The organism is Rhodococcus sp. IEGM 1305 (assembly GCF_030058635.1).
In the GTDB taxonomy this organism is placed as follows: domain Bacteria; phylum Actinomycetota; class Actinomycetes; order Mycobacteriales; family Mycobacteriaceae; genus Rhodococcus_F; species Rhodococcus_F opacus_D.
On record NZ_JASHKX010000011.1, the window covers coordinates 110684 to 160995 of the forward strand.

A 50312-nucleotide genomic window follows, 5' to 3' on the forward strand; every position below is an offset into this window, starting at 1 on the left:
GGTGAGTGCGGCGAGCTGGTCCCCGACCGAGGGACGCCCTACCGAAGGGGTGGCTGTGGTGGTGGTGCGGATGGTGGTCATCGGTGGGCTCCGGGGGTGTGGGCGAGGTGGGTGAAGACGTCGTCGAGGCTCGGTGAGGTCACGTCCAGGTCGGTGACCTCGATTCCGCCGCGGTGCAGGTCGGCGACCAGCGCGGTCGCGGCGGGGGCGTCGTCGACGGTGACGGACACCCGCAGGCGGTCGCCGTCGACCCGCGGATCGGTGTCCGGGATGAATGGCAGCGCGGCGAGCTGACCGGCTGGGATGGTGGCGCTGAGGACCTTGCCGCCGACGATCCGTTTGAGCTCGGCGGGGGTGCCGCGGGCGGCGACCCGGCCCCGGCGCAGGACCACGATGTGGTCGGCGAGCCGGTCGGCCTCCTCGAGGTACTGGGTGGTGAGCACGACCGTGGTGCCCGCGTCGGTGAGCTCGTCGACGACGTTCCACAATCCGGCGCGGGCGAGGGGATCGAGACCGGTGGTCGGCTCGTCGAGGAACAGTACCGACGGGGAGCCGACGAGGCTGGCGGCCAGATCGACCCGGCGGCGCGAGCCCCCGGAGAGTTCCCCGACCCGCCGGGACGCGTATTCCTGCAGCCCGAGCCGGTCGATCAGCGCGTCGGCCCGCGCGCGGGCGGTGCGGCGCAGCCCGGTCAGTCGGCCGATCAGCTCCAGATTCTCTCGGGCGGTGAGGAATTCGTCGAGACCGGCGTATTGGCCGGTCACGCCGATCCGGCGGCGGACCTCGGTGGCGTGGACGACGACGTCCAGGTTCTCGATCTGCACGCGGCCGATGGCGGGCCGCACCAAGGTGGCGAGGGTGCGGATCAGGGTGGTCTTGCCGGCACCGTTGTGGCCGAGCACACCGAGCGTGGTCCCGGCGGCAGCCTCCAAGTCGACACCGTCGAGGGCCCACGTCGTGCCGTAGGCGACGTGCAGATCCTCGACCACGACGGTCGGCGCGCTCATCGCACACCCCCGAACCGGTAAGCGGCGGGGCGGGCAATCGGATGGATGGTCATCGGAGGTTCCTCTCGGAAGATGTGCTCCCACCCGCGGGTGAGTGGGAGTCCGCTTCCTCAGACGAACCAACCTCGAGTTGGACGCACCCGCAGCAGAATCAGGCAGGTCAGGAGATGGTGGCGCCATCGGCGGCGGGTTCAGGTTCGTCGAAGACCCCGGCGCCGCCGCATACCCCAGTCTCCGGCAACGTGAGTTCGACGCGGGCGGCGGCGGCGTGGTCGCCGGCCAGGGCGGCGGTAATGCTGCGGACCTGCTCGTACCCGGTCATTGCCAGGAACGTCGGCGCCCGCCCGTAGCTCTTCATCCCGACCAGGAACACATTCGGCTCCGGATGCGACAGTTCGGCTACCCCGTGCGGGTAGACGCTGGGCCGGTCGGGTACGCCTGGTCGTCCGGCGCCACCCAGCCGGTGGCGTCGAGCAGGCGGCGGGCCGACGGATCGATCAGCTCACCCCAACGGGAGAACAACCGCACGTGATTCCACTGCGCGATCGCCGCACCGGCTATCGGACCGCGGTCGAGGACCAGCGGGGTCAGGCCGCGCTCACGCAACTGGGCCGCGGCAGCGAGGCCGATCGGTCCGGCCCCCACGACGACAACGGGCACAGAGTTCATCTCGGAAGTCCTTTCATCGACACTCATCGATCTTCCTCTGGCGGAGAGTATCGATACGCGTCGATGAAGGCAACCATCGATGGATATCGATATAGTGGGTGCATGACTGCACTGGACATTCCGGTCGCTCGCACCGCCAACGAGGTGGATGCGTTGGCGCCGGAGGACGCGGCCACCTATGCCGGGTGGTTCGCCTGCCTGGCCGATCCCACCCGGGTGCGACTGCTGCACCAGGTCGCCTCCCGCCCGGCCGGGATCAACGTGGGCGAGCTGGCCGAGGCTCTGGGCATCGGCCAGCCCACCGTCTCGCACCACGTGCGCAAGCTTGCCGACGTCGGATTCGTCTCGGTCCGCAAGAGCGGAACCAGCACCGTGGTCATGGTCAATCCGGCCTGCTGCACCGGGCTGCCGCACGCCGCCGACGCAGTGATGGGTGTGCTGACCCCGCGCCCCTGCTGCCCGGACGACCTGCCCGGCGACGTCACCGTGCGAACCATGACCGATCAGGACTGGGATGACGTGCGCCGGATCTACGGCGAGGGCATCGCCACCCGCAACGCCACCTTCACCACCGAGGTCCCCACCCAGGCGACGCTCGATGGACTGTGGCTGCCCGGGCATCGGTGGGTCGCCGAGATCGACGACGTCGTGGTCGGCTGGGCCGCCCTGTCCCCGGTGTCCGGGCGAGCCTGCTACGCCGGGGTGGCCGAGAACTCGATCTACGTCGCCGACGGGATGCGCGGGCGCGGCGTCGGCAAGGCGTTGCTGCGCTCCCAGGTCATCGCCGCCGACGAGGCCGGACTGTGGACCTTGCAGACCTCGATCTTCCCCGAGAATCGGGCCAGCATCGCCCTGCACCACTCCGCCGGATTCCGCACCCTCGGTGTGCGCGAACGCATCGCCCGACTCGACGACATATGGCGCGACACCGTGTTTCTCGAGCGCCGCTCCCCCGTCGTCGGATAATCCTCCGAATCGACTGGGGCACAAGATGTCCGAGCAGCAACCTGTCGATCGTGCCGCGATCGCCGCGGAGCTCGAACGCGCCCGGAGCGTGCTGCACGAATTACTCGACGGCGCGAGCGCCGCAGATCTCGCGAGGCGTTCGTCCGGAACCCGGTGGACCAACGAGCAATTGCTGTTCCACATGGTCTTCGGCTACATGGTCGTTCGCCGGCTGCTCCTGCTGATCCGGATGTTCTCCCAGTTGTCGGAGGGGGCGAGCCGACGGTTCGCGCACGTGCTCGACGCGGCCACCCCAGCCTTCGACGAGGTCAACTATCGGGGCTCCGCCCTGGCAGCGGTCGTCTACAACCGCCACCGGATGGGCCGCCACTTCGACCGCGTCATCGCTTCGCTGCAACGCTCCCTCGCCCGGCAGACCGATGCAGACCTACAGCGCAGCATGTCCTTTCCGGTGCGCTGGGACCCGTTCTTCACCGAGACCATGACCGTCGAGCAGGTCTTTCGATACCCCGGGAAGCACTTCGACTTCCACCGACAACAGCTCACTCTCAACTGAACCGGGCCAGCTGCCCGTTGTCGATGGGGATGGTTCATCGATGCGCCGGCGCGGGCCCCGCATGATCGACATATACGACACGTAGGAATTCGATTCCTACCGACGTGACGAAATCATGGTGGACAGTTGTTTAATATCAGAATGTGAGAAAAAGCGTCTTTAATCGAAACGTTCCGCAGACCCGTGTGCGATAGGCAAAGTAAGCGGAGATCGACGATCCCGTGGTTCACAGAAACAACAGAGAAGAGAATTACTCGCACTCGGCTGACGATCGAGTGATCCAGGACAGGGATTCTCGGCTCCCACCGGTAGCCGAGAATCCACACCCTGAACAGGGGTAATTCGCCTCCGCAAGTGTGTCGTAGGAATATTTGACAGATCGGTGGCACGATCTCGGGAGAAAACTGACAATTCCGCTGCAGGAGTCGGGGATTATCGAATGAGGTGAGCACCATGAAAAACAAATTCGCTGTGCGATCGGCAGTCGTGGCCGCCGTCATCGCTCCCACCCTGGTTTTCGCGGGCGGCACTCCGGCCACAGCGGCACCAACACTGAACGCGGGCGGATCCGGCCAGGTAGAGGTCAGAGTCCCGACCGGTGAAAGCTGGACGTGCTTCGCATTCGACTCGAACTTCACGTTCAAGACGGGTGCCTTCGCGGCGGGTCTCGGTACGCTCGACGGATTCGCGAAGGGATCGAATGTGACCGCGTTCTGCTTCGGCAACATGGCCCCGTTCTTCTTCTCGGGCAGTGTGAAAGTCACCTAGACCGGAACCCTTTCGCCGCATCGAACGTGCCCTCGGCAGTATGTTGGAGACATGAAGGCCTTACTCGCCCTTCTGTCTCTGCTGCTCGCCGTCGTGGTGGGCTGCTCCGGCGATGACAGCACACCGTCGGCGGGCAGTGACACGTCCGGCACCGAGATCGAGGTCGGCGGCGGCGACGCGTTGCAGTGGGGAGATGGCGAGTACGGAGTGGTGCTGGCCCACGGTGCCGTCTTCGACGCCGCCAGCTGGGAAGACCAGGCCTCGGCGATCGCCAACCAGGGTGCCACTGTTATCGCCGTCGAGGACATCACGCCGGAGTCGATCGCGGCCACCGTCGCCAGCCTCATAGACAATGGGCACCCCGACGTCGCGCTGGTGGGCGGAAGCGCGGGCGCCGACGCCATCCTGCAACTGGCCTCGCAGCAGCCCGACCTTCCCGACCAGCTGGTGCTGCTCTCCCCGAATCGGGTGGTCGACGGCCTCGGCAGTGAGCCCAAGCTGTTCATCGCCAGCGAGGACGAGCCCGTCGCCGGCGTGTCGCAGCAACTCGCCGACGGCTCACCGGGCGCCGACAACAAAGTGATCCTTCTGCCGGGCTCCGCCCACGGGCAGAACATCTTCGACGGTGAGAACGCTGACGCGGCAATGGACGCGATCCTCCAACGACTGGCCAACTGAGGACCGAATTGCCGTGTCAACTCGCCGGAGCGGCCGCGCCGAGTCCGCGAACACGTCACAATGAGGGGCGTGATCATTCCCGATATTCGCCCCGCAATCGTTCACACCGGGGTTCGGATACTGCTGGGCCGCAACAAACTCCGCACGGCCGAGGACACGCGGCGCGACGTCCACGCGACGACGCTGCGGCCGGCCTCGTTCAACCCGCCACCATCTCCGCTCCTGCGCGGGGTGCGGCTCTCCGCCGACCGCACGGGCGGATTTCCCGTCTTCACCGTCGAACCGGACAACGGGCGATACGGAAAGACTGTGGTCGACTTCCACGGCGGTGCCTATGTCCGCGAAATAACGTCCTTCCACTGGCTGTTCGCGCGCACCATCACCACGGCGGCATCGGTCCGGCTTCTGCTACCGATCTACCCCCTCGCCCCGCACCGGACGGCCGCCCGCACCGTCGCCGATGCGGCCGACCTCGTCGAATCGGCAATCTCCGCCCGAGGCGCCGACAACGTGGCGGTGATCGGCGATTCCGCCGGTGGCGGGCTCGCGCTCGCCGCAGCGCAGGAACTCAAACGGAGGGGCGCACCCCAGCCGTCGCGGCTGATCCTTGTCGCCCCGTGGCTGGACGCCACCATGAGCGACCCCACGCAAGCCATCATCGAGAAGCGCGACATCCTCCTCGCGCGCGGAGGACTGGAAGAAGCCGGCCGACTCTACGCGGGAGACCTCGAGGTCACCGACTGGCGCGTCAGCCCCCTCTTCGGCGACCTCACCGGCCTCGCGCCCATGAGCGTGTACACCGGCACCCACGACATTCTCGTCACCGACTCCCGCGCGCTCACTCAGCGAGCACGCGAGGCCGGCACGACAGTCGACTACATCGAGGAGATCGGGATGCAGCACGACTACGCACTCTTCCCCCTGATCCGTCAGGCACGTGCCGCCCGCGAAGACATCGTCCGCACACTGCGAGCGTAACCACCGAAGATATAGAACACGTGTCAGATCTTCCGCCTGCGACACCTCCCGCTGTAGCATTCGGGGATGAGTCGAGTAGGTAGCTACAGTGACGATGACGTGGCAGGTTGGCTGTCGATCTCACCCGAGCTGGGTGGTGCACTCGGCGCTTTCACGGACGCCGTGTACAACCGGAACCGGTTACCGTTACGGGTCCGGGAGATCGCGCGGATGGCGGTCGCGGAGGCCAATGAGTGCGCCGTGTGCCTCGGCACCCGCGACAGGAGTGGCGCCGATGCGGGGATCGACGAGCACTTCTACGATCACGTTCTCGAGTGGGAGTCGTGGCCCGGGTACAGCGCCGAGGAGCGGACGGCGGCGGAGTTCGCCCACCGGTTCGCCACCGATCACACGGCGCTCCGCGACGACGAAGACTTCTGGGCGCGGTGTCACGAGCATTTCACCGACGAGATCCTGACGGACCTGGCGCTGTCGTGCGCGTTGTGGCTGGGGACGGGCCGGGTACTGCGGGTGCTCGACATCGGTCAGACGTGCAAGCTCACGCTCTGAGCACTCCGGTTCTCATTCCCATTCCCGCTTCGGCAGGACGTCCTCCATGAACCTGCGCAACGCGGGGTTCCGGTTGTCCGACCGCCAGGCGGCGTTCATCTGGACGGGCCGGTCGCGGACGGCGGAGACGGGACGGAACACAACCCCCTCCGGGTGCATCGTCTGCGCGGATTCGGGCACGAGGGCCATGCCGAGCCCGGACCGGACGAGCACCAGCATGGTGTGCACCTGCGTGACGTACTGGACGTAGCGCGGAGAGGCGCCGACGATCGTGAACGTGCTGATGAGCAGTTCGTGGAAGTACCGCGCATCGACGGGCGAATACATGACGACGGGCTGATCGTCGAAGTCCTCCACGGCCAGCTGCTCGGCGTCGGCGAGGGGGTGACCGGCGGGCAGCGCGGCGACGAGCCGTTCGTGGTGGATGGGGCGCGTGTCGATGCCGGGGCGGGTGAGGATCGGGCGGATCAGCCCGAGGTCCAGTTCACCGCTGATCAACGATTCGATCTGCACGGAGGTGACCATTTCCCGCAGAACGACTTTCACGTCCGGGAGTCTGTCCCGGGCGGCCTCGAGCAACCTCGGCAGCACCGCGTGCGCGGACGCGCCGGTGAATCCGACGACGACGGTGCCGAGGTCACCGGCCGGGACGCGCCGCACCGTCAGTGCGGCACTCTCCGACAGGCTCAGGATGCGCCGGGCGTCGGGCAGGAACGCGGTACCGGCGGCGGTGAGGGTGACGGATCGGCTGGTGCGGTCGATCAACTGCACGCCGAGTTCGCTTTCGAGTTGCTGGATCTGACGGCTCAGCGGCGGCTGCGTCATGTGCAGGCGTTCGGCGGCGCGACCGAAGTGCAGTTCCTCCGCGACGGCGATGAAACACGACAGCCGCGCGAGGGAGAACATTCGATCCACTCCTTTGCCTCGGGGTGGACTCAATGTATCCCACCCCGAAGGCGCCGACCGAGACCGCGGTCGGCGCCTCCGATGAGACAGTTACCAGCGAGGGCAGGTGTTCTCGAACGTCGGATCCACCGACTGCATGTATCCGGTGTCGTCGCGGTCGCGCACCCCGCAGTCGAGGTACTGCTGGTGCAGGGCGGCGAGGGCGTCCTCGTCGATCTCCACACCGAGACCCGGCGTCGTCGGCACCGGGACCGCGCCGTCGACGAACTTCAGCACACCGGGCTTGACGACGTCCTCGGTCTTCCACGGCCAGTGCGTGTCACACGCGTACGTGAGGTTCGGTGTGGCGCCGGCGAGGTGCACCATCGCGGCCAGGCTGATGCCGAGATGCGAGTTGGAGTGCATCGACAGGCCCAGACCGAAGTTGTCGCAGATACCGGCGAGCAACCGCGACCGCTGCAGGCCACCCCAGTAGTGGTGATCCGACAGCACGACCTGGACCGAACCCTTCCGCACCGCGGGCTCGAGCTGATCGAAAGCGACGACGCACATGTTCGTCGCCAGCGGCATCTTCGCCTCCCGCGCGACCTCGGCCATGCCGTCGAGGCCCGGCGTCGGGTCCTCGAGGTATTCGACGATGCCGTCGAGTTCCGACGCGACCCTGATCGACGTGTCGACGGTCCACGCGGCGTTGGGGTCGAGGCGCAGCGGCAGGTCGGGGAACGCGGCACGCAGTGCCTTGATGCCGGCGATCTCTTCGTCCGGCGAGAACACGCCGCCCTTGACCTTGATGGCCTCGAAGCCGTACTCGCCGATCATCTTCTGCGCCTGACGGACCAGACCGTCGGGGTCGATCGCCTCGCCCCATTCGTCGGGCTCGGCGCCCGGGTGCCCGGCCCACTTGTAGAACAGGTAGGCGCTGAACGGGACGGCGTCGCGCACCTTGCCGCCGAGCAGATCAGACACCGGCCGGCCGAGCGCCTTGCCCTGCACGTCGAGGCACGCCACCTCGAACGGGGAGAACACGCGGTCGGTGGTGCTGGCCGTGGTGATCATGCCCGCGACACCGTCACCGCCCGTGACGGTCAGGGTCGCGACCTTCTCGTCGATCGCCGCGCGGATCGCGTTGAGCGCGAACACGTCCAGACCGACGATCGCCTCGGCGGCCGCCTCGAGCCGGATGAGGTGGGCTGTGTCGGCGTACGTTTCACCGAGGCCGACGAGCCCGCCGTCCGTGTCGAGCTGAATGATCGCACGCAGCGCGTAGGGCTGGTGCACGCCGACGGTGTTGAGGAGCGGCGGGTCGACGAACGCGACGGGTGTGATCCGCGCGCCGGTGATCCGGATGGGTGCGGCAGCCATCAGACCGCCGCCTGCACGGCGAGTGCGTCGGCGAGCACGGCGCGCCCGGCCGCGGTGATCTGCGCGAGTTCCCGCAGGTGGGCCTCGCTCGTCGGAACGAGCGGCGGCCGCACCGACCCGGCGTCGATACCTTCCATCGCGACACCCGACTTGATCAGCGACACCGCGTATCCGGGCACCTGGTCACGCAGGCGCACCAGGGGGTGGAAGAAGTCGCGGAGCAGCGCGTCGGTGAGTTCCTCGTTGCCGGATTCGAGCGCCTCGTAGAACCCGAGAGCGAGTTCGGGCGCGAACGCGAACGTCGCGGACGAGTACAGCGTGACGCCGATCGCGCGGTACGCCTGCTGGGTGACCTCGGCGGTGGGCATGCCGTTGAAGAACAGGAACGGCTTGCCGGACGGGGCGAGCGCATCCTTCACAGCACGCACGATGCGGCCCACCTTGTCGAGATCACCGGTGCCGTCCTTGAACCCGACCACGGTCGGGAACTGCGCCACCTCCACGGCGGCCGCCTCGTCGAACCGGGCGTTACCGCGGTTGTAGACGACGAGCGGGAGATCGGTGGTGTCGGCGACCGCGCGGGTGTACTCCACCAGACCGGCCTGCGGCATCGTCACCAGGTACGGCGGGAGCAGCAGGATGCCGTCGGCGCCATTCTCCTTCGCGCTGGCGGCGAACTCCTTGGCCTGCTGCACCGAGCCGCCGGCCCCAGCGAACACGGGGACGCGTCCGGCGACGACCTCGGTGGCCCTGGCGACGATCTTGCCGAACTCCTCCAGCCCGAGGGCGTGGAATTCGCCGGTGCCGCAAGCGATGAAGACACCTCCGGGGCCCGCGTCGACACCCTTGGCAACGTGCTCGGCGAGCCGGTCGTAGTCGACGTCGCCGGATGCGGTGAACGGGGTGACGGGGAAGAACAAGACGCCGTCGAGCATGGGGAACTCCTTCACGAAGGGAAAATCAGGCTTGGGTGAGTCGGCCGTCGATGCGACGCCACACCTGGTCGGGGTTGCCGTCGGCGATGGCGGCGGGGAGCAGCGAGCTCGGAACATCCTGGTAGGCAACGGGACGCAGGAACCGTTCGATCGCCAGCGAGCCCACGGACGTGGTACGCGAGTCGGAGGTCGCGGGATGCGGGCCACCGTGCACCATCGCGTGGCCGACCTCGACCCCGGTGGGCCAGCCGTTGAACAGGATCCGGCCGGCCTTGAGTTCGAGAACGGGCAGCAGTCGTCCGGCCTCGTCGAGATCGGCGTCGTCGACGTGGACGGTCGCGGTGAGCTGACCTTCGAGCTTGGCCGCGACGGCCCGCACCTGCTCGGCGTCGCGGCAGCGGACGATCAGGCTCGACGAACCGAACACCTCCTGCTGCAACACCTCCGAACCCAGGAACGTGTCGGCGTCGGTGCTGAACAGCGCGGCCCGGCCGGTGTTCGGCGCGTCGGATTCGGTGCCGCGCGCCTCCACGGTTGCGGCTCCGGTGAGCGCGGTGACGCCGTCCGCGTAGCAGCCGGCGATGTTCGGGGTGAGCATCGGCGTGGGCGTGCTCTCGGCGACGGCGGCGCTCGCGGACTCGACGAACGAGGCGAGTCCGGGACCGTCGACCGCGATGACGAGTCCTGGGTTGGTGCAGAACTGTCCGGATCCGAGCGTCAGGGACCCGACGAAGGCGCGACCGAGTTCGGCGCCCCGCGTGGTGAGCGCGTTCTCGAGAACGAACACCGGGTTGATCGAACTCATCTCGGCGTACACCGGGATGGGTTCCGGACGTCCGGCGGCAGCGGCGACCAGAGCGGTTCCACCGGAACGGGATCCGGTGAATCCGACGGCCTTGATGCGCGGGTCGGTGACCAGTGCGGTGCCGAGCCCGCGGCCCGAGCCGAACAGCAGGGAGAACGTGCCCGCGGGCATGCCGGTGCTCGTGACGGCGTCGGCGATGGCGCGGCCGACGAGTTCGGAGGTGCCGGGGTGCGCGTCGTGAGCCTTCACGACGACGGGGCAGCCCGCAGCCAGCGCGGACGCGGTGTCGCCGCCGGCCACGGAGAAGGCGAGGGGGAAGTTGCTCGCGCCGAACACCGCGACGGGTCCGAGCGGTACCTTCCGCTGCCGGATGTCGGCACGGGGCAGGGGCGTCCGGTCGGGCATCGCGGGATCGATGCGGGCACCGTTCCAGCCACCGTCACGCAGGACGCCGGCGAACAGCCGCAGCTGTCCGGACGTGCGGCCCACCTCACCGGTGATACGGCCCTGGGGAAGTCCGGATTCGGCGCAGGCCCGTGCGATGAGCGTCTCGCCGAGGGCCTCGATGTTGTCGGCGATCGCCTCGAGGAACTGGGCGCGCTTATCGCTGCTCGTTGCGCGGAACGGCGCGAACGCCTCGGCGGCGGCGGCGCAGGCGGCGTCGACGTCTCGTTCGTCACCGTGCGCGAAGCCCGGTTCCAGCCGGCCGTCGGTGGTGGGGTCGATGCCGTGGATCGTCGTGCCGGAACCCTGGACGGGCTTCCCTGCGATGATCATCTGTCCGGTCACGTCGGTCCGGTTCACCGTTGCTGTCATGATTCAGTCCTCGAGTTCTCGTCTGCGTTTCGTATGTGCCGGTGAGAGGTCACTTGGCTGCCACGGTGGGCTCGTCGGAGCCCACCTCTGGCAGGTCGGCGACGTCGTCGATGTCTTCCTTGTCGCGCCGGAAGTACGTCACCGCCGCGGCGGCGGCCAGGGCGAAGAGCGACAACACGACGAGGCCGATCGTCACCGTGCCGGTCTGCTCCTTGATCACTCCGAAGCCGAACGGGGCCACGAAGCCACCCAGGTTGCCCAGCGAGTTGATGATCGCGATCGCCGGCGCCAGCACCATCGGGTGGAGTGTGCGCTGCGGAATGGACCAGAACAGCGGGCTCGCGCTCTTGAATCCCATCGTCGCGACGCACAGCAGCGGAAGCGCCAGCCAGGGCGTGACGAACGCGGCGGCCATCGTGCCGATACCGCCGATGAGCAGCGCGGCGACGAGGTAGGGCTTGTGCCGTCCGGTGCGGTCGGCGGAGCGGTTGGAGTAGTACATCGCGAAGATCGCGCAGATCCACGGCAGCGAGGAGAGCAGCCCGACGGTGACGTCGGTGGTGCCCGGGATGCGGCGGATGATCGACGGGAGCCAGAACGTGTTGGCGTAGATCGCCATGGTGATCGCGAAGAAGATGCCGCAGCACACCAGGATCCGCGGCTGCAGGAGCAGCTTCCAGCGCGAGCCCGACTCGCCGCGCTTCGCGGACGCCTCGCTGCGCAGCACGTCCTCCTCGGCGATGACGGCCTGCAGGTCGTGCTTCTCCGGGCCGGTGAGCCACTTCGCGTCGTCGATCTTCGAGTCGAGCAGGCGGTAGGCGATGCATCCGACGACGACGGACAGCAGTCCCTCCAGCGCGAACATCCACTGCCAGCCGTGATGTCCGCCGAGTCCGTCGAGGGACAGCAGCGGTCCGGACAGCGGTCCCGAGATGGCGGCCGCGATGGAGGATCCGGCGATGAACAGTGCCGTGGCGCGGCTGCGGTGGTTGTTCGGCAGCCAGCGGGTGAAGTAGAAGATGATGGCCGGGAAGAAGCCGGCCTCGGCGACACCGAGGAGGAACCGCAGGGCGTAGAACATCTCCGGGCCGTTGACGAACGCCATCGCCGCGGACACCAGGCCCCACGAGATCATGATGCGGGTGAGCCACACCTTGGCGCCGAACTTCTCCATGAGCACGTTCGACGGCAGTTCGAAGATTGCATAGGCGATGAAGAAGACACCCGCACCGAAGCCGTACGCCGCAGCACCGATTCCCACGTCCGCCTCGAGATGCGTCTGCGCGTAGCCGATGTTGGATCTGTTGAGCTGGTTGCAGATGAGCATGACGATGAACAGCGGGACGACGCGACGGAAGATCTTGGAGACCGCGCTGTCGACTGCCGGGGAAACGGCGAGGGGGAGGGTCATCGGTGACTCCTCTCTGTGTGCTGGCGCTGGTGGTACGGGGAACGTTGGAGGACTCCGATCACGCCCGGCTACCAGGCGTGACCTGAGTCATAGGAATCACGCTAGAGGCATGTTCGATACATGTCCAAGTCAAAGATTCTCGTTATCGATGCCGAAGTTGAATCGACGTGGTTCCTGTAGTTTTCCTACCGTGAGCGCCGACGCAGTCACCTTCGAGTTCGTCCGCACGACCCGCGAATTCTTCCCCCAACTGCAACAATGGCTCCGCGAACCGCACGTCGCGCGGTTCTGGAACCACGACACCGCGGACGCCGACATCGAACGCGACTTCGGCGGCAGCATCGACGGCACCGAACCCTGCGAGGACTTCCTCGTCCTGCGCGACGGCGTGCCCTTCGGATTCATCCAGCGGTACCGGATCGCGGACTACCCCGAGGACCTCGCGCTCCTCACGGCCCTCGTCGAGATCCCGCCGGGAAGCATCTCCATCGACTACTACGTCGGCGACCCGCAACACACCGGACAGGGACTGGGAACCGCGATGATCAGCGCGTTCGTCGCCAAGTGCCGCGCCGACCTACCCGACGCCACCGCGATCGTCGTCCCCGTCGTCGTCCCCAACCGGGCGTCGTGGCGCGCGCTCGAGAAGGCCGGCTTCCGCCGCGTCGGCGAGGGCTACCTGCCGCCGGACAACCCCATCGACGACGGCGCCCACTACATCAGCAGGCTCGATCTGGACGAGCTCCGGAAGATTCAGCCGGCGTCGCCCGACCGCTGAGCGCGCCAGCGGCTCGGGCTGCACCCGAACCGCCCGCTGAACCAGCGCGAGAAGTTACTGGGCGCCGAGAACGCCAGCACGTCCGCGATCTCGGTGAGACTCAGGCGGGGATTCGCGACCATCCGTTCGGCGAGTTCGACGCGGGTCGCGTCGAGGACGGTCGAGAACGTCTCCCCACTCTCGGCGAGGCGGCGATGCACCGTTCGCCGGTCGACCCCCAGACTGCGAGCCACTTGCTCGACGGAACAGCGGCCCGTCGGCAGCAGTAGTTCGATCAGCTCGCGGACCCGGCTCACGATCGTCACGTCGTCCGACGGCTCCCAGGACTCGAGGAGTTGCTGGGTGTAGCGACGGAGCAGTGGATCGGACATCTTGTTCGGCTCAGCCAGGTTGCCGGCGTCGATGACGATGCCTGCGAACTCGTGGTCGAAGTTCACTACCGGCCCGAACAGACGCCGGTGGGTCGCCGCGTCCGCAGGAGCCGGATGAGGGAAGCAGACGGCGAGCGGTTTCCAGCCGCCCCCGAGGAAGCCGCGCAGCAGCCGGTGCAGCACTCCGACCGCCAGTTCCACCGACTGCCGTGTCTCGGTTGCCTCCCCCACGTCCAGTTCGACACGCAACGTCGCGAGACCGTTCGACTCGGACATCCGCGTCTGCAACGCCTCGTTGTACGTGTGCGTGTACCGCGTGAGCACGCGCAGGGCGCTGCGGACGTCGGGCTCCTCGCGCACGACGAGGCTGAGCGGGCCAAGGTTGGAGAACTGCCGGCGCTCGGCGAGGCGCACCCCGAAGTCTGCGTGCCCGGACGCCTCCACCGACTGCTCGAGCAGGTGCGCGATCGCCGCGGCCGGGATCCATCGGTCTTGCAGTGCGAGGCCGGACGGATCAAGGCCGGCGGACCTCATCAACGGCACCGGATCGACGCCGAGCGACCGGCACAGCTCGAGGTATCCGTTCAGCGACGCGTAGCGCGCAAGGGGTTTCATGCCACCTCCAATGCCCTGTCCCGAAATGATAGGCCGTCTGTCCCGTCAGGATAAGCAATCGACCGGGTGCGCCCGTACTGTTAGGTGCATCACAGAAGCGGCCGGAGAGGTGATCCGCCACACCGGGCCACCCCCGCCCCGCCCGACCGCGACCGGTCCGGCGGCGGCACCGCACCGATCATCACATCGACGAGGAGAAATACTGTGGCACAGGCTGTTCGGTTCTACGAGCACGGCGCACCGGAAGTCATGAAGTGGGAGAACGTCGAGGTCGGGGAGCCCGGGCCCCACGGGGTGCGGATCCGGCACGAAGCCGTCGGACTGAACTTCGCCGACACCTACTTCCGCACCGGCCTGTACCCGGCCGAGTTGCCCGCGGGCATGGGAGTGGAGGCGGCCGGTGTCGTCGAGGAAGTCGGCTCCGGCGTGACCCACGTGCAGGTCGGTGACCGCGTCACCTACACGGGCAGCCCCCTCGGCGCCTACAGCACCGAACGCGTGATGCCGGCCGCACCGCTGATCCCGCTGCCCGAAGCGATCCGCTTCGACACCGCGGCCGCGATGACGATGCGCGGTCTGACCACGGCCTACCTGCTGCGGCGCATCCACCCGCTGAAGGCGGGCGACACCGTGCTCCTGCACGCCGCGGCCGGCGGCGTCGGCCTGATCTTCACGCAGTGGGCAAAGTTGCTGGGCATCAACGTGATCGGCACCGTGTCCACCGACGAGAAGGCCGCGATCGCCCGCGCCCACGGCTGTGAGCACGTGATCGTCTACACCCGGGAGAACGTCGCCGAGCGGGTTCGGGAAATCACCGACGGTGCCGGCGTCCCCGTCGTGTACGACAGCATCGGCGAGTCCACCTTCCAGACGTCGCTCGACTGCCTCGCCCGGCGCGGACTGCTGGTGTGCTTCGGAACGGCCTCCGGACCGATTCCTCCGATCAACGCAATGCAGTTGGCTGTCAAGGGTTCACTGTTCGTCACCCGACCCGCGCTCGCCGACTACATCGCCGACCCGGCGGAGCGCGCCGAACTCGCCGGTGAACTCTTCGGGCACGTCGAGGCCGGCCGGATCCGGATCGAGATCAACCAGAGCTACGGGCTCGAGGACGCCGTCCAGGCGCACCACGATCTCGAATCCGGCCGCAGCATCGGCTCCTCCGTGTTCCGACTCTGACAGCGCGCCACCACATTCACCCCGACGGAGACACCACCATGACCGACACCGCGCAACTGACCTACTCGCCCGAACCGCACACGATCCTCTCCCCTTCCGGATCCTTCCGATTCGCACCGCTCACCTGCTCGATCGGCGCCGAACTGTTCGACGTGAACCTCGGTGACGCCGCCCGCGACGACGCCCTGTTCGCCGAACTGCGGGAACTGCTGCTCGAGTACAAGGTTTTGTTCCTCCGCGACCAGGACATGTCCCGCGCCGAGCACGTGGCGCTGGCCGAACGGTTCGGCCCGCTCGAGGACCACCCCGCCGTGGGGAGCGACCCCGACCACCCAGGGCTGGTGCAAATCTACAAGGACCTCGACAGCCCGGCCGAGCACTACGAGAACGCCTTTCACTGCGACGCCACCTGGCGGGAGAACCCGCCGATGGGCTGCGTGCTCCGCTGCGTGGAGACGCCCCCGATCGGCGGAGACACCATCTGGGTGAACATGGCCCTGGCGTACGAGAAGCTTCCCGAGCAGGTCAAGAAGCAGATCGACGGACTCCGCGCCCGGCACAGCATCGAGGCGTCCTTCGGTGCCGCGCAGCCGCCGGAACAGCGGCACGCGCTGCACGAGAGGTTCCCCGACGCCGAGCACCCCGTGGTGCGCACGCACCCCGAGACCGGCGAAAAGATCTTGTTCGTCAACGCTTTCGCGACCCACTTCGTCAATTACCACACCCCGGAGAACATCCGGTACGGCATCGACTACGCGCCCGGCAGCAGCAACCTGCTCAACTACCTGATCAGCCAGGCGTCGATTCCCGAGTACCAGGTGCGGTGGCGGTGGACCCCGAACAGTGTGGCGATCTGGGACAACCGGTCCACCCAGCACTACGCGGTCCAGGACTACTGGCCCGCCGTCCGCAAGATGGAGCGCGCCGGCATCGTCGGCGACCGGCCCTTCTGAATTACTCACTGCCCCTTTTCATCAGATCCGATTTCGAACGGAGAACACCATGCACTTCCACGACGACGCCCTCTTCCCCGAGACCCAGGAAAAGCTGGTCATCACCTGTGCCCCGTACGGTCCCGAGTGGGAGCCGGACGACTTCCGCGAAGACCTGCCGCTGACGATGGACGAGCACGTCCAGAAGGCGGTGGACTGCTACGAGGCCGGCGCCACCGTCCTGCACATCCACGTCCGCGAACTCGACGGCAAGGGCTCCAAGCGGCTCTCGAAGTTCAACGAGTTGCTCGCCGGACTCCGCCAGGCGGTGCCTGACATGATCCTGCAGGTCGGCGGATCGATCTCCTTCGCACCCGAAGGCGAAGGAGCGGATGCGAAGTGGCTCTCGGACGACACCCGGCACATGCTGGCCGACCTCGATCCCGCACCCGACCAGGTGACGATCGCGATCAACACCTCTCAGATGAACATCATGGAACTCATGACCGCCGACGACATCGCCGGCACCTCGATGGAGCGGCCCGAGCTCGCCGAGGCGTACCGGGAGATGACGGTCCCGGCAGGCCCCGCGTGGGTCGAGGAGCATCTGCGTCGCCTGCAGGCGGCCGGAATTCAGCCGCACTTCCAGCTCTCGAGCATCCCCCAGCTCGAGACCGTCGAGCGGCTCATCCGGCGCGGGATCTACACCGGCCCGCTCAACCTGACCTGGGTCGGCATCGGCGGCGGCTTCGACGGCCCCAACCCGTACAACATCATGAACTTCATCCAGCGAGTCCCGGACGGCGCCTGCCTGACCCTCGAGACCCTGATGCGCAGCGTGCTGCCGGTCAACGCGATGGCGATCGCGATGGGCCTGCACCCCCGTTGCGGTAACGAGGACACCATCTGGGGACGCAAGGGCGAGAAGATGACCTCCGTCCAGCAGATCGAGCAGTTGGTCCGCGTCGCGGGTGAACTGGGCCGCGAGGTGGCCACCGGCAAGGAGGCCCGCGACATCTACCGGATCGGCCAGACCTACGCCGATGCCGACGAAACCCTCGCCAAGCTCGGCTACGCGCCCAACCGCCGTCCCGGCCAGGTGGGCTTCACCCACCACGCCTGAGTTCCGGCGCCGGGGGGATCTCGGTCACGACCGGGGAGAGAGCGGGTAGATCGCTGCCCGCTCTCTCCCCCACCCCTTTATCACTCCTGACGGCCATAGGAGGCCTCATGGGACTGCCTGCCACCACCGCCCTGAACACCACCACCCCGAATACCACCACCGGGAGCACCGCTCCGGCCTCCCGGTCCCGGTTCTATCCGTGGATCGTCTTCGCACTCACCTTCGGTCTGCTGCTGTCGGACTACATGTCCCGGCAGGTCCTCAGTGCCGTCTTCCCGCTCCTCAAAACCGAATGGACACTGACCGATTCACAGCTGGCGTCGCTCAGCAGCGTCGTCGCGCTGATGGTCGGACTGCTGACCCTCCCGCTGTCGCTGCTCGCCGACCGGTGGGGTCGCGTGAAGAGCCTGCTCCTGATGGCCGTGCTCTGGAGCCTCGCAACCCTGCTCTGCGCCGTGGCGAGCAGCTACGAGCAGATGCTCGGGGCCCGCTTCCTGGTCGGCGTGGGTGAAGCCGCGTACGGCAGCGTCGGCATCGCGGTGGTTCTCAGCGTGTTCGCCCCGCGAGTGCACTCCACGCTCAGCGGCGCCTTCATGGGCGGCGGATCGTTCGGGTCCGTGATCGGCGTCGCCCTCGGCGGCGTGATCGCCGTCAACCTCGGCTGGCGCTGGTCGTTCGCCGCGATGGCCGTCTTCGGGCTCATGCTCGTCGCCCTGTTCCGGGCTCTGGTCTCCGAACGCAAACTTGCTCAGCATGCGGCCGACGACGACCCGGCCGACGCACCCGGCCCCGCCGGATTCCGGGCGCCGATCTCGAGCCTGTTCACCACCCCCGCCGTCGTGTTCGCCTACATCGGTGGTGGTCTCCAGATGTTCACCGCAGGTGTGCTTCTGGCGTGGCTGCCGAGCTTCTTCAACCGGTCCTACGGTCTCGCCCTCGACAAGGCCGGTGCGATGGCCTCGATCTTCGTCCTGCTCGTCGGCAGCGGCATGGTGGTGTGCGGCATCATCACCGACCGCGTGAGCCGCAACGATCCCGCTCGGAAATGGACCACCGCGGTGGTCTTCGGAGTGATCTCCCTCGTCTTCCTCGGCGCCGGGTTCCAGTTGCCGACCGGCACGTCCCAACTGGTCCTGATCGGTATCGGTGCCTTCTTCTCCGCCGGCTCGTCCGGCCCCATCGCCGCGATGGTCGCGAACCTCACCCACTCGTCGGTGCGCGCCTCGGCCTTCGGCACGCTCACCCTCGCCAACAACCTCCTCGGACTGGCACTGGGACCCTTCGTCGTCGGGGTGCTTGCCGACCGCTTCGGGCTCGTCACTGCATTGCAGATCGCTCCCCTGATCTACATCGTCGCGATCATCGCCCTCGTCCTCGGCAAGCGCGCCTACCCGGCCGGACGCCGCAAGCTCGCCGCCCTCACCACCGCACCCGCCTGATCCACCTCCGAAGAACTGGAGTAGACCGTGACCACCTCCACCTCCACCGCACCGACCGTGGTGATCGTGCCCGGACTGCGGGACCACGTCGCCGACCACTGGCAGACCTTGCTCGCCGCGAGACTCGACACCGCGCGGACGGTGCCGCCGCTCGAACGGGACAAGCTCAGCCTCGCGGCCCGGGTCGCCGCCCTCGACACCGTCGTCGCCGACATCGACGGCCCGGTCGTGCTGGTCGCTCACAGTGCGGGAGTGGCGATCACCGTCCACTGGGCGCAGCAGTCCACCCGCCCGGTCCAGGGCGCCCTGCTGGTCACCCCACCGGACCTCGAGGAACCACTGCCCGCGGGGTATCCCACCCCCGGGGAACTCGAGCAGGGTGGCTGGGATCCCGTCCCCCGGGGCCGGCTGCCGTTCCCCAGCGTCGTCGCCGCCAGCACGAACGATCCGATGGCCCGATTCCGTCGGGTCGCCGGGATGGCCGAGTCGTGGGGCAGCAAGCTCGTCGACCTCGGCGCGGTCGGCCACCTCAATCCCGCCGCCGGCTACGGGTACTGGCCGTACGCCGAGGAACTGCTTCGGGAACTGATCGAGAGCACGGTCGTCCCCGGCCTCGCGAACGCAGATGCCCGATGACGCGCAAAGTGTTCGGTTCGGCCGCCGACGCCGTCGCGGACATCGGGCCCGGTGCGTCGCTGGCGGTCGGCGGGTTCGGGTTGTGCGGCATCCCGGACGAGCTGATCGCCGCGATCGCCGCCGGTGACGCCACCGACCTGGAGGTGTACTCCAACAACTGCGGCGTCGACGACGGCGGGCTCGGGATCCTGCTCACCCGCAGCCGGATTCGCCGCGTCACCGCGTCATATGTCGGGGAGAACAAGGAATTCGCCCGCCAGTACCTGTCGGGTGAACTCGAGGTCGAACTGACGCCGCAGGGCACCCTGGCCGAGAAGCTGCGAGCCGGCGGTGCGGGGATCCCCGCGTTCTTCACCCCTGCCGGGGTCGGAACGCCCGTGTCCGACGGCGGGCTGCCGTGGCGGTACGCAGCCGACGGATCGGTGGCCGTCGCGTCTCCGCCGAAGGAGGTCCGCGAATTCGCAGGCCGCCAGTACGTGCTCGAGGAGTCGATCACTGCCGACTTCGCACTCGTCCACGCCCGCATCGGCGACGCCGAAGGCAACCTCGTCTTCGCGAAGGCCGCAGGCAACTTCAACCCGCTCGCCGCGATGGCCGGCCGCATCTGTATCGCACAGGTCGAGCAGCTCGTCGAGCCCGGGGTCCTCGACCCGGCGCGGGTGCACCTGCCGGGGATCTTCGTCGACCGCATCGTCCACACCGGGACTCAGGACAAGCAGATCGAGAAGCGCACCGTCGCCGCGAGGAAGGACTGACATGACCACCATCGTCGAGTCGATCGGCTGGACCCGCGAGGACATGGCAGCCCGTGCCGCCCGGGAACTGTCGCCGGGTGAGTACGTCAACCTCGGTATCGGGCTGCCCACGCTGATCCCGAACTTCCTGCCCGCAGGGTTCGACGTGACGCTGCACAGCGAGAACGGCATCCTCGGCACCGGACCGTATCCGGACGAGGACGCGGTGGATGCGGATCTGATCAACGCAGGCAAGGAAACGGTCACCGTCAACGCGGGTGCGTCGTTCTTCGATTCGGCGCTCAGCTTCGGGATGATCCGCGGCGCCCACATCGACACCGCCGTCCTCGGCGGAATGCAGGTCTCCGCGGCAGGCGACCTCGCGAACTGGATGGTTCCGGGGAGGATGGTCAAGGGCATGGGCGGTGCGATGGACCTCGTGCACGGCGCCCGCAAAGTCATCGTGGTCATGGAGCACTGCGACAAGTCCGGTGCCCCGAAGATCGTCGAACGCTGCACCCTGCCTCTCACCGGACGCGGTGTCGTGCACCGGGTCATCACCAACCTGGCCGTCGTCGACGTCACCGACTCCGGTCTCGTGTTGCGCGAGTGCGCGCCCGGGGTCACCGAAGACCTGGTGCGCGCCGCCACCGCAGCGGCGCTGTCGTAGCGCTTCTCCCACCCTCCCACCACGAGAAAGTCTCCCGTGCTCAACCTTTCCGTCCTTCTCGAAGATTCCGCCCGCCGATTCCCCGACCGCGATGCCCTGATTCTCGGCGACGCACGGATGACGTACGCCGACCTCGACGCCCGGTCGAACCAGGTCGCGAACCTGCTGATGTCGTGCGGCATCGAACCCGGTGACAAGGTCGCGCTCTCCTGTCCCAACATCCCCCAGTTCCCCGTCGTCTACTACGGCATCCTCAAGGCCGGCGCGGTGGTCGTACCGCTCAACGTCCTCCTCAAGGACCGCGAGATCGCTTATCACCTCGCAGATTCCGACGCCAAGGCGTACTTGTGCTACGACGGCACCCCCGACCTGCCGATGGGCGAGTACGGGCGCTCCGCGTTCACGCAGAGTCCGCACTGCCGCAGCATGTTCCGCATCACCACCGACCCGGACGCTCCCGCCACGATCGACGGCATCGGAACACTCGCGGACGCCGTCGCGGATCGCGACGCCGAGGTCGAGACCGTGGTCCGCGAACCCGGGGACACCGCCGTCATCCTCTACACGAGCGGGACCACCGGAAAACCCAAGGGCGCTGAGCTCACCCACGCCAACATGGTGCTCAACGCGCTGACCGCCAACCGGCTCTTCGACAGCACACCGGCCACCCACGACCGGTACCTGGTGACCCTGCCGCTGTTCCACTCGTTCGGCCAGACCGTCACCCTCAATGCCGGCATCTCGGTCGGGGCGACTCTCGTGCTGCTGCCCCGGTTCGAGGCCGCCGCCGCACTCGATCTCATCGAACGGGAGAACATCACCGTCTTCGCCGGGGTGCCCACCATGTACTGGGGTCTGCTCGGTGCCCTCGACGAACACCCCGCCGACATCGACCGCATCGCCGGCAACATGCGACTCGCGATCTCCGGTGGCGCCGCGCTGCCGGTGGAGATCCTCACCCGGTTCGCCGACCGCTTCGGTGTGCAGATCCTCGAGGGATACGGACTGTCCGAGACCTCGCCGCTCGCGACGTTCAGCGATCCCGGCGGCGATCCACGGCCCGGCTCGATCGGTGTCCCCGTGTGGGGAATCGAGGCCCGGCTCGTCGACAAGGACTGGAACACCGTCACCGGCGCCGGTGACATCGGCGAGATCGCGTTGCGCGGCCACAACATCATGAAGGGCTACTACAACCGCCCGGACGCCACGGCAGAAGTGCTGCGGGACGGCTGGTTCCGGACCGGCGACCTCGCCCGCGTCGACGACGACGGCTTCTACTACATCGTCGACCGGGCCAAGGACCTGATCGTGCGCGGCGGATTCAACGTGTACCCCCGTGAGATCGAAGAAGTCCTCCTCGGCCACGACGCCATTTCTCTCGCCGCCGTCGTCGGCGTCCCCGACGACAGTCACGGCGAGGAGATCAAGGCGTACGTCATCCTCGAGCCCGGCGCACGGGTCACCGCGGACGAGGTGATCGCCTGGGCCAAGCAGCAGATGGCGAGCTACAAGTACCCCCGCACCGTCGAATTCGTCACCACCCTTCCCATGACCGCCACCGGCAAGATCCTCAAACGCGAACTCGGCCGCGCCCCGGCCGCACTCTGATACCGAAAGCACAAGCGTGAGCGACACTCCCCTCCCCACCATCCCCGACGAGCTCACCGCTCCCCTCGACCTTCTGCTCACCAGCGGAACCCGCGGCGTCGCCGCCCGCATGCTCCCCGACACCTCGTGGACCCGTCTCGGGGTCGGCCTCGCCGGCCGGCCGGGTACCGTTGCCCGGCGCGGCGGCGCCCTCGTCCGCGAACTCGGCGCCATCGCCGTCGGCACCTCGGATCGAACTCCCGCGAAGTCGGACAAACGCTTCGGCGACGCCGCGTGGCAGCAGAATCCGGCCCTGCGCCGGGCGATGCAGGCGTATCTCGCGACGTCGCACACCGCTGCGGCCCTGCTCGACGACGCCGAACTCGACTGGCGTGACCACGAGCGGATGCGGTTCGTCCTCGACAACCTCGTCGAAGGCATGTCCCCCACCAACAATCCACTTCTCAGCCCGCTGGGCTGGAAGGCAATGGTGGACACGGGCGGCCTCAGTGCGGCACGCGGAGTCCGCGCGCTCGTCCGCGACATGCTGTCGAAACCGCGCGTGCCCGCCATGGTCGAACCCGACGCGTTCGCCGTCGGGGAGGACGTGGCTGCGACGAAGGGTGCCGTGGTCCTGCAGACCCGCACCTTCGAACTGATCCACTACACGCCGCAGACGGAGAAGGTCCACGCCACACCGCTGTTGATCGTCCCGCCCGTCATCAACAAGTACTACATCCTCGACATTGCACCGGGCCGCAGTCTGATCGAGTACCTCCTGCAGCAGGGTCAGCAGGTCTTCGCGATCTCCTGGCGCAACCCCCACGCCCGGCACCGGGACTGGGATGCCGACACGTACGGCGCGGCGATCGTGGAGGCGCTCGATACGGCGCAGTGCATTGCCGGGACCGACAGCGCCCACGTCCTGGGCACCTGCTCGGGTGGGATTCTCGCGGCGATGGTCGCGGCACATCTCGCCGAGATCGGTGAGGGCGACCGCATCGCCGGCCTCACCCTGGCCGTCACCGTCCTCGACCAGACCCAGGCCGGCACCGCGGCTGCCGTCATGAGCGAGCGCGCCGCCGCGGCCGCGATCCGCGACTCGGCCGCCAAGGGGTATCTCGACGGCCGCACCCTCGCCGAGATGTTCGCCTGGCTGCGTCCGACCGACCTGGTCTGGCGGTACTGGGTGAACAACTACGTGCAGGGCCGGGCTCCTGCCGCCTTCGACGTGCTGTTCTGGAACTCCGACACCACCCGCATGGCGGCGGCACTGCACCGCGATCTCGTCCTGCTCGGGCTGCGCAACGCGCTCACGACGCCGGGCGCTGCGACCATGCTCGGCACACCCGTCGACCTGGCCACCGTGACCGCCGACGCGTACGTCGTCGGCGGCTCCGCCGACCACCTCTGCCCGTGGCAGTCCACCTACCGGAGCGCTCGCCTTCTCGGCAGCAAGGACTCCCGGTTCGTGCTGTCGTCGAACGGTCACATCGCCTCACTCGTGAACCCCCCGGGCAATCCGCGAGCGTCCTTCCGATTCGGGCAGCCCGACCCGGAGACTCCGGACGAATGGCTGGCCGCGGCGGAGACCGCACCGGACTCGTGGTGGCCCGACTACGCCCGCTGGCTGGCCGAGCGCAGCGGACCCGACATCGACGCCCCCGGCAGCCTCGGTGCCCGGCAGTTCCCCCCGCTCGGGCCGGCACCGGGCACCTACGTCCATCACAGCTGACCCGCACGACACGATCAGAGGCACACCATGACCATGAACCTTGCCCACCCCACCGATCTCCTCGGGCTCGTCGGACAGACCGTCGGAACTACCGGCACGCTCAAAATTGCTCAGGATCAGGTGAATCTGTTCGCCGACGCGACCGGGGACCACCAGTGGATCCACACCGATCCCGAACGGGCGGCCCATGGCCCCTTCGGCGGCACCATCGCGCACGGCTATCTCACGCTGTCGCTGGCCCCGAGCGTCCTCGCCGAGGTTCTCACCGTCGACGGCGTGCACGCCGCCCTCAATTACGGCCTGAACAAGGTGCGGTTCCCGGCGCCCGTGCCCGTCGGTTCGGCACTGCGCGTCACGGTGTCCGTGATCGCCGCGCAACGGAAACCGGCCGGCATCGAGGCAGTCTTCGGGTTGACCTACGAGATCGACGGCGGAACGCGTCCGGTGTGCATCGCGGACGTCGTGGTGCTCTACACGTGAGCGTGACCGAATTGTTCGGTGGGCGCGACCAGTTCGACGACAAGGTCGTTCCGGTCGGCGGTCGGCGAATCCGGGTGCGGATCCGCCGCGGGACCGGTGTGCCCCTGGTTCTGTGCAACGGCATCGGAGCGGGCCTGGAAGTGCTGGACCCGCTGGTCGCCGCAATGGATCCGGCGGCGACGATCATCAGTTTCGACGTGCCCGGTACCGGGGGTTCGCCGGCCTCACCGGTCCCGTACGGGATTCCTGCCCTCGCGTGCGGCCTGAGCCGCCTCCTCGCCGAGATCGGGGTCGATGTCGTCGACATCCTCGGCTTGTCCTGGGGCGGAGCGCTGGCCCAGCAGTTCGCCCTGCAGAATCCGCGGCGCTGTCGGCGCGTCGTCCTCGTCGCGACCGGGACCGGGGCCCTGATGATTCCGGGCCACCCGCGTGTGCTCGCGAAGATGCTGACTCCGAAACGGTTCACCGACACCGGCTATGCGGCTGCCATCGCCGGCGACCTGTACGGTGGCACGGCGCGCCTCGGCGGTGAAGCCGTTGCGCGAGTCTTCAGAAAACAGATGCACACGGGCTCCCGCATCGGTTATCTCCATCAACTCCTCGCGGGGGCGATGTGGACGAGCCTGCCGATACTTCCGCTCATCCGGCAGCCCACACTGATCGTCGCGGGCACCGACGACCCGATCATTCCCATCGCCAACGCCCACATCATGAACGCGCTCCTGCCACACGCGACCCTGCACCTGCACCCCGGCGGTCACCTCGACATCGTCACCAACGCAGCCGATCTCGCGCCCGCTGTCAGGTCCTTCCTCGCGGCGCCGTAGCCGCCGGCCCGCACAACAGGTCAGCCGTCCTCCCCCATCTCGGCGAGCGTCGTCCGCAGGCGCTCGGTATCCGCCGGGGTCCAGCCCTCGGGCGACAGGATTGCGCTCCACGCGTCGGCGATGTCGACGACGTACGTGTGTCCGTGCCCGTCGGGAACGCCCGTCGACACCGCCATGTCGGCCGCCACCTGGAGGAAAGTCACGAACGGGAACCACTGTGTGCTGTCGAGGACGTCGTAGCCACGGTCCTCCTTCAGCCAGTCGGGCTCGCTCAGCAGCAGTTCCGGCGACCACCAGACGATCGGGTCCGACGGGTGTTGGAGGTAGACCATCCGCGGCCGTCCCCACGGGGCGTCGGGGCGCGGCAGGTCCTCCTGCGCCCGCGCACCGAATCGGACGGTCTCGCCCTGCTCGTAGATCGGCAGCCATTCGGGCGAGCCCGGATCGCGGTTCGTGGTGACGTCGGTCCATATCTCGTTCGCGTTCGGCGGCCCCGTGAACAGCACGCCGTCGGTACGAGCCTCGACGTCGTCGACACTGCCGAATGCACTTTCGCCCCCGAAGGATCCGAGGCTCTCTCCCATCACGACGAGTTTCGGACGAGTTTCCGGTGGCAATACCTTCCATTTGTCGTACACCGCGTCGAACAACGCCTCCCCGGCCTGGTGCGCACGCTCCTTGTCGACCAGGAACGACAGCCAACTCGGCAGATAGGAGTACTGCAATCCGACCATCGCGGTGTCGCCGTTGTACATGTACTCCAGCGAGGAGGCGAGGCTCTCGTTGATCCACCCGGTACCGGTGGTAGTGGCCACGCCCACGACCGCACGATCGAACCCGCCGGCGCGTTCGAGTTCGTCCGCTGCCAGCTGGGCGTTCCCGCTGATCGAATCGCCGCCGCTGGCCAGCCCGGCGTACGTCCGGATCGGCTCCACCGCGGGCCGCCCACCATTGAACGCGGACAATTCTTCGACGGTCGGGCCACGCGACATGAATGAACGACCCTGCCGTCCCAGCGAATCCCACGTGACAAGCGAGTCCGGTCCGCCCGAACGCAGCGACGACGTCGGCGGCTCGTCACCGGCCTTGGTCTCCTGGTTGACGGCGGCGAACGAATTGTTCAGCCCCGACATGATCACGCGCACCGCGGCGCCGTTGACGAGTGCGAACAGCAGCGCCACCACCAGTACACCGATGGCCGTCGCCGAGATCCGCCGCGGCACCACCCGGCTGATCTTGCGTTCGACCCACCGCACCGCCCGCAGCAGCACCCGGGCAAGCGCCACCAACCCGACGTAGATCAGCACCGCCACGACCACCATGACGAGATAGCCGAACCACGGGAACGGTGCGGCACTCATGATCGCCCGCAACTGCGACTGCCAATCCCAGAACCACACCAGTATCGCTACGGTTCCGACGATTCCGATCACCGACGCCACCCGGCGCACCATTGTCTTCACATGGGTGGGCGCCTCCCGCTGCACGAGGTAGCGGACCAACTTGGAACCGAGGAATCCGATGGCGTAGCCGATCGCCGCCGAGACGCCGGTGACCAATCCCTGGAAGAACGGACCGCGCGGCAGCAGTGTCGGCGTCAACGACAGCCACACGAACAGGACCGCGACCACCAGCCCCCCGAAGGCATAGCGGTCCGGAAGCCAGCGACGATGCCCGGGTGGCCGGACAGGACCGGCTTCGCGCTCGGGTGCACCATCGATCACATCGTTCGGCACCTACCAAGCGTAGCCGTCACAGAGTCGCTATCGACGGCAATCCGCAATCACACCACGTCCCGTGAACACCGAAGCCCACGTGGGATGTTCGGATTTCTGCCGAGTCGGCCCGGCCGACCGCCGACCGACGCTACGCCAGTGTCTTCGTCTTGATCGCCTGGAACTCGGCGTCGGTGATCGCGCCGGAATCGAGCAGCGCCTTGGCTTCCGTGATCTGCTGAGCCGGGGACTTCCCGGCGACGTCGCGGATGTAGGAGTCCTGGGCCTGCTTGACCTGATGAGCGGCGGCCATCGACCGCTTCGCCATGCCGTCGCCGCGGGCGATCACATACACCAGTGCCGACAGGAAGGGAATGACGAACAGCAAGAGGATCCAGATCGCCTTGACCCACCCCGAGGTCTCGCGATCCCGGAACAGGTCGGTGATGATCGAGAACAACACGGACAAGTAGGCCGCGAAGGCGAAACAGACGAAGATGAACCAGAAGAACTCCCAGAAACCTTCCATTTTCGACGCTCCGTCCACTAGGTGTTCCGGTCAGCAGGCCAGGATTCCGGCCTCCTCGAATCTCAATTGGTGGTGTCGAGCGTGTCGAGCGCCGCCAGAATGCCCTGGACGGGGATTCGCCCGGAGGCCACCAGCTGCGCGCCCTCGCGCCGGAGGGCGGAGGCGAACGGTGCGGCCCAGCAGTTCTCGTAGACGAGGATCGCTCCGGAGCATCCGGGGGCCAGGACGGCAGCCGCGTCCTCGAGGTCTGTTCGGTCGATCAGACCCGTCGCCGCCTCGGCGAACAGCGTCACGTCCACACCGCCGTCGAGCCCGAGGTCCTCGATGGCGACACCGGCGAGTGATCCGTCGGCTTCCTTACGGACGAAGATCAGATCGAGCACCCGGATGATGTTTCGTTCGACCAGGTCGATCAGAAGGGGCAACGCCGATCCGTCGGGTCTCCGGTCGGCAGGAAACTCCACGACGAGATAGTCGATGGGCCCGAGTTCGTCGAAATCGGTGTCGTTCACTGCAGGACCTCTCTTCTGAAGACAGCAGCGACAGCCACACACGGCGTCGCACTAGTATTACCCGGCCCGCGACGACACCGCTAGAGCACAATGTCACCGGCGGCCGGCACCGTACTGTCGGCAAGTTCGCGCCGTGCCGCCTTCTCGACGAGGAGGGGTACGAAATCACGGATCCTGCACTCCGCGAGGCGCTTGTGAACGGTGCGCACGATGTGCTCGACGTCCACGGGTGAGGCGGCCGGATACCGAGTCGTCAGGCGTTCGATGACCCGCTCGATCTGAAGCAGTTCGTCATCGCCGGTCATCGACTCATCGTCGTCCCGCTGCGAAACCACCGTCAAGACACGAAATGGCCTCTCGAGCAACTCGCTTCGGTGTCAGGGCGGTGAATATGCCTGATTCTGGGATCAATCCAGTATCCGCAGAGTCCGCGGAAATCCAATTTCCCGACTACCGCCAGGTGGAACGGCGGACAATGGAGGTACCGGGCCGCCCGGCTCGCAGTAGGGAAAGGGACGGTCATGTCCGAGACAACGTCGGTCAAGCAGGGCGTCGCGGCAGGCACTTCGATCGGGGCGGCCATCATCATGGTGACCGTGGGGATCATCCACCTCTTCCAAGGAATCGCTGCGGTTGCCGAGAACGAAGTATTCGTGGCGGGGCTGAACTACATCTACAAGTTCGACCTGACCACCTGGGGCTGGATCCACATCGTGCTGGGTGTGCTCGTCGCAGGCGTCGGCCTCGCGCTGTTCACCGGCGCGGGATGGGCGCGAGTGTCCGCGATCGTGATCGCGGCCGTCTCCATACTCGCCAACTTCCTGTGGCTTCCCTACTACCCGTGGTGGTCGGTGCTCATCATCGCCCTCGACGTCGTGGTGATCTGGGCCGTGTCGACCTGGAATCCGGATCGGGTCTGAGCAGTCGGCGGCCAGGGTAGAAGCCGTGGGAAAGAAGTCGAAGCACGAGAAATCCGGCCGCGACCTGCCCCGGCCGGACGGTGCCGAGCCTGCCGCACCGATGAAGAACAAGAAGTACCGCCGCCTACTCCGTCCGCTTCACGGCGAACTCGTCGCATTGCAGGAGTGGGTGAAATCGTCGGATGCGCGGATCTGCATCGTCTTCGAGGGCCGCGACACCGCCGGGAAAGGCGGCGTGATCAAGGCGATCACCGAGCGGGTCAGTCCGCGCGTATTCCGTGTCGTCGCCTTGCCTGCCCCGACCGATCGCGAGAAGTCGCAGATGTACGTGCAGCGGTACCTGCCCCATCTCCCGGCCGGCGGAGAGGTCGTCATCTTCGACCGCAGTTGGTACAACCGCGCGGGCGTCGAACGGGTGATGGGTTTCTGCACCGAGGAGGAAGCGCAGCAGTTCCTCCAACTCGTCCCGACGGTCGAACGCGCGATCGTCGACTCGGGCGTCATCCTGCTGAAGTACTGGCTGGAGGTGAGCGAGGAACAACAGACGCTTCGCCTGCAGAGCAGGATCGACGATCCGCGGAAGGTCTGGAAGCTGTCGGACCTCGACCTGAAGTCGTACACCCATTGGTACGACTACTCGCGGGCGCGGGACGAGATGTTCCACTTCACCGACACCGGCTGGGCGCCCTGGTACGTCGCGGTCAACGACGACAAGAAACGCGGTCGGCTCAACATCATCAGCCACCTGCTGAGCCAGATCCCCTACGAACCCCTCGAACGCCCCGACATCACCTTGCCGGAGCGGCGGGGCCCGCACGGCTACGAGGCGCCGAGGCAGCCACTGCACTGGATTCCCACCCCCTACTGAGAATCCGAGCCGAAAGGACGAGCGGTCATGGTCTCGACGGAACCCGCGCAAGCGCAGACTGCCTGGCATGCCCAGGACGCCGACGCCGTCGTGTCCGCACTGGCCTCCGATCGGCAGGCGGGGCTGACGGCCGGCGAAGTGGACGAACGTCGCCGACGGCACGGTCCGAACGAGATCGCCTCCGAGCCGGCGCCGTCGACGTGGTCGATCGCGTTGCTGCAGTTGAAGGACCCCATGAACCTGATGCTGGTCGCGGTGGCCGTGGTCAGCATCGTCATCGGCGAAATCCCGACGGCGATCGTGGTCGCGGTTCTCGTCGGGCTCAACATCGTGCTGGGCACACGGCAGGAAGTGAAGGCGCGCGCCAGCGTCGACGCACTGGCGAAGATGCAGACACCGCAGGCGCGGGTGGTCCGCGACGGCACTCTGACCCAGCTCGACGCCACCGAGCTCGTGCCGGGCGACGTCGTGCAGCTCGAGGCGGGCGACATCGTCCCCGCGGACGGCCGCCTGCTCACGACGGCCACCTTGGAGACCCAGGAGGCGGCACTGACGGGTGAGAGTGCACCCGTCGCGAAGGACCCCCAGACGCTCGGCACCATCGACGTTTCTCTCGGCGACCGCAGCAACATGGGTTTCCAGAACACCTCGGTCACCCGCGGTACCGCCACCATGGTGGTCACCGAGACGGGAATGCACACCCAGATGGGCCAGATCGCGTCGATGCTGTCTGCGGTCGCACCGAGCAAGTCCCCGCTGCAGCGCGAACTGGACTCGCTCACGAAAGTGCTCGGCGTCATCGCGTGGACTTCGGTGGCGATCATCGTGATCATCGGGGTGATTCGCGGACAGGACGTGACGACGCTTCTGCTGCTCGGCATTTCCATGGGGGTCTCCGCGATCCCCACCGGTCTGCCGACGTTCGTCCAGGCGATGCTGGCCTACGGTGCACGGCAGCTGGCCGACGCCAAAGCCATCGTGAAGAATCTCACGGACGTCGAGACGCTCGGCGCGACCAGCGTGATCAACTCGGACAAGACCGGCACGCTGACGATGAACCAGATGACCGTGCGGTCGCTGTACTTCCACTGCCGGTGGTACACCGTCGATGGTGAGGGTTACGCCAAGTCGGGGAAGATCACCCACGTCGCGGGCGAGGCCGCCCCGGATTTCACGCTGCTCGCGTACGGGTTGTGCCTCGACAGCGACGCCACGGTCTCCGGCACCGGAGAGGTCGTCGGCGACCCGACGGAAGCCGCGCTGGTGGTGCTCGCGGCGAAGATCGGTGTCGACGCCCCACTGACCCGGCGAACGTATCCGCGCGTCGCCGCCGTGCCGTTCGACTCCGCATACAAGTTCATGGCGACGTTCCACCATCTGGAAGTCGATGGCCGAACCCAATTCGTGGAACTGGTCAAGGGCGGGCCCGACGTGGTCCTGGCGCGGTGCGCGACCGCCTTCCGGCCGGGCAGGCAGGAGGTGCCGCTCGACGAGGTCCGGGAGGAACTGACGGCAGCGAATCGGACCATGTCCGAGAAGGGGCTTCGCGTGCTGGCCTTCGCGGTCCGCCGCCTCGACGGGCAGGAGGAGGCCGCGGTGGCCGACCCCATGTCCTACGTCGCGGACCTCACGTTCGTCGGCATGGTCGGCATCATCGACCCGCTCCGGCCGGAGGCGATCGAATCGGTGCGCACCGCCCACGAGGCCGGCATCGACGTCCGCATGATCACCGGCGACCACGCGATCACGGCATCCGCGATCGGCGCCGAACTCGGGCTCGGACCGGGCGCGATCGGTGGTGCGGAACTGCAGGCCATGACCGATGAAGAACTGTCGGCCGCACTCCCGAACCTGCACGTGTTCGGCCGCGTCACTCCCCAGGACAAACTACGCCTGGCCGACGTCATGCAGAAGAACGGCGCGGTCGTGGCGATGACCGGGGACGCCGTCAACGACGCGGCCGCGCTGAAGAAGGCCGATATCGGCGTAGCCATGGGCTCGGGGAGCGAAGTCACCAAACAGGCGGGCAAGATGGTGCTCACCGATGACAATTTCGGTACCCTGATCACCGCGATCCGGTTGGGCCGCAACATCTACGACAAGATCGTGTCCTACATCCGATACCAGATGTCGAAACTGTTCTCGCTGGTGCTGCTGTTTCTCGTCGCGAGCATTTTCGACATCAACGACGGGGTCGCGCTCACCCCGCTGATGGTGCTGTTCCAGCACTTCTTCATCACGCTGTTCCCGGTCGCCGTCATCATGCTCGACCCGCCTGCGCCGGATCTGATGAACAAGCCGCCCCGCGACCCGAAGATGCCGATCGCCAACCGGAGGGCGTTCGTGCAGTGGCTGGCATACGGCGTCCTGCAGTTCGCCGTCACGCTTGCCGCGATGCTCCTCGCGCCGGGCGAGATGAGCACGACCGAGGCGACCGTCCCCATGACGACGGCGTTCGTGGTGCTGTCGTTCGGTTCCATCCTCGCCGGGCTCGTCATGCGGCGCGACCCGGAATCCGGGCTCACCCCACCGATCCTCGGCGCACTGAAGATCCTGTCGATCCCGGTCATCGTGACGGTGTTCGCGGTCGAGGCTGGGTTCCTCCAGGACCTCCTCATGACCACGTCGCTGACCGGCGGCCAGTGGCTCGCCTGCCTCGGGTGGTCACTGATCATCCCGATCGTCGTCGAAGCGGAGAAGGCGTTCCGGCGCCGGCGCCACCTCCACTCGGAGCCGCCCGCACCGATGACCGCCCCCGCCGTCGTCGACCCCCAGCGCGCACGCTGAGACCCGACCATGTCCTGGACAGGAAGCCTCGGCCGGTTACCCGGGATCGCGACGGCGCGGGCATACCGCCGGGAGTGGTTACGCCCCGACGTCACCGCCGGACTCGTCCTCACCGCCCTGCTCATTCCCGCCGGGATGGGGTACGCGGAGGCCGCCGGGTTGCCCGCCTACGCCGGCCTCTACGCGACGATCATCCCGCTCCTCGCGTATGCCCTGGTGGGACCGTCGAAAATCCTCGTGCTCGGCCCGGACTCGTCGCTGGCGCCGCTCATCGCCGCGGCGGTCCTGCCGCTCGCCGTGGCCGACGACCCGGAGAGCGCGCTCGCCCTCGCCGGCGTCCTCGGCGTCCTCGTCGGCCTCATTCTCCTCGTCGGCGGATTCCTGCATCTCGGCTTCGTGACCGAACTGCTGTCGAAGCCCATCCGGCTCGGCTACCTCAATGCGATAGCGCTCATCGTCGTCGTCGGCCAACTGCCCAAGCTGCTCGGATTCTCCGTCGACGCGCCCGGCCTCATCAAAGAGATCGGGGAGATCGGACAGTCCGTGATTCAGGGCAACATCGACCCCGTCGCCGCCGCCATGGGCATCGGTTCCCTCGCCGTCATCGTCGGATTCCGCATCTGGTTGCCCCGCATCCCCGGCGTACTCGTGGCCGTGGTCGGCGCGATCATCCTGTCCGCCGCACTCGGACTCACCGACGACATCGGGATGGTCGGCGCCCTGCCCGCCGGCCTGCCGCTGCCGTCGTTCGGCGGTGTCGACTGGGGGGACGTGGGGAACCTCGTCGGCCCCGCGGCCGGTATCGCCCTGATCGCGTTCGCCGACACGGGGGTGCTGTCCCGCACGTTCGCCGCCCGGCACGGTGAAGACGTGAACGGCAGCACGGAGATGAAGGCGGTCGGCGTGGCCAACATCGCCGGCGGACTGTTCGGCGGGTTCCCCGTCTCCGCCAGCGGGTCGCGGACCCCGGTGGCCGAACAGAGCGGCGCCCGCACCCAACTGGCATGCGTCGTCGGAGCACTCGCCGTGCTGGTCTTCGTCCTCGTCGCCCCCGGGGTCACCACGTACCTCCCCGACGCGACACTCGGGGCCGTGGTGATCGTCGCCGCCACCGCGCTGGTCGATGTCGGTGGAATGGTCCGGATGTGGCGCATGAGCACCGTGGAGTTCGGACTCGCCGTCGCGGCATTCCTCGGGGTGGCCCTGGTGGGCGTGCTGCAGGGAATCCTCGTCGCGATCGGGTTGTCCTTCGTCGCGGTGGTCGCGCAGGCGTGGCAGCCGTACCGCACGGAACTCGTCCGGACGCCCGACCGCCCCGGCTTCCACGACGTCCAACGCCACCCCGGCGGCCTCCGCATCCCCGGACTGGTGCTGGTGCGCTTCGACGCTCCCCTCTTCTTCGCCAACGGCGAGATCTTCGACGAATACGTGCGCTCGGTGGTGGCGGCCGCGCCGACCCCGGTCGAGTGGGTGGTCGTGGCGTCCGAGCCGATCACCGGTCTCGACACCACCGCCGTCGACGAACTCGTCGACCTCGACACGTATCTCGAAGGGAAAGAGATCCGGTTGGTGTTCGCGGAGATGAAGGGCCCGATCAAGGATCGGCTCATCCGGTTCGGGGTGGGCGACAGGTTCGATTCGTCGCACTTCTATCCGACCATCGAGTCCGCTGTCACCGCATTTCACAGTCGAGCCGACCACACCGGAGATCCTTCCGGCGGCTGAACCCTCAACCGCGGGGCGCCGCCCCTGTCGCAGTGCGAGTGCCGTGCGCCGCCCGCCACAGTCGCACCCAGTCGAATGCAGGCGCAGCCGGACGCACCCCGGGCCTCGTCCTGGGCACCCGCACCCGCAGGGCGTCCGGTTCGATGGTGCACCGCACCGGAGTGCGGAGCATGAGTGATTCGCCGTCGACTCCCACGGGGATCTCCGGGGTGTCGGCGTCCACAACCACCTCGATCGCCGTTTCCTGCGTCAAGCCGTGAACATTGGTGCGACGCAGCAGACCGACCGCCTGCCGGGTGTTCGCCACCGACACGGTGACCGCGCCGAGGACACCGCGATCGAGACGGTCCCGGCGGCTCAGACCGGCCAGATCACTGTTGCCGTAGGGATTGTTGCTCACCAGGACCGCCTGCGGTCCCTCCACGGCCGTCTCACCGATCCGCGCGACCAATCGAGGCCCCGCGTGCCCGGTGAGCAGATCGGGAAGCAGCGTCAGCACTGTTGCGGCCTTGTCGTCGCGGTAGGCGGGACTGCGGACGATTTCGGCGTAGACCCCGAACGACGCGTTGTTGACGAAGGGTCGGCCGTTGATGGTGCCGAGGTCGACACGCAGCTCGACACCGTCCCGGAGTGCGTCCAGCGATCGGGTGGGATCGGTGCGGTCGAGTCCGAGATCCATCGCGAAGTGGTTGCGGGTTCCGGCACTGATCACGAGGAACGGCAGGTGGTGTTCCGCCGCGACCGCCGCCACGAGAGCCTGGGTTCCGTCTCCGCCCGCCACCCCCAGCAGATCGGCCCCTTGCGCGACCGCCCGCTGGGCCAGTGCGGTGACGTCGATGGTGGCCGGCCCTTCGAGCAGCTCGACGTCGGCGCCCAGCTCCTCGGCTCTGCGCTTCAGGTCGAATTTCGTGACCTTCCCGCCACCGGAATGCGGATTCATGATCAGGAACGGGTGCTGCGCGGGCGGGGCAGGGTATTCGGGCATGGTCGTCTCCGCACGTCTGCCACGCAAAGCGGCGCGAGCGCAGACGACGGCCAGCACAGCGAGCCCATACGAGAGCAGCACCACCCACAGCAGGTGTGCGCGGACGAACAGTGTCAGCACGACGATCGGCGCGACAATCGCCACTCCGAGGGAGATCCACCTGAACACTCCGCGCCGGGTGAGGAACCAGTACAACGCCGCCACCGTGACCACGACGCCACCGGTCCCCACGATGAGCAACGCCACGGTGCCCAGCACCCCGGCGAACAGCACGGGCACCGCCGCCGCACCGACGGCGAATACGAACGCCACACGGGCCCACCAGCGCCGGCCACTGCCGCCGGTATCGGCGGTACCTGATCTGTTCACGTGACTGCCCCTCACCGGCGGCGTGTACTTCCTCGCGACGGTGCGACTTCCCGTCGTATGTCCATCTTCCGCCGTGCGCGGAGGCGAGCGCAGCACATTGCACGCCTCGGGCTGCCGGTCTTCGCCAGCCGTCAAGCGCCAGTTCCCGATAGGTCGCCTGCGCGCGATCCCGTCGAGAGGTCCCGCCATCCGGCGAGCACCCTGTGCACGGCCTCGGCGCCGTGCAGCGGGTCGGGCGGTGCGGGCAGGTCGGCGGGGTAGATGAGAAACGGAGTGCTCTGCGGTCCGCCCATTCCGCCGTGCGACCCGACCTGCTCCTCGAACGCCGCGACCTCGTCGGTCTCGGGCCAGTATGCGCCGCCGACCATGATGTCGGCGACGTTGTCGAAGGTGTCGGTGCGTCGCACCTTCGCCAGCGCGTCGGGGCCCATCACCGCGAGCGGGTTCTCGCCCGTGACCTCGCCGGTCGTCACGTCGACCTGGCCGTGGGGCCCGAGCACCACGGACCCGCCCGGGGCGGCAACGAGCAGGAAGCCGACCCCGGGATGCTCGCGGAGCCCGGTGAGCAGCCCGGGATGGGCAGCCTCGATGGCATTTACATCGGCGCGGCCGGGCAGGTGTGGGAAGTAGACCAGACCGAGATTGCCCGAGCCCAACACGATCGGCTCGCCCGTGGAGGCGTGCGCCTCCTCGCCGGCCGTCGGCGAGTGCACGCTGGCCGCCGCGTAGCCGCGCCCCTCCGCCCCGGGCTGTCGGGAGGCGTCGGATTCGCGCTCGTACCAGTGGCGCTTCCCCGCGACCGGTTCGCGCTGTGCGGCAAGCCGGATGACCAACTGCCCCAGGGTTTCCCCGTAGCGCTGCAGGAAGGTCGCGCCCTGACTCTGCCCGTGATCGGACAACACGACGACGCGGTAGGGCCGATCGGCCTGCCCCACCACGGCGAGCAGCATCTCGATGACGTCGTCGAGTTTGGTCAGCACCGCAAGGGTCTCCGGCCGGGAAATGCCGGAGTGGTGCGACACCTCGTCATAGCCGATCAGGTCGACGTAGACGACACTGCGGCCCTTGATCAGATCGCCGACCACCGCGGCGGCGGCGACGTCGGTGGCGAGCACGGTCGCGAACGCCCGCACAAATGGATAGACCCCACCCCGCGGCACCCGCGGCTGGATGTCCTTCCGCTTCTGCCGCAGTGACTGGCGCAGTTCCCGTTGCAGTTCCGCGACCATCCGGATGAACGTGCGCAGCGCGCTCGCCGGGTCCGCGAAATAGTCGCTGTAGCCGGCACCGCCGCCGAGGCGGGCACCGCGCATGCGGCTGACGACGAGCACGTTGTCGTGTGCGCCGCCGGTGAACAGGTTGCCGCGGCTCGCACCGTCGTGCGCCAGCAAGCCAGGAAGGTCCGTGCGTTCGAGTTCGCGCTGCTCGTTGTCGGCCGGGTTGCTGAACACCGAAATGTGCTCGGTCGTCTTGTCGTACCAGCGAAACGCCGGCACGTTGTGGTTGGAACCGTGCAGCACGCCCAGCTGGGTCGCACCCGTCTGACTGCTCCAGTCGGTGTGCCACGGCACCAGCTGGTGGGTCTCGCGCACCAACTTCGCCAGCCCGGGCGTCACGCCGTCGGCGATCGCGCGACGCAGCACGTCGTAACCGAGGCCGTCGATCTGGATACACAACAGCCCCGGGGACGCGTCCACGAGCGCGGCGTTGCGACGCAAGCGGAACCGCTGTCGGCGCACCTGCATCAGTCGGTAGGCGGTATCGGAGCGGGACGCGATCGCGCCCGAAATCACGGAGGTGAACAGCGAGAGCAGCGCCGCGAGGTAGAACGCATCGCGCGGCTGGTCCACCGACGCGACTGGTACCAGGTACAGCGTCAACAGCATGATCACACCGCCGGCGAGGAACACCCCGACGAACAGCAGCACCGGGCCGATCCACGACATGCACCGCATCATCACCGGCCACAGCGCGGCGTTGAGCAGGCCGAACACCAACGCGAGCACCAGCGCGGCCGGGAGCGTCGGGATCGGAGCGAAGCTCGACTCGTCCAGGATGATGCCGCGGAGGATCCGGTCGAGCACGATGATCGCGAGCGCCGACGACCCCCACAGCACGAAGAATTCGACGAGCACCCGCACCACGCCGCCCACCGTGCGCATCGCACCGCCTTTCGTCATCTGGAATCGTAAGGGTGTGAGCGCAACGCCGGGTCCGGTTGCCGCCGCACCCGGTGTGCGCTGGCTCGGACATTCCAGCGCGCTGATCGTGGACCGCGGGACGGTCGTCCTGACCGATCCGGTGCTGACCGACCACGTCGCGCACCTACGACGCCGCCGAGGGCCCGCACCGATCGGGCCGCACGTGCGCAACCCGGACGCAGTCCTGCTCTCGCACCTGCACGCCGACCACACGCACCTGCCGTCGCTGCGGATGCTCGATCCGGACGTCCCGATCGTGGCACCGTGGCGGGCGGTCGACGGCCTGCCGGCGCTGCGACAGTTCGCCGACCGCCTGGTATTGCTGCGGCCGGGCGAAGAGGCACGAATCGGCAACGTCACCGTGCGCGCCGTGCCCGCCCGACACGACGGCAGGCGCTGGCGGCGCGGCCCGCAGATCGCGCCCGCGGTCGGGTACGTCGTCGAGGGTGACCGGCGGACCTACTTCGCCGGCGACACCGACCTGTACCCGGACCTCGCCGACCACGTCGGCCCTGTCGATCTCGCGCTGCTACCCGTCGGGGGCTGGGGTCCGACCCTCGGCAAGGGTCACCTCGACCCGACTCGCGCCGCGGTCGTCGCACGCCTGGTGGAGGCGGGCCTGGCGGTGCCGATCCACTACGGAACACTGTGGCCGATCGGCCTCGACGCCGTGCGCCCCCGGTTGTTCTTCGGTCCGGGCGCGGAATTCGTCCACCACGCCGAGAGGGCGGGTGTCGTTGCGGTGGAGTTGCACCCGGGTGGCGAACTCGGGGTGTGAATTCGGTTGCTCCGAAACCGTGTCGATCGACGTGTGGGTGCGCTCCGAGGCGCAAAGACGGCCAAAGCGCTCTGGTCGGCTCCTCGATCGGCGGAAACTGGAGGTGGCAATTTCAAGTCGCACCATCGCCGACAAGGTGGTGAGCTGGGCGGTGTCGATGGACGAGGACGGCGTGCGAAGTCTCTCCCGCCATGCGCGGGCGCGTGTGCTGGTTCCGGCGATCCTGCGCCCGGTGTGCGCCACGGTAGTGCTGGTGGGCGCATATTTCCTGCTGCCCTTCACCACGGTCGACAACCTTCGCACCGTGTCCCTGGTGGTCGGTGGTCTCGCTGTGGTCTGCGCGGTGTACGTCTGGCAGATCCGCAGGGTGCTGCGTGCCGAATACCCGGTCGTGCAGGCGGTCGAGGCGTTGGCCGTCACTGTGGGGGTCTACCTCGTCGGCTACGCGACGACGTACTTTCTGCTCTCGCTCTCGGGCCAGGACAACTTCAGCGAAGTGTTGACCCGCCTCGATTCCCTCTACTTCACCCTGACGGTATTCACCACAGTCGGATTCGGTGACATCGTGGCCACCACGGAGACCGCGCGGGCGGTGGTGTCGGCACAACTCATCGGCAACCTGATCCTGATCTCGTTGGGCATCCGGGTGCTGACCGCGTCGGTTCGCTGGCGGCGAAAGCCCGGGATCGCCCGTGACCCGGCAGGGCCCTGACGACCGGTACTCGACGGGTTCGCGACCTAGAGCCGCTCCTCATAGCCCGGCTTCCATGTCGCGACAGCCCAGATCACGAACACGTCCAGCACGATCATGACGACCGACCACCACGGGTAGTGGGGCAGCCACAGAAAATTGGCGAGGAGCGAGAGAGCACAGATCACCATGGCGCCGACGCGGGCCCACGTCGCCCCGGTGAACAACATGACACCGACGGCCGCAACGATCACACCGAGCACCAGGTGAATCCAGCCCCACGCGGTCGTGTCGAACTGGTAGATGTACTCGGCGCCCGCCACGACGAGGTCGTCCTTCATGAGCGCCGAGATGCCCGACAGCACATGGAGAATTCCGATAGTGAGCAAAACTATCGCTGCCACCATGGACGTCGCGGCAGCGACCCCCTGCTTGACCAACGACTCGTCGGACATCGCGATCCCCTTTCCGGACAAACCTTGGCCTGCAGATATTTTCCGTCGCCGCGTCGAGCGAGGTCAATACGCACCCGTCCGGGCATCTTCCTGACAAGGGGTGATCCGACGGAGGATACTTACTTTCGCCAGTTCATTTCGTACGGTGACGAAAGAGGAACGGTCATGTCCGATGAATCGCTGGTCAAGCAAGGTGTGGCAAAGGGAACGTCGATGGGCGGGGCGGTTCTTCTCGTCACCGTCGGCGTGCTCGAGTTCCTCCAGGGGATCTCCGCGGTAGCCAAGGACGACGTGATCGTCGTCGGCATCGAGTACACCTACCAATTCGACGTCACTACCTGGGGCTGGATCCATCTCGTGCTCGGCGTGATCGTCGCAGCTGTCGGTGCGGCACTGTTCACGGGGGCTACCTGGGCGCGTGTCGGCGCGATGGTGCTGTGCGCCCTGTCGATCTTCGTCAACTTCCTGTGGTTGCCCTACTACCCCGGGTGGGCGATCACGATCATCGCGCTGAACGCCGTCGTGATCTGGGCGGTCGCCACCTGGAACCCCGAAGTGATCTGATCCGCAATGGAAGACGGCACGAGCACCGGCTCACTGGACAAGGACGAACGCGCCGAACTCCTCCGGTTGCGCGACGAGGTGGCGACGCTGCGCGGACAGGCCGCGGGCGCCGCCGCAGGTGTTCCGGCAGAACCGGTCGCCCACCCACCCCGGAACGGATTGCGTTGGACGGCCGTCACGATTCTGCTGGTCCTGGTCGCCGTTCTCGCACTCGCGTCGGTCACCGCACGCTTCACGAGAAGTCAGATCCTCGACACCGACCGCTACGTGAGCACGGTGACCCCGCTGGGGTCGAATCCGGCCCTCCAAGCGGACATCACGAACCAGATCACCGACGAGATCTTCACCCGAGTCGACGTCGAAGGGCTCACCAAGGACGCACTCGAGGCGCTGACCGACGTCTCGAATGTCGCTGCGAACGCTCCCCGACTGGACGCGGCCGTGGTCGGCCTCGCACCGGTGATCACCAGCCAGGCAAAGAACTTCGTCCACGACACCGTCAGCTCACTCGTGCAGTCCCAGCAGTTCGAAGACCTCTGGATCCAGGCGAACCGTTCGGCGCACAACGCACTCGTGGCGGTGATGACGGGCAACTACGGTCTCAGCTCGGTGGAGGTCGACCAGAGCGGCACCGTCAGCATCTCCCTGGGCACCGTCATCGACAATGTGAAGGCCGCGCTGACCGAGCGTGGTTTCGCATTCGCCGACAAGATCCCCGCGGTCGACAAGCAATTCGTGCTGTTCCAGTCCCCCGAGCTGGTGAAGGCGCAGCGCGCCGTCAACGCCCTCGACAAGGCCTCGGCGATCCTGCCGTGGCTGGGAATCGCCTGCGCCGCCGCCGCGGTCGCCGTCGCCCCCACCGGCCGACGGCTGCGCGCGCTCTCCCTCGCCGGCCTGTCGATCGCCCTGGGAATGCTCATCCTCGCGATCGGGATTCTCGTCGGACGCGCCATCTACCTCGACAGCGTCCCACCCGACATCCTGTCGCCCGACGCGGCGGCAGCGGTCATCGACACCGTTCTGGTGCCACTGCGGACGAGTCTGCGTGCGGTCGCGGTCCTCGGTCTGGTGATCGCGATCGGCGCCTTCCTCGCCGGCGGCTCGGCGTCCGCGACCGCCGTCCGTCGTGGGTTCGGGCAGGCACTGGACTTCGCCCGCAAGTCCGGCGCAGGCCGACCGCCGAACGAGGTGGAACGGTGGGCCAACCAACTCCGAATTCCACTGCGCTGCACCATCATCGGCGTCGCGGCTCTGCTGCTGATGTTCTGGCGCTACCCCACCGGACTGGTCGTGTTGTGGATCGTCTTCATCGCCCTACTCGCGCTCGCGGCACTCGAACTGCTCATCCGCCCGGCCCGCACAGCCACGGGACACGACTCGGGATCTACGCCGGTGCCTTCGTCGTGAGCGCCTGGCCCCGAAACGTTCTGCGATACGCCGACGGGGGGACGCCGAGCACGGCGCCCATGTGCTGACGCAGGGACACCGCGGTCCCGAAACCGACCTCGCGGGCGATGACGTCGACGGACAGGTCGGTGGTCTCGAGGAGTTGTCGCGCGCGGTCGACCCGGTGGGTGATCAGCCAGCGGTTCGGGGTGGTGCCGACCTCTTCACCGAACCGCCGCGTGAACGTGCGGACACTCATGTTCGCGTGCGCGGCCATCCGGCTCAGCGTCAGCGACTCACCCAGCCGATCCAGCGCCCAGTCCCGGGTGGTCGCGGTGGACTCCGCCGTGGTCTCCGGGATCGGCCGCTCGATGTACTGCGCCTGCCCGCCGTCGCGCCACGGTGGGACGACGCATCGGCGCGCCACCCGATTGGCGACGTCGGAGCCGTGGTCGCGGCGCACGATGTGGAGGCAGAGGTCGAGTCCGGCGGCGACGCCTGCCGAGGTGAGGATGTGCCCCTCGTCGACGAACAGCACGTCGGGATCGACCCGGACCTGCGGATAGGTGCGCTGGAAGTGTTCGGCGTTGCGCCAGTGCGTGGTGGCGCGCAGTCCGTCGAGCAGCCCGGCCGCGGCGAGGACATAGGAGCCGGTGCAGATGGAGACGTAGCGCGTGCCCGGCCGGACGAAGTCGAGAGCCGCCTCGAGGTTCGGAGGCAGATGCCCGTCGTCGTAGGCCGGGCCGAGTTCGTAGGACGCCGGGATCACCACCGTGTCGGCCTCGGCCAGCAACTCGGGCCCGTGATCGACGGACACCGAGAAATCGGCGTCCGAACGCACGGGCCGTCCGTCCGCCGTGCAGGTCTGCACGTCGTACAGCGGGTTCCCGTCGGCGTCCTCCGCCCGTCCGAAGACCCGCGACGGAATGCCGAGTTCGAACGGGATCACACCGTCCAGGGCAAGCACGACCACACGATGACGTTCGACCATGGCCAGATTCTTTCACATGTTGTCATTCCGGCAACTGTTCCGGCGAGACCCAGTCCCGCAGACTTACCGTCGTGACGTCCGAAATCGCGCCCCCGGCACCTCCGGCCCGAACCGCCCCGCCGCGCCTCCACTACGCGTGGCTGGTCGCCGCCGTCGCGTTCCTCGCCCTCGTGGGGGCCGCCAGCTTCCGGGCGGCGCCCTCGATCCTGATCGACCCTCTCCACGAGGACTTCGGCTGGTCGCGTGCCAGCATCTCCTCCGCGGTGTCGATCAACCTGGTGCTGTACGGGCTGACCTCGCCGTTCGCGGCGGCGCTCATGGAACGCTTCGGCATGCGGCGGGTGGTCACCGCGGCGCTGGTCCTGGTGTCCGCCGGCAGCGGACTGACCGTCTTCATGACCGCCACCTGGCAACTCGTGCTGCTGTGGGGCGTGCTCGTCGGGCTGGGCACCGGCTCGATGGCACTCGCCTTCGTGGCCACCGTCGTCGACCGGTGGTTCGTCGCCCGCCGCGGCCTGGTCACCGGCATCCTCACCGCGGGCAGCGCCGCCGGACAGCTGGTGTTCCTGCCGATCCTCGCGATGGTCGCCGAGCACTACAACTGGCAGACCGTGGCGCTGACGGTGTCGTTCGCGGCCCTCGCCGTCGTGCCGCTGGTGCTCGTGTTCCTGCGCAACCGGCCGTCGGACGTCGGAGCGGTGCCGTACGGCGCCGGACCCGACTACGTCGCCGAACCACCCGCCCCGACCGGTCGCGGCGGCGCCGCGGGCCGGGCCGTGACGGTGCTGGTGTCGGCGGCGCGGACCCGGGTGTTCTGGCTGCTGGCCGGCACGTTCGCCATCTGCGGGGCGAGCACCAACGGACTCGTCGGAACCCACTTCGTCCCGGCCGCGCACGACCACGGTATGCCGGTGACGGCGGCCGCGAGCCTGCTCGCCGTGATCGGGATCTTCGACGTGATCGGCACCATCGCGTCGGGGTGGTTCACCGACCGATTCGATTCACGCAAGCTCCTCGGCATCTACTACCTGCTGCGCGGGATCTCGCTGATGCTGCTGCCGATCCTGTTCGCGAACACCGTGCACCCGCCGATGATCGCGTTCGTCATCTTCTACGGACTCGACTGGGTGGCGACCGTACCCCCGACGGTTGCACTGTGCCGCAAGCACTTCGGCAGCGACGCACCCATCGTGTTCGGCTGGGTGCTGGCGTCGCACCAGATCGGCGCCGGCATCGTGGCGTTCCTCGCAGGACTCGTGCGCGACCAGTTCGGCGACTACGACTCCGCGTTCTACGTCGCGGGCGGACTGTGCGCGATCGCCGCCGTCATGTCTCTGGCCATCGTCGCGAAACCCCGCAAGGTGACGTCCGAGATGAGTTGACCTGCGCCGAAACCACTCCCCCGAGCGGCCCCGGTTCCTAAGATCGATACATGGCAGCTCAGCGTGCGTCGGACGAGGTCATTGACCGCTCCAAGATCGAGAATCGGGCTCCGTCGGTAGCCGCATTGTTCGTGGATCGGGTGGCCCACTCACCCAACCGCGAAGCGTTCCGATACGTCGACGCGGCGGACCCGAAGCAGTGGTCCAGTGTCACCTGGTCCGAGGCGGGCGACCGGGTGCGCAACCTCGCGGCCGGTCTCATCGTCCTCGGTGTGCAGGCCGAGCAGCGGGTGGCGCTCGCGTCCGCCACCCGCTACGAGTGGGTGCTCGCCGACCTGGCCGTCATGTGCGCCGGCGCCGCCACCACCACGGTGTATCCCACCACCACGGCCGCCGACGTCGCCTACATCGTCGCCAACTCCGGCAGCCGCGTCGTCTTCGCCGAGGACGACGCGCAGCTGGCCAAGCTGCGCGAGAACCGCGGCGAACTCGGCGACGTCGAGAAGGTCGTTCTGATCGACGGCGACCCCGGAGACGACGACTGGGTGATCACGTTCGACCAGCTACACGACCTCGGCGAAGAACTGCTCGCCGAGACACCCGACGCCGTGCACGACCGGATCGAGGCGATCGACCCCGACGACCTCGCCACCCTCATCTACACGTCCGGCACCACCGGCAGACCCAAAGGTGTGCGACTGTCGCACTCGGCGTGGACGTACGAGGTGGCCGCGATCGACGCCACCGGCATCCTCGACGCCGACGACCTGCAATACCTCTGGCTCCCGCTGTCCCACGTGTTCGGGAAGGTCCTGCTCACCCTGCCGCTGCAGATCGGTTTCGCGACGGCGGTCGACGGTCGCGTCGACAAGATCGTCGAGAATCTCGCGGTGGTCAAGCCCACGTTCATGGGCGCGGCACCCCGCATCTTCGAGAAGGCGTACGCGCGGATCGTCTCCACGGTGCGCGAGGAAGGTGGGGTGAAGGAGAAGATCTTCGACTGGGCCATCGGCGTCGGGCTGAGGGTGTCGAAGGCCAAGCAGGCAGGCAAGAGTCCGTCGCTGCTCGACTCGGTCCAGCACGCCGTCGCGGATCGGCTGGTGTACAGCACGATTCGCGAACGGTTCGGTGGGCGCCTGAAGTTCTTCATCTCCGGCTCCGCAGCGCTCAATCGTGATGTCGCGCAGTGGTTCGACGCCGTCGGCATCGTCGTCCTCGAAGGGTACGGACTGTCCGAGACCAGTGCCGCATCGTTCGTCAACCGCCCGTCGGCCTACCGGTTCGGCACCGTCGGCTGGGCCATCCCGGGCACCGAGACCCGGATCGGCGACGACGGCGAGATCCTCATCAAGGGTCCCGGCGTCATGAGCGGGTACCACGAGAACCCCGAAGCCACAGCCGAAGCGCTCACCGACGACGGCTGGTTCCGCACCGGCGACATCGGCGAAATGGACGAGGACGGCTACCTGCGGATCACCGACCGCAAGAAGGACATGTTCAAGACGTCCAACGGCAAATACGTCGCACCCTCCGCGGTGGCGGCCACGTTCAAGGGCATCTGCCCCTACGTCGGTGAACTCATCGTCGACGGCGAAGGGAAGTCGTACTGCGTCGCCCTGATCTCCCTCGACGCGGAATCGATCGGCGAATGGGCGAAGAATCACGACCTGGGCGGCAAATCGTTCGCCGAGATCGCGAACGCCCAAGAGACCCGCAACCTGATCGGCGGTTACGTCGAAGAACTCAACGCCGGACTGAACCGGTGGGAGCAGATCAAGAAGTTCCGCATCCTCGACCGGGAACTCACCGTCGAGAACGGCGAGATCACACCGAGCATGAAGCTCAAGCGCAAGGTCGTGATGACCAATTTCTCCGACGAACTCGACAATCTCTACAACTGAGTTGACCCTCACGCGACGTCAGGCTGCACGGTAGAGGACGTGAGCGAGAAACATACGGTCGGCGTGGTCGCCAGGCTGGTCGGAGTGAGTGTGCGCACTCTGCACCACTACGACGAGATCGGTCTGGTGACACCGTCCGACCGCACACCCGGTGGGTACCGCAGCTATTCGGACGCCGACGTGGAACGTCTGCACCGCGTGCTGACGTACCGCGAACTGGGTTTCCCCCTCGAGGAGATCGCAGCCCTCCTCGACGACCCGGACGTCGATGCCCTCGCGCATCTACGGCGACAGCACGCGTTGCTGAGCGAACGGATCGATCGCTTGCACGAGATGGCTGCAGCCGTGGAGAAGATGATGGAGGCGAAAAGCATGGGCATTCAGCTCACTCCCGAAGAGCAGAACGAAATCTTCGGCGACAACTGGCCAGGCGAGGAGTACGCCGCCGAGGCCGAAGAGCGCTGGGGCGACACCGACGCGTGGAAGCAGTCCCAGCAGCGGTCCGCGAAGATGAGCAAGCAGGACTGGAAGCGAATCAAGGCCGAGGGAGACGCATTCGAGGCGTCGCTCGCGCAGGCGATGGCCGACGGCGTCGAACCGGGGTCCGATCGGGCCAACGCACTCGCCGAGGAACACCGCGCCGGCATCGAACGGTTCTACGACTGCGATTACGCAATGCAGGTGAACCTCGCCGAGATGTACCTCGCCGACGACCGCTTTCGCCGGCACTACGACGACGTCGCCCCCGGTCTCGCGCAGTACGTCCGGGACGTCATCGTCGCGAATGCCGAGCAGCAGTAACGGGAACAGAGCGAACTCGACCACGCACCGTCGTCGAGTTCGCTCCGTTTGTCAGCACTATCCTGAAACCATGTCCGATGCGCAGCGTCCCAGCCCCAGTCAGTACGTCGGGTATCTCGTCGGTCGCACGCTGCCCGATTCGATGCAGGACTGGGTCCGCAACGACCTCGTCGGGCCGGGAGCCTCGGTGCGGTACGTCCTCCGTTTCATGCTTCCCGTCGTCGCGGTGCTGGCGTTGTTCCTCCTCATCCCCGGTCCCATCTGGATTCCGCTGGCGATGATGGCCCTCCTGCTGCTCCCGCTGCTCTACTTTGCGGTCGCGCTGATGAACATCTACCGTCGCCACCGTCTGCTCAGCCACGGCCTCGATCCGGACCTCCTCAATGCGAAGGCGCAGCGCCGCGCCGACCGCACGCGCGAGGACTACGAGCGCCGCCACGGCCGCACCGAGGACCAGTAGCAGCAGCGTGATGCATCACACCCTCGCCGCGAGAGTGATGCAGCGCACGTGAACGATCGATAAGTAATGCGTTAAAGTGGCGGCGTCCGAGTGGGTAATCCCACGAACCGCGTACCCCACAGGGTGCAGCGCAGGTTCCGACAGCCTCGACGGGAAGAGCAGTCATAGATGACAGTCACAGATTCGGCGGTCACGCCCGATATTCACACGACGGCGGGAAAGCTCGCCGACCTGCGTAATCGTCAGGCCGAGGCGCAGCACCCGAGCGGTGAAGCCGCGGTCGAGAAGGTCCACGCCAAGGGCAAGCTCACCGCCCGCGAACGCATCACCGCCCTGTTGGACGAGGGCAGCTTCGTCGAACTCGACGCCCTCGCCCGGCACCGCTCGGTGAACTTCGGCCTCGCCGACAACCGCCCCGTCGGCGATGGCGTCGTCACCGGCTACGGCACCGTCGACGGCCGCGACGTCTGCGTGTTCTCCCAGGACGCCACCGTCTTCGGCGGCTCCCTCGGCGAAATCTACGGCGAAAAAATCGTCAAGGTCATGGACCTCGCCCTCAAGACCGGGCGCCCCCTGATCGGCATCAACGAAGGCGCCGGCGCCCGCATCCAGGAAGGCGTCGTCTCCCTCGGCCTCTACGGCGAAATCTTCCACCGCAACGTCCAGGCCTCCGGTGTCATCCCGCAGATCTCCCTGATCATGGGCCCCGCCGCCGGCGGCCACGTCTACTCCCCCGCCCTGACCGACTTCGTCGTCATGGTCGACCAGACCTCCCAGATGTTCGTCACCGGCCCCGACGTCATCAAAACCGTCACCGGCGAAGACGTCACCATGGAAGATTTGGGCGGCGCGCACACCCACATGGTCAAATCCGGCGTCGCCCACTACGTCGCCTCCGGCGAACAAGACGCCCTCGACTACGTCAAGGACCTGCTGTCCTACCTGCCGTCGAACAATCAGGCCGCGGCCCCCCGGATGCTGCCCACCGACCCGATCACCGGATCCATCGACGACTCGCTGACCGCCGAGGACCTCGAACTCGACACCCTCATCCCGGACTCGGCGAACCAGCCCTACGACATGCACGAGGTCATCCGCCGCATCCTCGACGACGACGAATTCCTCGAGGTCCAGGCCGAACGCGCCGGCAACATCGTCGTCGGCTTCGGCCGCGTCGACGGCCGTAGCGTCGGGATCGTCGCCAACCAGCCCACCGTCTTCGCCGGCTGCCTCGACATCGACGCCTCCGAAAAAGCCGCCCGCTTCGTGCGCACCTGCGACGCGTTCAACGTCCCCATCATCACCCTCGTCGACGTCCCCGGCTTCCTGCCCGGCACCGACCAGGAATACAACGGCATCATCCGCCGCGGCGCGAAACTGCTCTACGCCTACGGTGAGGCCACCGTCGGGAAGATCACCGTCATCACCCGCAAGGCCTACGGCGGGGCCTACGACGTGATGGGCTCCAAGCACATGGGCGCCGACGTCAACCTCGCCTGGCCCACCGCCCAGATCGCCGTCATGGGCGCCTCCGGCGCCGTCGGGTTCGTCTACCGCAAACGCCTCCTCGAGGCCGCCAAGAACGGCGACGACGTCGACGCCCTGCGCCTGCGCCTGCAACAGGAATACGAGGACACCCTCGTCAACCCGTACGTCGCCGCCGAACGCGGCTACGTCGACGCCGTCATCCCCCCGTCCCACACCCGCGGACAGATCGTGGCCGCCCTGCGCCTCCTCGAACGCAAAATGGTCACCCTCCCGCCCAAGAAGCATGGGAACATTCCGCTATGACCGCGGAATTGGTAGTCGACGAGGTGCTCGACGAGCTGGGCGCCGGCATCACTGAAGAGCCGCCGGCGGCGCCGGCCGTGACGTTCACGGGCAACCCGAGCGACACGGACATCGCCGCGGTGCTCGCAGTGTTCGCTGCGATCGCCTCGTCCGGTTCCGCGGCGGAAGCGCCCGCGTCCGATAACGATTCGTGGGGCACGCCCGCCCTCATTCTGCGTCGGCAAGTAGCCGCCGCTGCCGTCCTGGTCAACGCAGGCTACTGAAACTGTAGAAAAGGGAAGACATTTCGATGAGTAGTGCACGTATTTCCAAGGTGCTCGTCGCGAACCGCGGTGAGATTGCAGTGCGGGTGATCCGGGCCGCAGCCGATGCCGGCCTGGCCAGCGTCGCCGTCTACGCCGAACCCGACGCCGACGCCCCGTTCGTGCGCCTGGCCGACGAAGCATTCGCCCTCGGCGGGCAGACCTCCGCCGAGTCCTACCTGGTGTTCGACAAAATTTTGGACGCCGCCGCCAAGTCCGGCGCCGACGCCATCCACCCCGGCTACGGCTTCCTCTCCGAGAACGCCGACTTCGCGCAGGCCGTGATCGACGCCGGCCTGATCTGGATCGGCCCCTCCCCGCAATCGATCCGCGACCTCGGCGACAAGGTCACCGCCCGGCACATCGCCGAAAAAGCCAAGGCCCCGATGGCCGCCGGCACCAAGGACCCCGTCAAAAACGCCGACGAGGTCGTCGCCTTCGCCAAGGAATACGGGGTCCCCGTCGCCATCAAGGCCGCGTTCGGCGGGGGCGGGCGCGGCATGAAGGTCGCCCACACCATCGAGGAAATCCCTGAACTGTTCGACTCCGCCACCCGCGAGGCCGTCGCCGCGTTCGGCCGCGGCGAATGCTTCGTCGAACAGTATCTGGACAAGGCCCGCCACGTCGAAGCCCAGGTCATCGCCGACCAGCACGGCAACGTCATCGTCGCCGGCACCCGCGACTGCT

Annotated in this window: 49 protein-coding genes and 1 pseudogene (1 of these 50 cut by a window edge); 33 read left to right on the forward strand and 17 right to left on the reverse strand. The window is 67.5% G+C overall.

The window, feature by feature from the left end; translation table 11 throughout:
• The 3 genes and pseudogenes from QM693_RS18335 to QM693_RS18345 form a co-directional block, all read right to left on the reverse strand.
• On the reverse strand, positions 1–81 hold the start of the coding sequence (locus QM693_RS18335; RefSeq protein WP_283353072.1) for an ABC transporter permease. Its footprint begins 747 nt before the window's first position; only the first 81 of its 828 coding nucleotides appear in the window; the start codon lies at positions 79–81; the stop codon falls past the left edge of the window.
• Positions 78–1007 (reverse strand): ATP-binding cassette domain-containing protein, encoded by a 930-nt coding sequence (locus tag QM693_RS18340; RefSeq protein ID WP_283353073.1) that lies wholly within the window; start codon positions 1005–1007, stop codon positions 78–80. Before QM693_RS18340 ends, QM693_RS18335 begins: the two co-directional genes overlap by 4 nt.
• A gap of 160 nt (positions 1008–1167) precedes the next feature.
• Positions 1168–1676: pseudogene (locus tag QM693_RS18345) on the reverse strand (FAD-dependent oxidoreductase).
• Positions 1677–1778: 102 nt separating this feature from the next.
• Here QM693_RS18345 and QM693_RS18350 point away from each other — a divergent pair.
• From QM693_RS18350 to QM693_RS18375, 6 genes are all read left to right on the forward strand, one after another.
• Positions 1779–2642, forward strand: a complete 864-nt coding sequence (locus QM693_RS18350) for a helix-turn-helix domain-containing GNAT family N-acetyltransferase (RefSeq protein ID WP_283335779.1) — start codon at positions 1779–1781, stop codon at positions 2640–2642.
• Positions 2643–2667: 25 nt separating this feature from the next.
• Positions 2668–3198: a DinB family protein gene (locus QM693_RS18355; protein ID WP_283353074.1), complete on the forward strand. Its 531-nt coding sequence runs from the start codon at positions 2668–2670 to the stop codon at positions 3196–3198.
• 453 nt (positions 3199–3651) lie between these two features.
• Positions 3652–3966: a hypothetical protein gene (locus tag QM693_RS18360; protein WP_283335781.1), complete on the forward strand. Its 315-nt coding sequence runs from the start codon at positions 3652–3654 to the stop codon at positions 3964–3966.
• Between the two features lie 51 nt (positions 3967–4017).
• The gene (locus QM693_RS18365; protein ID WP_283353075.1) at positions 4018–4644 is read left to right on the forward strand and encodes an alpha/beta fold hydrolase; all 627 of its coding nucleotides are present in this window, start codon (positions 4018–4020) and stop codon (positions 4642–4644) included.
• A 60-nt stretch (positions 4645–4704) separates the two neighbouring features.
• Positions 4705–5622 carry an alpha/beta hydrolase fold domain-containing protein gene (locus QM693_RS18370; protein WP_283353076.1) on the forward strand — a complete coding sequence of 306 codons (918 nt, stop codon included), beginning with the start codon at positions 4705–4707 and terminating at the stop codon, positions 5620–5622.
• Between the two features lie 66 nt (positions 5623–5688).
• Positions 5689–6171: a carboxymuconolactone decarboxylase family protein gene (locus tag QM693_RS18375; protein WP_029539728.1), complete on the forward strand. Its 483-nt coding sequence runs from the start codon at positions 5689–5691 to the stop codon at positions 6169–6171.
• Between the two features lie 12 nt (positions 6172–6183).
• On the opposite strand, the gene QM693_RS18380 is transcribed toward QM693_RS18375, so the two are convergent.
• The 5 genes from QM693_RS18380 to QM693_RS18400 form a co-directional block, all read right to left on the reverse strand.
• Positions 6184–7077: a LysR family transcriptional regulator gene (locus QM693_RS18380; protein ID WP_283335784.1), complete on the reverse strand. Its 894-nt coding sequence runs from the start codon at positions 7075–7077 to the stop codon at positions 6184–6186.
• A 90-nt stretch (positions 7078–7167) separates the two neighbouring features.
• Entirely contained in the window at positions 7168–8439 is a 1272-nt protein-coding gene (locus QM693_RS18385; RefSeq protein WP_283353077.1) for a glucarate dehydratase family protein, read from the reverse strand.
• Positions 8439–9374: a 5-dehydro-4-deoxyglucarate dehydratase gene (locus QM693_RS18390; RefSeq protein WP_283353078.1), complete on the reverse strand. Its 936-nt coding sequence runs from the start codon at positions 9372–9374 to the stop codon at positions 8439–8441. Before QM693_RS18390 ends, QM693_RS18385 begins: the two co-directional genes overlap by 1 nt.
• Before the next feature lie 25 nt (positions 9375–9399).
• Positions 9400–10995: an aldehyde dehydrogenase (NADP(+)) gene (locus QM693_RS18395; RefSeq protein ID WP_283353079.1), complete on the reverse strand. Its 1596-nt coding sequence runs from the start codon at positions 10993–10995 to the stop codon at positions 9400–9402.
• 49 nt (positions 10996–11044) lie between these two features.
• Positions 11045–12406, reverse strand: a complete 1362-nt coding sequence (locus tag QM693_RS18400) for an MFS transporter (protein ID WP_061044312.1) — start codon at positions 12404–12406, stop codon at positions 11045–11047.
• Between the two features lie 190 nt (positions 12407–12596).
• Between QM693_RS18400 and QM693_RS18405 the strand changes: the two genes are divergently transcribed.
• Positions 12597–13184: a GNAT family N-acetyltransferase gene (locus tag QM693_RS18405; RefSeq protein WP_283353080.1), complete on the forward strand. Its 588-nt coding sequence runs from the start codon at positions 12597–12599 to the stop codon at positions 13182–13184.
• Here the strand turns inward: QM693_RS18405 and QM693_RS18410 are convergent.
• Entirely contained in the window at positions 13160–14170 is a 1011-nt protein-coding gene (locus QM693_RS18410) for an AraC family transcriptional regulator (RefSeq protein WP_283335788.1), read from the reverse strand. The genes QM693_RS18405 and QM693_RS18410 overlap by 25 nt on opposite strands.
• A 204-nt stretch (positions 14171–14374) precedes the next feature.
• On the opposite strand from QM693_RS18410, the gene QM693_RS18415 reads away from it, so the two are divergent.
• From QM693_RS18415 to QM693_RS18465, 11 genes are all read left to right on the forward strand, one after another.
• Positions 14375–15349, forward strand: a complete 975-nt coding sequence (locus tag QM693_RS18415; RefSeq protein ID WP_007296272.1) for a quinone oxidoreductase family protein — start codon at positions 14375–14377, stop codon at positions 15347–15349.
• A 38-nt stretch (positions 15350–15387) separates the two neighbouring features.
• Complete coding sequence (locus tag QM693_RS18420) at positions 15388–16302, forward strand: TauD/TfdA dioxygenase family protein (protein WP_283335790.1); 915 nt, start codon at positions 15388–15390, stop codon at positions 16300–16302.
• A 49-nt stretch (positions 16303–16351) separates the two neighbouring features.
• Positions 16352–17404 carry a beta-keto acid cleavage family enzyme gene (locus tag QM693_RS18425; protein ID WP_283335791.1) on the forward strand — a complete coding sequence of 351 codons (1053 nt, stop codon included), beginning with the start codon at positions 16352–16354 and terminating at the stop codon, positions 17402–17404.
• 107 nt (positions 17405–17511) lie between these two features.
• Complete coding sequence (locus QM693_RS18430) at positions 17512–18843, forward strand: MFS transporter (protein WP_283353081.1); 1332 nt, start codon at positions 17512–17514, stop codon at positions 18841–18843.
• Positions 18844–18870: 27 nt separating this feature from the next.
• Positions 18871–19479 carry an RBBP9/YdeN family alpha/beta hydrolase gene (locus QM693_RS18435; protein WP_283353082.1) on the forward strand — a complete coding sequence of 203 codons (609 nt, stop codon included), beginning with the start codon at positions 18871–18873 and terminating at the stop codon, positions 19477–19479.
• Positions 19476–20234 carry a CoA transferase subunit A gene (locus QM693_RS18440; RefSeq protein WP_283353083.1) on the forward strand — a complete coding sequence of 253 codons (759 nt, stop codon included), beginning with the start codon at positions 19476–19478 and terminating at the stop codon, positions 20232–20234. The genes QM693_RS18435 and QM693_RS18440 overlap by 4 nt, the downstream gene beginning before the upstream one ends.
• A 1-nt stretch (position 20235) precedes the next feature.
• Entirely contained in the window at positions 20236–20883 is a 648-nt protein-coding gene (locus QM693_RS18445; protein WP_283353084.1) for a CoA transferase subunit B, read from the forward strand.
• 36 nt (positions 20884–20919) lie between these two features.
• The gene (locus QM693_RS18450; RefSeq protein WP_283353085.1) at positions 20920–22491 is read left to right on the forward strand and encodes a long-chain-fatty-acid--CoA ligase; all 1572 of its coding nucleotides are present in this window, start codon (positions 20920–20922) and stop codon (positions 22489–22491) included.
• A 16-nt stretch (positions 22492–22507) separates the two neighbouring features.
• Positions 22508–24205: a PHA/PHB synthase family protein gene (locus QM693_RS18455; protein WP_283353086.1), complete on the forward strand. Its 1698-nt coding sequence runs from the start codon at positions 22508–22510 to the stop codon at positions 24203–24205.
• Between the two features lie 27 nt (positions 24206–24232).
• Positions 24233–24685 (forward strand): MaoC family dehydratase, encoded by a 453-nt coding sequence (locus tag QM693_RS18460; RefSeq protein WP_283353087.1) that lies wholly within the window; start codon positions 24233–24235, stop codon positions 24683–24685.
• A complete protein-coding gene (locus QM693_RS18465; RefSeq protein WP_283353088.1) occupies positions 24682–25512 on the forward strand; it encodes an alpha/beta fold hydrolase in 831 nt (276 codons plus the stop codon). Before QM693_RS18460 ends, QM693_RS18465 begins: the two co-directional genes overlap by 4 nt.
• Positions 25513–25532: 20 nt before the next feature.
• Here QM693_RS18465 and QM693_RS18470 read toward each other — a convergent pair whose 3' ends face one another.
• From QM693_RS18470 to QM693_RS18485, 4 genes are all read right to left on the reverse strand, one after another.
• Positions 25533–27248: an alpha/beta hydrolase gene (locus QM693_RS18470; protein ID WP_283353089.1), complete on the reverse strand. Its 1716-nt coding sequence runs from the start codon at positions 27246–27248 to the stop codon at positions 25533–25535.
• 130 nt (positions 27249–27378) lie between these two features.
• The gene (locus QM693_RS18475; RefSeq protein WP_283335801.1) at positions 27379–27756 is read right to left on the reverse strand and encodes an SHOCT domain-containing protein; all 378 of its coding nucleotides are present in this window, start codon (positions 27754–27756) and stop codon (positions 27379–27381) included.
• A gap of 62 nt (positions 27757–27818) precedes the next feature.
• Positions 27819–28268: a DUF6325 family protein gene (locus QM693_RS18480; RefSeq protein ID WP_011596324.1), complete on the reverse strand. Its 450-nt coding sequence runs from the start codon at positions 28266–28268 to the stop codon at positions 27819–27821.
• 80 nt (positions 28269–28348) lie between these two features.
• Complete coding sequence (locus QM693_RS18485; RefSeq protein WP_283353090.1) at positions 28349–28573, reverse strand: three-helix bundle dimerization domain-containing protein; 225 nt, start codon at positions 28571–28573, stop codon at positions 28349–28351.
• Between the two features lie 216 nt (positions 28574–28789).
• Between QM693_RS18485 and QM693_RS18490 the strand changes: the two genes are divergently transcribed.
• Genes QM693_RS18490 through QM693_RS18505 form a run of 4 tightly spaced genes read left to right on the forward strand, consistent with a single transcriptional unit; the run spans position 28790 to position 34568 of the window.
• A complete protein-coding gene (locus QM693_RS18490; RefSeq protein WP_009476827.1) occupies positions 28790–29188 on the forward strand; it encodes a DUF7144 family membrane protein in 399 nt (132 codons plus the stop codon).
• 25 nt (positions 29189–29213) lie between these two features.
• Complete coding sequence (gene ppk2 / locus QM693_RS18495) at positions 29214–30056, forward strand: polyphosphate kinase 2 (RefSeq protein WP_283353091.1); 843 nt, start codon at positions 29214–29216, stop codon at positions 30054–30056.
• A 27-nt stretch (positions 30057–30083) separates the two neighbouring features.
• Complete coding sequence (locus QM693_RS18500; RefSeq protein WP_283353092.1) at positions 30084–32843, forward strand: cation-translocating P-type ATPase; 2760 nt, start codon at positions 30084–30086, stop codon at positions 32841–32843.
• 9 nt (positions 32844–32852) lie between these two features.
• A complete protein-coding gene (locus QM693_RS18505; RefSeq protein ID WP_283353093.1) occupies positions 32853–34568 on the forward strand; it encodes a SulP family inorganic anion transporter in 1716 nt (571 codons plus the stop codon).
• 4 nt (positions 34569–34572) lie between these two features.
• Here QM693_RS18505 and QM693_RS18510 read toward each other — a convergent pair whose 3' ends face one another.
• On the reverse strand, positions 34573–35922 hold the full coding sequence (locus QM693_RS18510; protein ID WP_283335806.1) for a diacylglycerol/lipid kinase family protein: 1350 nt from the start codon (positions 35920–35922) through the stop codon (positions 34573–34575).
• 131 nt (positions 35923–36053) lie between these two features.
• Positions 36054–38084: a phage holin family protein gene (locus QM693_RS18515; RefSeq protein WP_283353104.1), complete on the reverse strand. Its 2031-nt coding sequence runs from the start codon at positions 38082–38084 to the stop codon at positions 36054–36056.
• Positions 38085–38118: 34 nt separating this feature from the next.
• On the opposite strand from QM693_RS18515, the gene QM693_RS18520 reads away from it, so the two are divergent.
• Both QM693_RS18520 and QM693_RS18525 read left to right on the forward strand, forming a co-directional pair.
• Positions 38119–38901 carry an MBL fold metallo-hydrolase gene (locus tag QM693_RS18520; RefSeq protein WP_283335807.1) on the forward strand — a complete coding sequence of 261 codons (783 nt, stop codon included), beginning with the start codon at positions 38119–38121 and terminating at the stop codon, positions 38899–38901.
• Between the two features lie 103 nt (positions 38902–39004).
• Positions 39005–39613, forward strand: a complete 609-nt coding sequence (locus QM693_RS18525; protein WP_283353094.1) for a potassium channel family protein — start codon at positions 39005–39007, stop codon at positions 39611–39613.
• 26 nt (positions 39614–39639) lie between these two features.
• Here the strand turns inward: QM693_RS18525 and QM693_RS18530 are convergent, their stop codons facing one another.
• Positions 39640–40047, reverse strand: coding sequence for a DUF7144 family membrane protein (locus QM693_RS18530; RefSeq protein ID WP_283335809.1), 408 nt, complete (start codon positions 40045–40047; stop codon positions 39640–39642).
• Between the two features lie 165 nt (positions 40048–40212).
• Here QM693_RS18530 and QM693_RS18535 point away from each other — a divergent pair, with 165 nt between their 5' ends.
• Together QM693_RS18535 and QM693_RS18540 are read left to right on the forward strand one after the other, a co-directional pair.
• Positions 40213–40611 carry a DUF7144 family membrane protein gene (locus QM693_RS18535; RefSeq protein ID WP_105414911.1) on the forward strand — a complete coding sequence of 133 codons (399 nt, stop codon included), beginning with the start codon at positions 40213–40215 and terminating at the stop codon, positions 40609–40611.
• Between the two features lie 6 nt (positions 40612–40617).
• Positions 40618–42018, forward strand: coding sequence for a hypothetical protein (locus tag QM693_RS18540; protein ID WP_283353095.1), 1401 nt, complete (start codon positions 40618–40620; stop codon positions 42016–42018).
• On the opposite strand, the gene QM693_RS18545 is transcribed toward QM693_RS18540, so the two are convergent.
• Positions 41996–42988, reverse strand: coding sequence for a GlxA family transcriptional regulator (locus QM693_RS18545; RefSeq protein ID WP_283353096.1), 993 nt, complete (start codon positions 42986–42988; stop codon positions 41996–41998). The two genes, QM693_RS18540 and QM693_RS18545, sit on opposite strands and share 23 nt — an antisense overlap.
• Positions 42989–43059: 71 nt before the next feature.
• Here QM693_RS18545 and QM693_RS18550 point away from each other — a divergent pair, with 71 nt between their 5' ends.
• The 7 genes from QM693_RS18550 to QM693_RS18580 form a co-directional block, all read left to right on the forward strand.
• Entirely contained in the window at positions 43060–44370 is a 1311-nt protein-coding gene (locus QM693_RS18550) for an MFS transporter (RefSeq protein ID WP_283353097.1), read from the forward strand.
• A 50-nt stretch (positions 44371–44420) separates the two neighbouring features.
• Entirely contained in the window at positions 44421–46271 is a 1851-nt protein-coding gene (locus tag QM693_RS18555; protein ID WP_283353098.1) for an AMP-dependent synthetase/ligase, read from the forward strand.
• Between the two features lie 39 nt (positions 46272–46310).
• Positions 46311–47072 carry a MerR family transcriptional regulator gene (locus QM693_RS18560; protein ID WP_283353099.1) on the forward strand — a complete coding sequence of 254 codons (762 nt, stop codon included), beginning with the start codon at positions 46311–46313 and terminating at the stop codon, positions 47070–47072.
• Between the two features lie 70 nt (positions 47073–47142).
• Positions 47143–47532 (forward strand): DUF5313 family protein, encoded by a 390-nt coding sequence (locus QM693_RS18565; protein WP_283353100.1) that lies wholly within the window; start codon positions 47143–47145, stop codon positions 47530–47532.
• A gap of 168 nt (positions 47533–47700) precedes the next feature.
• The gene (locus QM693_RS18570) at positions 47701–49323 is read left to right on the forward strand and encodes an acyl-CoA carboxylase subunit beta (RefSeq protein ID WP_283353101.1); all 1623 of its coding nucleotides are present in this window, start codon (positions 47701–47703) and stop codon (positions 49321–49323) included.
• Positions 49320–49586 (forward strand): acyl-CoA carboxylase epsilon subunit, encoded by a 267-nt coding sequence (locus QM693_RS18575; protein ID WP_265148198.1) that lies wholly within the window; start codon positions 49320–49322, stop codon positions 49584–49586. Before QM693_RS18570 ends, QM693_RS18575 begins: the two co-directional genes overlap by 4 nt.
• 26 nt (positions 49587–49612) lie before the next feature.
• The coding region (locus QM693_RS18580; RefSeq protein ID WP_283353102.1) for a biotin carboxylase N-terminal domain-containing protein at positions 49613–50312 on the forward strand (700 nt) is incomplete at its 3' end.

What these genes read in the sequence shown, in the direction of transcription:
- QM693_RS18475 (WP_283335801.1), bottom strand. Translation starts at nt 27,756, where the DNA reads ATGGAAGGTTTCTGGGAGTTCTTCTGGTTCATCTTCGTCTGTTTCGCC.
- QM693_RS18570 (WP_283353101.1), top strand. Translation starts at nt 47,701, where the DNA reads ATGACAGTCACAGATTCGGCGGTCACGCCCGATATTCACACGACGGCG.
- QM693_RS18385 (WP_283353077.1), bottom strand. Translation starts at nt 8,439, where the DNA reads ATGGCTGCCGCACCCATCCGGATCACCGGCGCGCGGATCACACCCGTC.
- QM693_RS18545 (WP_283353096.1), bottom strand. Translation starts at nt 42,988, where the DNA reads ATGGTCGAACGTCATCGTGTGGTCGTGCTTGCCCTGGACGGTGTGATC.
- QM693_RS18370 (WP_283353076.1), top strand. Translation starts at nt 4,705, where the DNA reads ATGAGGGGCGTGATCATTCCCGATATTCGCCCCGCAATCGTTCACACC.
- QM693_RS18340 (WP_283353073.1), bottom strand. Translation starts at nt 1,007, where the DNA reads ATGAGCGCGCCGACCGTCGTGGTCGAGGATCTGCACGTCGCCTACGGC.
- QM693_RS18540 (WP_283353095.1), top strand. Translation starts at nt 40,618, where the DNA reads ATGGAAGACGGCACGAGCACCGGCTCACTGGACAAGGACGAACGCGCC.
- QM693_RS18555 (WP_283353098.1), top strand. Translation starts at nt 44,421, where the DNA reads ATGGCAGCTCAGCGTGCGTCGGACGAGGTCATTGACCGCTCCAAGATC.
- QM693_RS18575 (WP_265148198.1), top strand. Translation starts at nt 49,320, where the DNA reads ATGACCGCGGAATTGGTAGTCGACGAGGTGCTCGACGAGCTGGGCGCC.
- QM693_RS18490 (WP_009476827.1), top strand. Translation starts at nt 28,790, where the DNA reads ATGTCCGAGACAACGTCGGTCAAGCAGGGCGTCGCGGCAGGCACTTCG.
- QM693_RS18430 (WP_283353081.1), top strand. Translation starts at nt 17,512, where the DNA reads ATGGGACTGCCTGCCACCACCGCCCTGAACACCACCACCCCGAATACC.
- QM693_RS18440 (WP_283353083.1), top strand. Translation starts at nt 19,476, where the DNA reads ATGACGCGCAAAGTGTTCGGTTCGGCCGCCGACGCCGTCGCGGACATC.
- QM693_RS18355 (WP_283353074.1), top strand. Translation starts at nt 2,668, where the DNA reads ATGTCCGAGCAGCAACCTGTCGATCGTGCCGCGATCGCCGCGGAGCTC.
- QM693_RS18485 (WP_283353090.1), bottom strand. Translation starts at nt 28,573, where the DNA reads ATGACCGGCGATGACGAACTGCTTCAGATCGAGCGGGTCATCGAACGC.
- QM693_RS18410 (WP_283335788.1), bottom strand. Translation starts at nt 14,170, where the DNA reads ATGAAACCCCTTGCGCGCTACGCGTCGCTGAACGGATACCTCGAGCTG.
- QM693_RS18445 (WP_283353084.1), top strand. Translation starts at nt 20,236, where the DNA reads ATGACCACCATCGTCGAGTCGATCGGCTGGACCCGCGAGGACATGGCA.
- QM693_RS18425 (WP_283335791.1), top strand. Translation starts at nt 16,352, where the DNA reads ATGCACTTCCACGACGACGCCCTCTTCCCCGAGACCCAGGAAAAGCTG.
- QM693_RS18365 (WP_283353075.1), top strand. Translation starts at nt 4,018, where the DNA reads ATGAAGGCCTTACTCGCCCTTCTGTCTCTGCTGCTCGCCGTCGTGGTG.
- QM693_RS18375 (WP_029539728.1), top strand. Translation starts at nt 5,689, where the DNA reads ATGAGTCGAGTAGGTAGCTACAGTGACGATGACGTGGCAGGTTGGCTG.
- QM693_RS18565 (WP_283353100.1), top strand. Translation starts at nt 47,143, where the DNA reads ATGTCCGATGCGCAGCGTCCCAGCCCCAGTCAGTACGTCGGGTATCTC.
- QM693_RS18390 (WP_283353078.1), bottom strand. Translation starts at nt 9,374, where the DNA reads ATGCTCGACGGCGTCTTGTTCTTCCCCGTCACCCCGTTCACCGCATCC.
- QM693_RS18515 (WP_283353104.1), bottom strand. Translation starts at nt 38,084, where the DNA reads ATGCGCACGGTGGGCGGCGTGGTGCGGGTGCTCGTCGAATTCTTCGTG.
- QM693_RS18500 (WP_283353092.1), top strand. Translation starts at nt 30,084, where the DNA reads ATGGTCTCGACGGAACCCGCGCAAGCGCAGACTGCCTGGCATGCCCAG.
- QM693_RS18380 (WP_283335784.1), bottom strand. Translation starts at nt 7,077, where the DNA reads ATGTTCTCCCTCGCGCGGCTGTCGTGTTTCATCGCCGTCGCGGAGGAA.
- QM693_RS18505 (WP_283353093.1), top strand. Translation starts at nt 32,853, where the DNA reads ATGTCCTGGACAGGAAGCCTCGGCCGGTTACCCGGGATCGCGACGGCG.
- QM693_RS18460 (WP_283353087.1), top strand. Translation starts at nt 24,233, where the DNA reads ATGACCATGAACCTTGCCCACCCCACCGATCTCCTCGGGCTCGTCGGA.
- QM693_RS18395 (WP_283353079.1), bottom strand. Translation starts at nt 10,995, where the DNA reads ATGACAGCAACGGTGAACCGGACCGACGTGACCGGACAGATGATCATC.
- QM693_RS18350 (WP_283335779.1), top strand. Translation starts at nt 1,779, where the DNA reads ATGACTGCACTGGACATTCCGGTCGCTCGCACCGCCAACGAGGTGGAT.
- QM693_RS18420 (WP_283335790.1), top strand. Translation starts at nt 15,388, where the DNA reads ATGACCGACACCGCGCAACTGACCTACTCGCCCGAACCGCACACGATC.
- QM693_RS18530 (WP_283335809.1), bottom strand. Translation starts at nt 40,047, where the DNA reads ATGTCCGACGAGTCGTTGGTCAAGCAGGGGGTCGCTGCCGCGACGTCC.
- QM693_RS18400 (WP_061044312.1), bottom strand. Translation starts at nt 12,406, where the DNA reads ATGACCCTCCCCCTCGCCGTTTCCCCGGCAGTCGACAGCGCGGTCTCC.
- QM693_RS18535 (WP_105414911.1), top strand. Translation starts at nt 40,213, where the DNA reads ATGTCCGATGAATCGCTGGTCAAGCAAGGTGTGGCAAAGGGAACGTCG.
- QM693_RS18360 (WP_283335781.1), top strand. Translation starts at nt 3,652, where the DNA reads ATGAAAAACAAATTCGCTGTGCGATCGGCAGTCGTGGCCGCCGTCATC.